The sequence below is a fragment of the Gracilibacillus saliphilus genome, from assembly GCF_010994085.1.
GTDB lineage: Bacteria > Bacillota > Bacilli > Bacillales > Amphibacillaceae > Gracilibacillus > Gracilibacillus lacisalsi.
Genome location: NZ_WJEB01000044.1, coordinates 1 through 42613 on the forward strand (window position 1 = coordinate 1; position 42613 = coordinate 42613).

Here is a 42613-nt window from a genome sequence, read left to right on the forward strand (position 1 = left end):
ATCTGTCTACTTAGAAGGGAGCATATCAAGCTTTCCCTGGGCTTTGTTGTGATATTACCAGTTTTTCATCACTGTTTCAGCATCATTCACTAGTCTTTCTTTAACATCATCTCTTAGGGCACTTCGACTTAAATGTTTCAAGAAATCATTTAGCTGTTTTTTGGCTTGTTTGGCTCGACCTTTTTCCAGATGATGTTCGACCTGTTGTATTTTATTGTTCAATACTTGATCACTTTCGTCTATTGCTTCCAAGTTCACTTGATGTTTCAAGCTTGCTATGGATGGTGTGTAGTCTACAGTAGGGAACTCTAGTTCACCTGCCAACACTTGATCGCGAACATCTTCACCTAAATAATAACTAATATGTGGTGGTTGATTATAGGTTGTGTTTTGCCAAGCGATCCCCATTCGATACACAGAATCATGCATAAGAGTTGGCAAGCGATATTCAGTTGGTATCGTAGTACTAAAAATTCTTAATTCAGAGCTATCTTCCGTTGGAAAAATCACTTCTTCTCGCCAATCTCCCAGAATATCAGCTTGCAAACTTGGATTTGCTTTCGTTCCATTATTACTTACTACATCTTCAAATGCTTCGATAACATTTGCTTCACTTGTGGATTCATCATATTTGGTGATCGAAGTGTGATCCAGTAATTCATGTAATAGATCACCATCCCAATAGGTGACAAAATTGACTGGAAGGCCGATATCTCGGAAACTATCCTCGATTACATCACCTTGGACATTATACACACCACCACCTGTTTCTACAGTTGCTCCACCAGTACCCCAAAATTCATATCCAGGTTTGGATGTGATATTTGCCGCTACTCCTCGACCTGCATCTTTATAGGCATAGAACGCTTCTAATGTTTCACCTGTTGCGCCATCATGATACTCTAATGAAGCAACTTCTGAATCTTCTCGCACACCAAAAACATGTAGTCCCTCGCGATCAGGATCAAAAGCTCCGACATGCAGGGCATCACCATGGGATCCTTTCACCCGTCCCATTTCTCCATCCATTGCGTATAAAATCGAACCATCATGATCCAAAGTTAAGGAACCAGCAATGATTTCATCAAAGCCATCATTGTCTACATCGCCTGTAGATAGGTTATGGTTACCTAAACCTTCACCGCGTCCTGCTTCATCTGTGTCAAATGTCCAATCTTCTACGAGCGTGCCATCTTGGAGACTGTAGGATACAAAGGTCGTTCTTTCATAATAACCACGACCATAAATCGCACTTGGTGTTTTTCCATTCACATAAGCTAATCCAGATAAGAAGCGGTCAGAACGATTATAGAAAGTATCACCCCATGAAGCCCCTTGATCTCCTTCTTCTTTTTCAACCGGAAACGCAAAATCAATCGTATCAATAGCTTCACCTGTTTCACCGTTAAAAACCGATACATACTCAGGACCTGTTACAACATGTCCTCCTTCGTTAATCCATCTACCATCATCCTCTGGATTTCCGATTACACTTATCACTTTATCTTCATCAAACACACCGTCTGTTACACCATAAACTGTTGTAGCATCCGCAGTTTTGATCAAAAATTCTGACTTGCCGTTGCCATTCATGTCTCCCACAACAAATTGATGGTATTGTGGTCCCGATGTTAAGTTCATTCCCATATTCATTCTCCATAATGGGGTACCATCCAGTTTGTAAGCATCAAATATAGTAGGACCAGTAATTACATCTTCAAGTGCTGTCATGGCATTGGATGGACGCCATTTTAATATAATTTCATATTCTCCATCACCATCAAGATCACCAACACTAGCATCATTGGCAGAGTAAGTGTAATCTCCTGTTGCTGTCGTTCCACCTTCAGGCTTTTGAAGTGGGATTGATAAATAGTTTTGATCTAAGCTGTCAACTTCATTTGTTTCCGTTAGATTACCATGTACAATCGTTTCAACCTGATACGTATCTCCTTTTTCTCCATCTTCATCTGTATAGTTCGTTACTTCCAGTGGTTCTTCATTTAATTTTTCACCATTACGTAAAATATTAAAGGTAACATCTCGATCGTATTCATCAGCCAATAGTCGCCATGATACAAAAATGCCATCCTCTGACGGTAATGCAATAACACCTCTATCCAACCATTCCGTATCACGGTTTGTGTCGGGTGGGGCTAATCGATTATAAACATAAACAGTTGCTGTCCGTTCAAAGGGATTCTCTACTGCTTCCGATTCAGCCAATATCCCTTCAAACGTATAAACAGCAGATTCATCCGGGTCCCAAGCTTGTCCCACCTCTTGCCAGCTTTCCACAGGAACTTCAACAGTAGAATTATCTGCTAATGTTACTGGTACTGTTTCCGGCAGACCAATAGAATCAATATTGGATGTAGTCTCTCCCACATACACTCTTTCATATGGAAGCCTTTCAACTGTAGTAATTACATTATCTTCAATCGGAATGTGACTTAATTCTATATTATCTACGTAAGTTGTCCAAGTATGGTTATTTCCTGATGTTCGTACTCCAACTAATTTCAACTTGTCAATTGAACCATCAAATGGAACATCATTCAGAGACACCGTATGACTTTCATCTCCTATGGAAAATAGAATTTCATTGTCAATAATGTTAAAGATGATTTCTACCTGATACCAAGCGTCAGGATCTGTAATATCAGTTTCAAGTGGCTCCTGGTCACCAGCAAAAAAAGTTAAAGGAGCATTATTAGTATTATTAACGGTAAATACTATATTCCCTGCTGCATCTTCAATGCGAAGCTCTCCACCATTTTCGTGAGGATGAACACCTTTATCGTTATTTTTACCAGGATACCAATCTAATTTAACTTTCATTTCAGCACCCTTAACTGCATTGTCAAATTCCTTTGTTGCGACACGTCCACCAGACTGATCGACTATGCTAAAATCTAGCTTTTTGGTATCGTTGCCTGCAATATCTTCTTCATTAATGGATAATGTTGCAGCAAAGGTAGAGAAGCCCCAATTTTCTATTTCTAACGGATCAGCATCACCAAAATCCGTCGCATATACGGTTTGATAATCTTCGTTTGCAAAGGCTGTAGGTACAATAGAAAAAGAGGATAAAATCAAGATTCCAATTGTCAGCAATATCAATTGTTTTTTCAGACGACTTTTAGCGTGCACTATTCACTTCAGCTCCTTTTAAAAGTAATCGCAATAGGAGATTACTTGCACACCTCCTGCTCTCCTCCTTCCTGCTCACAAAAGTAAGCGCATACATTATTATGGTGTGAATTATAATCTCTACATCTAGCCTAGCAACCTTTGATATTCCAGGCTATATCATATTTTTGCAATTTACTGTAGCCATTGATTTTACTTACATTTCAAACAAACTTAATACTTTTTTGTCGTAACTAATAATAAAAAGGCAAAAAAATTCTAGTACTTCTTTTCTACTCTATTAATAGAGTGTACGATCAGAAAGTACTAGACTTAACTCCATCATATGGACAAGATCCTTATATTCCACTGATTTGCTTTAATGCTTTGTTTTGTATATCACATAGGCTATACCGTTAGAAAAAAAAGGATTACCTTGAGCATTGACATGTAGAACCTGTTCAGAAGCTCCCTTACTTTCCTAAAAGGCTGATTGATTTTGTTCATTTTTCTTCTGTTCTTCCTCTAATCCAGTTTAATAGCGATACTGAAAGGGAACAAGAACTATGGAAACTAATATGTAAACACCTAACATTATTAAAATAACTTTTACCATTTTAACGAACAACAACCTGAATACAAAAATCTTTTAAGTACATATACGAATTAGCATTGGATGGTTTCATTTTCCAATAATTTTCATATACATGTATAGAAACAAGTTCCTGTTACATATATTTTACAGATTCAAAAATGTGGTTTTCAACCAGAAGGAAGGTTAGAGAGCTTGAGTAAAGGAACAATGAAAAGATCCACCCGAAGAAAAAAAAGAAGATTCATCAAATTTATCATCGCAACCTTTCTCATTTTCTTATCTTTGTTCATTATCGGAGGTCTCTCGCTTTTCGCCCTTGTTCAAGATACTCCGGAATTATCGGAAGATCAATTACAAAATCCAATTACTTCCGTTATTTATGATAAAGATGGGAAAAAGGTTGCTAATATTGCAGGGGTTGAACATCGCTTACCCGTAAGTATTGACGATGTTCCGATAGAGGTACAGAATGCATTTATTGCAATAGAAGATGCTCGCTTCCAAAAACACTCCGGAGTTGATTTAAAACGCATCGGCGGAGCATTGTTGGCCAATTTGGAAGAAGGCTGGGGAGCTGAAGGTGGTAGTACAATCACCCAACAAGTTGTAAAAAATACGCACCTTTCCCCGGAAAAAACATTTAAAAGAAAAGTACAGGAAGCATACCTTGCCATACAAATGGAGCGGAAATATTCAAAGGAGCAAATTTTAGAAATGTATCTTAATACCATCTATTTTGGTCATGGTGCATATGGACTTGGGGCAGCGGCAGAAGTGTACTTTAACAAAGATGTCAGTGATCTGACCGTTTCAGAAGCTGCATTACTTGCCGGACTTCCACAACGACCAAGTGGATATGATCCTTTTAAATATCCAGAAGAAGCAGCAGATAGAAGAGAACTTGTATTATCAGCGATGGAAAGACATAATTTTATCTCCTCAGATAGGGCAGAAGAAGCAAAGACTACAGAAGTTGAGAGTTTGCTCTCACCAAAACAAAAAAATAATTCTTATCAAGTGTTTATTGATTATGTCATAGAAGAATTGATTGCAAAAGGTTTTGAGGAAAATCAACTTTATAATGGCGGATTAGAGATTTATACGACACTTGATACAGAAACACAGTCCTATACTAACGAAGTAATGACAGGGACGGATACGGTCCCTTTTCCTGATGAAGCCTTTAAAGCGGGCGTTGTATTAATGGATACTAAAACGGGTGCCATTCGAGCAATCGGCGGAAATCGTGACCCTGAAAGTCACGAGGTACAACGCGGATTCAATTTTGCCACAGATATAAAACGTCAACCCGGTTCAACGATAAAGCCGATTTTAGACTATGGGCCGGCGATTGAATACAACAATTGGTCTACGTATCAACAGATCAAAGATGAAAAACTTGATATAGATGGTAAAGAATTCAAAAATTATGATGGCAGATTCCATGGCATGGTATCGATGAGAGAGGCATTGGTAAAATCCTATAATATTCCGGCAATCAAAACATTTTTAGAATTAGAAGATGAGCAAGCAAAACAGTTTGCTGCCAATCTTGGTATCAACTTGGAACATGCTTACCCTTCTTATGCTATTGGAGGATTCGGTGATGAAGATGGTGTTTCCCCATTAGATATGGCTGGTGCCTATGCTGCCTTTGGAAATAATGGACAATATCACGAGCCTTATGCGGTTACGAAAGTAGAATATCCAACAGGTGAAGTACAACAACTACAATCAGAAGGAATAAAGGCAATGAATGACTACACTGCCTATATGATTACAGATATGTTAAAAGATGTGGTCGAAGAAGGTACCGGTACACTTGCCAAAATTGATGGTTTGCCAATGGCTGGTAAAACAGGAACGACAAACCCTCCAGAAGGTATTACCAATGGTTCTACCGATTCGTGGTTTGTAGGCTATACAACTGAATATACTGCAGCTGTTTGGACCGGCTATGAGACCACTTCTACCGAACAATTCGTCAACCAAGAAGATGCACGGATTTCCAGGTTATTATTTAAGGAAATTATGTCCTATGCTTCTCAAAGTATTGAAACAGCAGACTTCACAAAACCAGCAAGCGTCGAAGAAGTAAAGATTGATATGCGCAATGGCAAAGTTGCCTCTCATCACACACCTTCCAGCAATATCGTAACAGAGTTATTTGTGAAGGGTACGACAATACCAACGGAATATATACCAGTACAAAAGCAGACAACAAACGAGAATGCGAAACAGCAGGAAGAAAAGGAAAAGGAGAAGGAACAGGCAGAAAAGAAGAAAGAGCAAGAGAAAAAGGAGAAAGAGAAGGAAGAAGAGAAAAAAGAAAAGACTGAAAATGAAGCCAATCATAAAAAAGAAAAACAGGAATCTAATGACAAGAATACTTCCGATCGTGATAAAAAAGAAGAAAAACCAGATGAGGATAGCAACAGCAAATCAGAGCAAAAAGATAAGAAGGAAGAAAATAAGAAAGATCCTAAAGATGAACATTCTAATCAAACAGAGCAACCCGATTCTGATGAAGAGCCGAATAACAAAGATGAAAGTAAGGAATCGGAAGAAAATGATAATGAAGAAGAGGATTAAACAAGGGACTTCAGATGGTCATGAACTAGCAATTAGTTCATGACCATCTACTATTATTTGATCGACTTGTACATTTCATTATAAAAAACCACTGTAGATAAGTCAGTTATTATGTGTTATTTTACTACTATACTGTTAAATAGTGGAGTTGATATTATCTACAGCAATATAATCTATCGATTTTTAACGGTTTTGGTAGTGTTATTATTTTTTAGTTTAGTAATCGTTAAATATACTATAGAAGATGATACTTTACCAATATCCATCATTTCTTCTATCATTTTTATCCTAGCTATATGGTTGATCATCTCGAAAAGGAAAATCCAAAGAATAGACAAATAAATGGACTATAGAGCGTTAGTGTCGAAACCCCGTTGCTAATAAGCTTGTTCTTGAATGGTATTCATAAATTATCTATCTTATTTACTCCGATTCAAAAACATATATCCGATCATCGCCAGCAACAATATCTTTTGTTCACGAGAAATTCGATTTGAAAATTCCACCATATCGTTATCTATTTCTTTAAAAACCTCTGTGTACTCATGCGGAAATCTGCCATTATAGAAATAAGACCAGCGTAGACCGTCCTGATCACGAATATCAAAATCACCATTTCCGCCACTCGCTTTTACTGGAAGGATCATTTGACCATCCCGATCCAATATTCTCCCTTTAATCTGCAATATACTTTTAAACTCTTCTTGTTCATATTGACCAATAAAGCAATTCTTTTCGTCATACACGTCTAAAATTGTCTTTTTAAATCCTTTTCTTTTAAAGGTAAACAATTTTTCATCTTGATTGGAAAAATAACTTACGCTATAAGGTAGAAAAGAAAAAAGGGAACTCATCAATATAGCAATCGGGTATTGCCACCATGCCAAGGATGTGAATTTGTATGTACCTAAAAAACTACCTGTTTGCTCAAATACAAGTAGTTGCGTAATAAACGTTGCATCTTTTTTTAACACTACATGATCAATATCTTCTATCGTTCGTGCAGATAAAGGAATATCTACATCTTTAACATTTTGATATTTATATCTACTCATGGAAGCAATAATAATTAAGAAGATAAAAGGTACAAGCATTGACCCTGCTTCCAACCACTCATCAGTATTTGATGGTGTTTCAACAATCAAGAAGCCAGCAAAAATTAACGTTATGACACCTAAAAAAATTAGCGCTAATCTTTCTCTCCGTTTATACATGTTAGCAATCACTTCTAAATCCCCCTCAAAAGAAACCAGTTGATCAATTACCATTTTATACTAATTTATCCTTTGCCCTCAAGGCAATTTTTCTTCCATGGAAGAGACATCTCTCCTCCCGGGATAATGTCTTCTCTTCCCTGGATAACGGACTATTTCCACGGAAGCCGTGCACTTTTCCACGGAAGGAACATCCTTCCTCCCGGGATAATGTCTTCCCTTCCGGGGATAATCGACTATATCCTCGGAAGCGGTGCACTTTTCCACGGAAGAGATGAACTTTTCCAGGGAAGAGACACTACTCCTCCCGGGATAAATGGGTAATTCTCACGAGGGGAGATGGTCGCTTCTCTCTTTATTAATTCAAGTTCTCAAGTGGAACTTTATATAATATATCATCCGCTTCTTCCGGGTTACCACGTCCATCAGTATTATTTGTAATTACATATACGTTTTCCTCATCAATTAGTACGTCACGCACTCTACCAAGATCAGAAATTACTTTACTATATTCTTCTGTATCAAGATTAAATTCAAGTAATGCTGTTCCGCGCAATGCAGCTACATATAATCTCTCATCGTAATAATCAATACCAGACGGAGCCCATGTTGTATCTGCACCTGAAGTAAATAATGGCGTGATCATCCCTTCTTGCTCTTGTTCACCTTCAATAATCGGCCAACCATAGTTCTCGCCAGCCTCAATTTGATTGACTTCGTCATTTGCGCTGTTGCCATGTTCACTTGCATATAAGGTGCCATCTTTCGCCCATGTTAAGCCTTGAGGATTACGATGTCCGTAGCTATATACATAAGAATCTTCAAATGGGTTATCTTCAGGTATCGAACCATCTAAGTTCAATCTTAGAATTTTTCCACCTAACGATTCCAGTTCCTGTGCGATTTCAGGGTCAGATGCATCTCCAGCTGTGGCATAAAGTTTATCATCAGGACACATTTTTAACCTTCCGCCATGATGGTAGGCACCACTTGGAATTTGATCTAGTAATACCTCTTCCTCCTTCCAAGTTTCACCGTTAAATTGGAGAGTCACAATCCTATTAAATTGCCCATGTTCATCCTCATACGTGTAGTAAGCATAAGCCAAATGAGATTCAGAGAAATCCTGATCTAGTACAAATCCTAACAGTCCTGCTTCTGCAGCAGTTGCAAGCTCTTTTTCAAGCTCTACATTTTGTCTTTCTACATGTTCATTTTCTATCTTCACAATATTTCCTGGTCTTTCTGTCAGATAAAAAGTATCATCTACTTTTTCAATGGCCCACGGAACATGAAGGTTTTCTGCAATGATTTCCTGTTCATCTGAAATGTCTGATTCATTTTTGTTCTCTAATTCAGCGGAGCTTCCTGGCTGCTCTTCCATTGAATTTGGTTGTTCATCACCATTACAAGCCGTAACAAAAAAAATAATAAGCAACGAAAAACGGAGCACTTTTACTAGCATCATTTCACTCCTCCAAAAATAATAGAGTTCTTATCCATTATGATAACGATTTTAGTCTTTTGATGCTAAAATTTTGAATCACCTTAAAAAAGTCTAGCTTTTCTCAAAAACCATGCTAATATTATATTGAAAAACTAAATATGGAGAAATGAAAAATGAAACTAATTACCTTTAACGCTTTCCGAACGATTGGTATACCGGGAGTTCGCTATATCAAGCCGGAGCATATGTTTAATGAGATCGATATTATTAAAGAAGCAGATCTGATTCTGTTTCCTCAAAATTGGCAAGTACCTACTCTCGTTTATGGGTTAAAAAAGCAAATTTTCCCTAGTATTGAAACGGTACAGATTGGTGCAAATAAAATTGAAATGACGCGTGCCTTATGGGCAGTTGCAAAGGAACATGTTCCTTACACCGAAATTTTGGCAAGTACAGATGGTAACATCGCAAATGTATTAGAGACTTTTCCCTTCCCTTTTGTTGTCAAAGAACCCAAAAACTCAATGGGGAAAGGTGTTTTCCTAATTGAAAATGATAGACAATTTATCGATTATGCCCGTAACAATGACGTACTCTACGTTCAAGAATATTTACCAAATTCCGGGAAAGATTTGCGTGTTTGTATCGTCGGTGATCAAATTTATGACGCTTATTGGCGGATTGGACAAGATGGAGAATTTCTCCATAATGTCGCAAAAGGTGGAGAAGTTAGTCATCAATTGATACCTGGGGATGCACTGGACTTAGTTTTAAAGATTGCCAATCTATTAAATATAAATCACGCAGGGTTTGATATACTAGTAAGTGAAGGCAAATATTACATTTTGGAGTTTAATGTGTTATTTGGTAATCAAGGGCTCAAGACGCAAAATAAGACGATTGCCCAAACCATTCATCATTATATATCCCAAAATTTTGTGCCACCACATCCCACTTCCCCTTCACCTGGGAAAGTCATTTCTTAGTAATGATTAGAGTGGGAAACTTACAGACGAATAGCACAGTGATAAATGTATCAAAAGCCAGCATACCATTTCTTGTATGCTGGCTTTTCATTATGCTGCTTTTTCTGATTCTGTCATGTTCGATTGATCTTTCTTTCTAAAATTAAAAATAACATTTAAACAAATTGCGGTTAAGCTTCCGATTACAATACCACTTTCTGTTAGGATTTTAAGACTTTCAGGTAATCCCGCAAAAATCTCTGGAACAACCGTTACTCCAAGTCCCATTCCTACTGAGCATGCAACAATCAATAAATTTTCTTGTGATGAGAAATCAACATTACTCAACATCTTAATTCCGTAAGCAATGACCATACCAAACATTGCCACCATTGCTCCACCTAATACCGCACTTGGAATAACCAACGTTAAAGCTCCAATTTTCGGTACAAGACCAAGTAAAATTAACATCACTCCGGCTGTATAAATCACATTATTAGTTCGGACCCCAGATAATTGAATCAAACCAACATTTTGCGAGAAAGTTGTATACGGAAAAGAATTGAATATACCACCGAAGATAATCGCTACACCTTCTGCTCGATAACCTTTCTCCAGATCTTTATCTTCTAGCTTTTTGTCACAAATATCTCCTAGTGCAAAATATACTCCTGTTGATTCAACAAGACTGACAATTGCCACGAGTGTCATCGTCAAAATAGGTGTTAAATGAAATTCAGGTGCTCCAAAATGAAATGGTGTCGGCAAATGCACCCATGTACTCTCAGCTACCGGACTTAAATCAACCATCCCCATAAAAAATGCTGTTACAGTTCCTAATAAAATACCAAGTAAAATTGCAATTGCTTGAACAAAACCTTTACCAAAACGGAAAATTAATAAAATAACGATTAGTGTTCCAAAACCTAATGCCAGATTGGTGAAGCTACCATAATCAGCACTTCCTTCCCCTCCTGCTAAATCATTCATGGCTACCGGAATTAACGTAATCCCAATAATCGTTACAACTGATCCGGTAACAACTGGTGGGAAGAACTTAATCAGTTTACTAAAGAATTTCGCAATTAATACGACGATCAGACCGGATACGAGAATGGATCCGTAAACGGAAGTAATACCATAATTATTCCCAATCGCAATGATCGGACCAACTGCTGTGAAGGTACAGCCTAACACAACAGGTAATCCAATCCCAGTGAATCTATTCTTCCAAACCTGCAAGATACTTGCTACCCCACACATTAATATATCAATCGAAATCAAGTAAGTGAGCTGTTCATTTGTAAGACCAATACTTGCTCCGACAATCAATGGAACAATCACTGCTCCCGCATACATCGCTAACACATGCTGTAAACCTAAAGATGCCATTTTTCCTTTTGTTAAGTTCATTGTGCATACTCCTTCTCGCTGATGAATTCAATCGTTTCGTTTTCTAAAGATTTAATCCGAGCTAACGACTCGATCTGATAACCTTTGCTGCGTAAAATATCGCCGCCATCTTGAAATGCCTTTTCAATAACTATGCCAATACCTGTTACATGTGCATTCGTTTTTTCTACAATGTCGATCAGAGCTAATGCTGCTTGTCCATTGGCAAGAAAATCATCAATGATTAATACATGATCTTCCTCGCTAAGGAATTTTTCTGCAATTGAAATCTCATTTGTTTCTTGTTTGGTATAGGAATACACCGTAGAAGTGAGTAATCCATCCTTTAAAGTTAGAGATTTTTTCTTACGAGCAAAAACAACAGGAACGTCTAAGATTAAACCCGCCATCACAGCAGGGGCAATACCAGATGATTCTAGTGTAACGATTTTGGTAATCTTTTTATTTTCAAATCGTTTCACAAATTCTTTGCCAATCTCATGCATTAATTGCGGATCTATTTGATGATTAAGAAATTTATCCACTTTTAACACGGTATCTGAAAGTGCTATTCCTTCTTCGATTATTTTCTGTTGTAGTTTTTCCATGATCGCCACCCCTTTTTTAAAAATAAACCAATAAAAAACCCAAAGATCGATACTCACCATATGAGATGAGCAATGATCTTTGGGTATTGTTCGTTATTGGTAAAAATATGAATTGCCATAACGTCCATTGCTCACTCATAGTCAGATCATTTACGGTAATCTGGTAGAAACTTGTAGGCCGTATCCCTACGATTATATGAGTGAATATTATGAAATTATTGTTTCTACATTGTAACATGTTATCATTTGTTTTCAAGATCTTTTTCAATATTTATTCTACAAACCACGAATTATTTTCAATCAATATACAAAAACATTCGTTATTTCACTTGCGATAGCGTAACAACACATTACCTGACTGGAAAACTTTACTATCTAGGAACTGTAATGTTATGGTATGGTTTAATCCGCTCCATAACCGCTTACCATCTGCTAATGCAACAGGGTTAACGATCAAATGGTACTCATCAACAAGTCCATACTCGCGTAAAGCTGACACCAAATCTGAGCTACCCAACACTAACATATTCTTTCCATTTTGCTGCTTTAGATGCCTGAGCTGTTTTTCTAATTCACCACCATTGATCAAGGTAGTATTTTGCCAAGTAACCTGATCTAATGTATTAGAAAAAACGATTTTATCATACTGATTCATCCGTTCAGCTGTCTCTGGAACTTTCTCATAAGCAATAGGGGTTTTCCAAAAATCCTCCATATGCTGATAGGTTACTCTGCCAAATAATAATGTATCCACTGTGCTGAAGAGCTCATCATTATATTGATCATACTCATCATCCACTACATGCCAATCTAACGCATGATCAGGTCCTTCGACCAAGCCATTCACTGTTACCATCATCTGACTTATAACGTTCCTCAATCTATTCTCCCCCTTTTTGGTATTGTAGTAACACGATTCCAGATGCAAAGGATTTAGCTTCTGCTAATTGTAATGTTAATTGCTTGTGAAACATCTGCTTACCGCCTCCAAGGGTGACAGGATGGACATATAGCCAATATTCATCGATTACATTTAATTCCATCAAAGTCTGTGCTATTGTTGCCCCTCCGAGCGACAAGTTTTTTCCAGGTAATGCTTTTTCTTTCTCGATTTCCTCTCGAAGGTTATCTTTTACTATTCTACCGTTCCATTTCACTTCAGCTAATGTTCTGGAGAAAACGATCTTTTTCCTATCCACCCACATATGCGCCCATTCTTTATCTTGGGAACTGCTTTCAGGATCATTCAAAACATCTGGCCAATGACTAGCCATATTTTCATATGTTTTTCTGCCATATAGGTGTGTATCAATCATTTTCTCCTGGTCGATAATATGTTGAAACACTTCCTCGTCTGGCTTGCTCCAATCAATACTTCCGTTCTGGTCTTCGATATAACCGTCAACTGACACCATTTGGGAATAAATAACTTGTCTCATTAAAAGTCTCCTTCTCCTTTTTTCTTCTATTTTAGCAATCTACAAAATCAATATTTCTTAAGAATTGCTGGATTATGTTATAGAAACTTTGGCACACAAAAACACCAAAGATTACTGCTAACCTTTGGTGTTTTGTTTATTCCACTCTATCTCTGATATTTCTTTCCAAATAACAGCCATTGAAGAACAATAAGTTTCGTAGATTTTATACGTATAGACTAGCCTCGGTTCTTCCTTGATTTCTTTCTTTATAAGCTCCATTCCACACAATTCATTCAATCTTGTAGAAAGTATTCTTGGTGATGGCTTTCCTAGCAGTTCTGATATAGATTGAAAGCGATCATATTGATGAAATAAAGCTAGCAGAATTGGCCAATTCCAGTTCTTTCGATGTAATGGTCCGTGGTTAATAGTCTCTTCAGCCGATTGGATGACCATTGCGATTTCTAATAAGCTGTTCCCGTACGGAGTCAATTTGTATTCTGGCAATAATGGATGTCGTCGTTCATAAGGTGTTAAACGCTGCAATACTTCCGCAGAAACTAGCTTTGTCATATTATCACTTAATCTTGATGGTGATATTCCCAGCTTTTTTTGCAGTGGTGTAAAGCGCCCACCCGAAGACTGTAAATGAATAAGTATAGGCATTACCCAGCGTCCGGATAATTGATGTGTATATTGAATTGCTTCTTTTACATGCATTTAGTCAGCTATGGTTTGGGATAATTCAAAACTGTTGCCATCCAGATCCTGGAATGTTGCCAATTTTACAAGATTAGGGATTGTTTCAATCTCGCCTGTAAAGTGAATGCCTCTTTTCTTCAATTCTACATAAGCCATTTCAATATCTTCTACTTCAAATACAGCTGATGAAGTGACTGGCGCGACCGTCTTTGCTTCAGCAAAACCTATACAACAATCCTTTGTGTTCGTTGTTACGATCGCAATACGCTGCTTTTTATCCTTATAATCCAATGAAAATCCCAATCCCTCTGTAAAATACTTAACCGACTCATCCATGTTCTTCACATTGTACCAAATGGTTAAACCAGATTTGTACATGTCATTGACTCCCTCCATATAATTGATACCGTAATTATACTCACTATAAAAACGGTAGTCAATAGATAAAGGTGATTTTTTCCAAGTTTTTACCCGTAAATCATTTACTAATAAATTTATTTTAATATAATGAACGATATAAGAGTGAGATCATGATCAGTGAGAAGTCGAAATACAACATACTCGACATATCAGTCCTATAAGAGCACAAAATGACAGGTTTTTCTCAGTAGAAACCTTTAATATCATAACCAAGGAGTTGAGCGATATGGCAATGGTCGAATCATTACAAAAGGCAATAGACTATATGGAGGAACATTTACTAGATAACATTACGATTCAGGATATTGCAAACCAAGCACACCTTTCTCCCTATCATTTTCAAAGAATATTTCTTATTCTTACCGAGGTTACCGTTGGAGAATATCTGCGCAGACGGCGGTTAACTTTGGCGGCACAGGAATTAATGAGTACAGATTTCAAAATAATCGACCTTGCCCTTAAATATGGCTACGACACTCCTGAAGCTTTCTCAAAAGCCTTTCGCAAGCAGCATGGTATCTCACCAAGAGAAGCACGAAAGGGACTGACGGGGCTTCAATCCTATAATCGCCTGCAAATTCAGGTACAATTGAAAGGAGTAGAATCGATGAAGTATCGCATTGTGGAAAGAGAAAAATTTAAAGTTGTTGGTGTAAAAAAAGAGGTTCCTTGTTCTAAAGAGGGGTTACCTCAAGCGAATATCATCCCTCAGTTTTGGGCTGAGTCTTCGCAAAATGGTACTATCCAAAAGCTGGCTTCGTTGATAAATGGAGAAATAAAAGGATTATTAGGGGTCACTACTGATTATGACAACACTAATCAACAAATAGAATATTGGATTGGTGTAGAGACAAGCAGTCAAACATCTTCTCCTTATTCCGAAACATTACTTCCTACAGCAAAATGGGTGGTATTTGAAGTAAATGGACCGGTACAAACTGAGATGCCAAAAGCGTGGAAACAAATTTATGGAGAATGGTTCCCATCAAACGGCTATGAGCCACAAGACATCCCACCCTTAGAAGTTTATTTAGATGATGACCCTAGCCAACCAGACTCCACGAATGAAATATGGGTGGCAATTAAATAATATAAGAAAAGCGCAGAGCGCCCGTTTAGAAACGTAGCGACTGGAGCGCATCAACTGAGATGAAGGAATCACGGTGAGTTTACGAACCGATGATGACTTATTGTAGCGCGATTCGTGAAGTTGCCTAGTTTCTGGGCGCTTGCGTAGACAGGCACCCAATATTTATACTTTCTTTCCTTAGTACAATAACAAGGCTGAGTTTTACTTTAAGGTAAAAAGTCAGCCTTGTTTCTTTTGGTAGTTTTTTAATGTAGTGATTAAAAACTGTCGGTCATAACCGGAAACTTCATGAATTCTAGTTGCCCAATCTTCTATACTTTTATAGGATGATTCTTTAAATAACCCTTCACTTGTACTTAAAAAAGCCGCCCAGTCATTAAATTCCCAATGCACTATCTCCCTCTTATAGGGAATTCTACATTCGAATAATGGCTGAGGATCAATGGTATGTTGTGAGAATTCGGCCGCATTCAAAAAATCTTCCATATTAACCGGTTGTAGATCATAGGATTGATGGGATGCTTTCCCATTCGGTCTATGATAAGTTATTTCGATTTGTTTATCTGTAGAAGACACTTGAACATTTACAGCAGGAAAAAAGCCGCTTAACACTTCATCTGTAAAGTCTTCATGCTCTGTTTCAATTAAAATTGGCTGAATCCATTGATCACCTAAGTCACACAAATACCTATTTCCTTGTCCATCTAATGCAATAACTGCTACATGTGCCTCTTCACTATGTAAATGATGACCAACTGGATAGGCGTGAATTCCATCTTTTTGAAATGCATCTATTAACCATATCGCTAGGTCGAAACAATTTCCTGTAATACCGTATTGTTGATAGTGCGCTTTCATCAAGGCGACATCACGTTGCTTCGTTTTGGTATTTTGTTGAAAATACCACATTTTCGTGAAGGTTTCCATGGGGAAATGATCAAATTGGTGCCATATATGAAGGATATTATCAGGTGCCTGCATGCTTCGATTCACCTACTATCTATTTACTTCTAATTGTCTATTATTATATCACAAGTAGAAAAAACGCCTACCATTAATAAAGGCTATAATGGTAGGCTTTAGATTTTTTTGAACTAACAGCAGTTTTGATTTTCTGACTTTGCTTCGTCATTATTCTGTTCTTCATCCTGCTTAGGTTGAACTTCTTCAAACTCTACGCTACAGCAAGAACCTTCTTTAGATGAAGAAAAAATATTTTTTAGTCCTTTTTTTATAGCCATGTTATCACCCCCTTCAAAGAATGAATTGAATCATAAATCCAGTTAATATAGCGACAAACAGGATAGAAAGCATAAATGCTATTACGAGCTTCCGTTTGAATAATTTACTCAGTAAAACGACCTCGGGCAAGCTTGCACCTGCACCACCGATAAGTAGTGCAATAACAGCCCCTACCCCCATTCCTTTCGTAATTAATGCATCACCTATCGGCAACATAACTTCAGCGCGAATATACATAGGAATACCAATAACAGAGGCAATTGGTATTGTCCATGGTTTATCACTGCCAGCTATCTGGATAATCAACGATTCTGGAACAAAATTATAAATAAATGCACCAATAAATACCCCTAACACAAGAAAAGGTAGTACAGGAACAAAAAAGGACCAAGCATCCTGTAGTGCCAGCTTCCACTTAGGAATAGCTGGTTGATTCTCTATCGATTTTTTTCCCCTAACTCGAACATCTTTAACATAACTATGAAACCCTGATTTCTCCCAGACAAAACCAATGATCATCGCAAAAATCCAAACAGTCACGAAATAAAAGATGGTTATTTTCCATCCTAAAAAGGTAACTAATAAAATAATCATGACTGGGTTTAATAAGGGAGATGCTACCAAAAACGACATCGATGGTCCAAATGGCGCCTTAGAAGATAACAATCCCGCTAGTATCGGAATCGTCGAACAAGAACAAAAGGGTGTTAAAGCACCTAAACCCGTACCATACAGGTAGCCACTCCACTTATTTGGCCGATGAAGAATTTGCTTAATTTGTTCTTCTGTTACTTTTTGTTGAATCAAGCTAACAATAAAACTGATAACGATAAACAGTAATGTCAATTCAATAAATAAAATGGCGAATTGTTGAAGAAATGAAACTACATTAGACATCTGCTTCCCTCCTATTATTAGGCAAACACAACTATTGTATTTTGCAACTATTATCTATTTTATATCCTCCATCCTTTAAAATGGAGGATAACAACATATATCACTCTTTCGCATAATCTCCGTTAAGTCTTTTATTTCTGTTCTCATGTTGGTCATCTTGTCTTCCGGTAAATCTTTAAACATATCCATAATGCTTGTTGTCATCATTTCCGTAATCTCTTCTTCCAGCTTCTTCCCTTTTTCCGATAATTCCAATGTAACATAACGTCTGTCTTCAGGGTGTGGCAATCGAACTACATATTCCTTTTCCACCAATCCATGAACATGACGGCTTGTTGTGCTATTGTCCAAACAAAGCCTTTGAGCTAGTTGATTTAGTGTCATATGATGCCCTTGCTTTATTTCGTAGAGAATATGACTTTGAATGGTTGTCACTCCACAACATTGGGAGCTTTCTTTTTGTAATAATCCAAACTGTCGTGAAAGAACCACAAACAAATGACGCATTTCCTGCATATTTTGTGTTTTGTTACTATTTTTATCCATTTTCATCACCTAATTGTAGTATATGATAATTAATTGTATTTTGCAACTATTAAATTTACCTTATTAATTTTTCTTAAAATTTGAAATATTTTCCGTAAATTCTATTGACGTTATAATTTTTTGAATATATAATAATTGAGCATTGAAAAAATTTACAGTAAAAAGGAGGTCCGGCAAAATGAATCGCACACATCATCATATGAACGTTGTTATCTTACATCAATTAAATATCGATATTGCCGTGACTTCCTCTAACCGAAATACAACTAGCATGTAACCGTTTATTATCATAATTCCATAATAGCGGGATCACGGATTCGTTCGTGATCTTTTTTGTTGCCATTATTGTAAGATGGCCTCATTACTTGCTATAAGTGTAACTTTTTAGCGTATACGTCATGAACGTATACGCTTTTTTTATTCAATGCAAATAGAAAAAAGGAGGAAAAAAGATGATACAAACGTTGGCCCACCTATTTACAAGCGAAAGAAAAAGGAAAGACGGCGGATAGCAACACCAGATAAATGAGATGTTTCTGCTGAAAGGAGATAGATAAATGTTTTCTGTGTTTAACAAATTATCATGGTTCTTTAAAGAACATTGGATACGGTATTCAGTTGCGATTACTGCACTGATCATCGTCAGTTTTATTGATTTAATCCCTCCCAAACTAGTAGGGATGACAATTGATGCGATTCAATATAATGAACTAACCGCTGCAAGATTAACTGAAATAATCATGATTTTTACCGGTTTGGTTATTATTAGTTATGCAATTATGTTTCTTTGGGATTACAACCTATTTGGTGGATCTTTATTGTTAGAAAGAAAAATGCGCTCCAATTTAATGAGCCATTTTCTTAAGATGAGCCCCAGATTTTATAGTAAGAATCGAACGGGCGACTTAATGGCTCGCTCTACTAATGATTTAAAAGCGATTATGATGACAGCAGGTTTCGGTATTCTTACGTTGGTCGACTCTACTGTATTCATGTTATTCATTATTCTCATGATGGGGTTTACCATCAGTTGGCCATTAACCCTTGCAGCCTTGATTCCTATGCCGATTATGGCTTTTATTGTGCATAAGTATGGAAAGGTTATTCATACTCGTTTTACGGAAGCACAAACTGCTTTTAGTGAACTGAACAACTATACGCTAGAATCTGCCAGAGGTGTTCGAGTCATTCGTGCTTTTGTTCAAGAAAAACAAGATTTCGACCGATTTTCCAATATGACAGAAAAAGTGTTTCAAAAAAATAAAGCAGTTGCCAAAATGGAAGCATTTTTTGAACCTAGTATCAATATATTAGTCGGAATTTCTTATACGATTGGATTAGGTTATGGAGCATTAATGGTTTTTGAAAATCGAATTTCACTAGGAGATCTAGTTTCTTTTAACGTATATTTAGGGATGCTGATTTGGCCAATGTTCGCGATTGGAGAATTAATTAATGTCATGCAACGTGGTAATGCATCAATTGACCGAGTTGATAAAGTACTCAGCCAACATCCAGATGTGCAGAACCCAGCAAAACCTGCGTATGTTGCTGTGCCTGAGGTGATTGATTTTAACCATGTATCCTTCTCTTATCCTGAAGCGGTCGGGAAACAATTAGATAGTATCGATCTCACCATTCACCGCGGAGAAACTATCGGTATTGTCGGTAAAACTGGTTCAGGGAAGACGACGCTTTTTAAACAATTGTTAAGAGAATACGTACCGCCAAATGGAAAGCTTACCATTAACGATGTTTCCATCGATCGTTTTACACTCGATACTACCCGAAGCTGGATTGGATATGTACCACAGGAGCACGTCCTTTTCTCGAAAACAGTAAAAGAAAATCTCTTATTCGGTTGTGGGGAAAAATCAGTCGAAGATATTCATCACATTTTAGAATCGGCTTCTTTAAAAGAGGATATTGAAGCTCTTCCTATGGGGTTAGAAACACTTGTTGGTGAAAGTGGCGTAACCTTATCAGGTGGTCAAAAGCAACGCGTTTCCTTAGCCAGAGCATTGCTTATGGACCCTGAAATTTTAATTTTAGATGATTCACTATCTGCTGTAGATGGCAAAACTGAAGCAAATATCATCAGCCATCTCAGAAAAGAACGCCAAGGGAAAACAACCTTAATTGCTGCCCACCGACTTTCTGCTGTTAAACATGCAGACCACATTATCGTCCTTGAGGATGGAAAGATCACTGAGCGTGGTACACATGAACAGTTAATGAAGCAAAATGGCTGGTATAAAGAACAATTTAACATTCAGCAAATGGAAAGAGAGGTGTAGACATGAAACCTTCAACCGAAAAAAGGCTATTTCAATATGCACTGACTAGTAAGAAATACATTCTAATTGGTTTAGTTTGTTTGATTATTGCAGTTGGATTAGAGCTTACTGGTCCTTTTATCGCCAAAAGAGTCATAGATAATCATATTGTCGGCATTCAGACTAATTGGACACAAGTAGAAGAACAACATGATTCAGACACAATCCGCTTCAATGGTATGTTCCTGAAACGGGCCGATCGCCTAACAGATCAAGATCAAATGCGCGGTCAGCACACCCTTTTACAATCAGGAAAAAATTTTTATTTAGTTGATCAAGAAGTTCCATCGAACAGTTCGATTCAAACTGCCAATGATGATAGGGTCACGATTAGTTATAACAATACGACAGAACAAGTAAATGGTATGCAGCTCAATGTGAGTGACCTGTATACATTTTTTCAGCCTGAAATCCGCCCAATCGCTCTGTTACTTGGATTATATTTAGGACTAATTCTAATTGCTTCTGTCTTTCAATATTTTAAAACATATTTATTGCAAGTATCAGCCAACAAGATTATTCAACGAATGCGCAATGATGTCTTTCAACGAGTCGAAGAACTGCCAATGAATTATTTTGTCAAAAGACCAGCAGGAAAGATTGTAGCAAGAGTCACCAATGATACAGAAGCAATCAAAGAGTTATATGTCAAGGTGCTTGAAACCTTTGTAAATGGATTTGTATATATGACAGGGATATTCGTTGCCCTCTTCTTATTAAATGCGTCGTTAGCAACTATTTGTTTAATTGTGATACCGATTTTGTTTGTTTGGATGAAATTATTTAAGAAATACGCCGGCAAATATAATCGCGTTATCCGCTCTACCAATAGTGAGATTAATGCCTCCATCAACGAATCAATTCAAGGAATGCCGATTATTCAAGCATTTCGAAGAACAAACGAAACACAAGGTGAATTTGAACAATTAAATACGCGTCACTATATTTATCAAAAGAAAATGATTGTTCTCTCCGCCTTAACTTCTTTCAATCTCGTTAATGCATTACGTGGAGTTGCTTTTGTTGCTTTTATTTGGTTCTTCGGTTCTAATGCTTTATCTGGGGAGAGTTTAATAACAGCTGGGGTATTATATGCATTCGTCGATTATCTTACCCGCTTGTTTGAACCAATGACACAAATCGTCAACCAACTCCCACAGTTAGAACAAGCGAGAGTGGCTGGTGCGAGAGTATTTGAATTGTTAGATGAAAAAGGTGAGAAGATCGAACAGGTGGAGATGAATAGAATTAAAGGTGACGTCCTTTTTGACAATGTAAGCTTTGCTTATGAAAAAGACAACTATATTTTAAAAAATGTCAACTTTCATGTGAAACCTGGAGAAACGGTAGCATTTGTCGGGCATACCGGTTCAGGTAAAAGTTCGATTATGAATTTATTGTTTCGCTTCTATGACCCACAAAAAGGTTCAATCAAAATCGATGGCATGGAGACATCAACCTTGACTCGCCAACAGGTTCGCCATCATATCGGAATTGTCCTGCAGGACCCATTTATTTTCACGGGAACGGTATTGTCGAACATCACATTAAATGATCCAGCGATAACTAGAGAGAAAGCTATTGCTGCCCTAAAAGCAGTAGGTGCTGATCGATTTATTGAAAGGTTACCAAACCAGTATGATGAACCTGTCGGGGAAAACGGAAGTGAGTTCTCTACCGGACAGCGCCAATTGCTATCATTTGCAAGAGCACTAGCATTCGACCCTGCTATTCTAATTCTAGATGAAGCTACTGCCAATATCGATACCGAAACTGAAGGATTGATTCAAGAAGCAATGAAAGTCCTTGCCAAAGGTCGAACAATGCTCGTCATTGCACACCGTTTATCAACGATTCAACATGCTGATGAGATCATCGTCCTAGAACGAGGTCAAATAATTGAAAGAGGGACACACCAAGAATTATTGCAACAACGAGGGAACTATCATCAGATGTATAAGATGCAACAAGGAACAAGTAACAAAGTTCAAGTCGTTTAATAAGAAAAACTGAGCAAAATCCGCTCAGTCCCTATCACTAAATGTTAAGTGGATCTGCGATTGTTTTAGTAACCATTTTGAAATATATCAATCGCAGATCCATCGCTTCGGCTGCCCACTTCCCTTTCCGTGGGGTTTGTCCTTCAGCTAACTTTTTCGAGCAAAATCCGCTCGAAAAAGTGGATCTTCAGGTCAAACAATTTCCACAGGAGTGAAAGTGGGCGGCCTTCGCTATTATCAGGCCCTACAACGCTAGCATGGAGTAACACAGCAGCTGTTATTCTCATAGGATAGCGATTTTCACTTTGTCCATTGTCAAAAGTCAAGCTATTACTTATGGCAATAATTGGTGCACCTCTTCATAGCGAAAACTAATTACGGAGACTCCTGCGGGAATAGCGCGAGCCGAAAATCCACTTTACAAAGTTAGTTTAGCCCATGTCCGCGGAAAGCGAAGTAATTAGTCGGAGCGTTGCAAATATACATCAAACATTTCAAAATATCTACTTCGCTTAACACGGTCATTTCATTGATTTCTTATCTTATAAAAAAATACAGCGGTGGCTAGATATGTCAACCCTTTAGAAAGCCCCGCTATTAGCGGGGCGCTTGTTTTATTGATGTAATAACACTTTCTTCTTATTAATATCAAAAGGTTTTGGTTCAACCGGCTTAATATTTGTTCGGTTCGCAATAAACTCTGGTCTTGGTGAGATATTTGCGAATGGTTCTACTAATTTGTTTTCGATACTGTTAAAAACAAAGAACACATTACTACGTGGCATTGGCGAAATATTACTATTAGAACCGTGCATGGTATTAGATTCAAAGAACAATACAGATCCAGCAGGCCCTGTAGCACTATCGATTCTTCCGCCTGTTTCTAATAACCAGTTAATACTATCATGATCTGGCACACCAATATTTTGCATTTTTAAAGATTGTTCGAAATGATTTTCAGGTGTTTCGCCTACACATTGTACAAAGTAACGATGTGAACCTGGAATCAATAATAGTGGACCATTGTAAGAATAATTATCCGTCAAAATAATACTACAACTAACCGCACGCATGTTAGGCATTCCATCTTCCATATGCCAAGTTTCGAAATCAGAATGCCAATAAAAGTCTTTCCCCTTAAAACCAGGCTTAAAATTAATTCGAGATTGGTTTATGTAAACCTGGCTTCCTAATAATTGCTGTGCAATTTCAACAATACGTTGATGTGACGATAAATTGTGGAAAAATTCATCATTGTTATGCACATCAAATACGGAGCGGATTTCATCGCCACCAGTTTCTCTCACTACGTAAGGTTGGTCAGAAGACTTATTGCCATTCATGTTTCGCTTTAATTCTTGTTGTAATACTTTTACCTCTTCAAAAGAGAAAAAGTTTTCCATAAATAGATAACCATTCTCTTCGTAAAAATCTAATTCTTTTCGTTGTAAAGGACCATCCTCTTTTGTGGAGTTGTGAATTATCGGGTCTTTTCTTTCCAAAATGGAAGGCATGCCTTTGATTCTAGAAGGATATAAATCTTTCATAATTCGATCACTCCTTGTCAGATATTAGATTTTACGGTTACAGTATAATCTTTTAGCACTCACTAAACAACTCTGATAACAATCTCTGTATAATTATGTGCGACACTGAAATCCAATCCATCTCAAATACATCTTTCTTACGATATCTTGCCATTTTTTACGGCTTTTATCGTAGTTAGATCTCATTTTGTGAAACGAATACCATGAGTTTTACGTAATATTAATAAGGAGGGAGATTTATGTTCTTTCATTTTCTTTTAGTTATCATTATGTTTACAGGAGCTTTCTGCTTATTTAATTGGTTAATGGGATACAAAAAAGGAAACATTATTATTGATTTAGATGATCGTTACATCCAATACAGTGAATATGTCACAGCTATTCAAAAAAAGCTGGAAAGTGAAGGTAGAGATGTGACATACCTAGGTGATAGAAGATTCTCCATCGACGGAAAAAACTATATGTTCATTGAAAGAAACGTTAGTATGGGCGGGGTACCAATGCAAAGGACCATTCTTAAACTAGAAAAATAATTTCTTATAAGTGTACAACTGAATGTTTTTTCGTATATAACTGGAATATATAAATAACATAAGCGCATAAGAAAGGAGCGAAAATTTGAAAACTTTACTAATCATATCCCACCCAGATATTATCGACTCTGGCAGTCAACAATACTTCTTAAACTCAATCAAAAATCAAGAAGACATAACCATCCACCATTTAGAAAACTTATACCCAGATGGCAGGATAGATGTAATGAAGGAGCAGGATTTGTTAGAAAGCCATGATCGGATAATTTTTCAGTTTCCTTTTTATTGGTATAGTGGAACACCTCTTTTAAAGAAATGGCAAGATGAAGTTTTAGGAGAAGGTTTTGGTTATGGTACTAGAAAAAAGCCGCTTGCCGGAAAGGAATTCGGATTAGTTATGATGATCGGTGTGGCTGAGAAAGAATACCAGGCAGGTGGTGAAGAACTGTTTACGATAAGTGAACTTACGAAACCATTTCAAGCGATGGCTAATAAATTAGGGATGATTTATCTTAGACCATTGTCCATATTTCAGTTTTTTTATATGGAAGAAGAAGAGAAAATGAATACTTTAATCAAATATTGGCAGATGCTCACAATGGAGAAAGATATTAGTTTAGCTACTCGAGAAAAATGGCTAATCCACAAGTTGCAGAAAATGACCGAGTCAACAAACGAAATGAATACAATAACATTTGCAATAGAACGAATTCAAGAGAACCGAGACAAAATAGACGAGCTAAAAATGGTACTTGATGATATGTTCCTTGAATAGGAGGCAAAAGAATGACGGAAGAAAATGAATGGATGATTCAACAATTACAACAAATATTTGACCAAACAGATGATTACTACCAGCGCACATTGATAAAGGCAGCTCAGGATATTATTGAAGAACAAGAAAAACGAATGGACCAAATGGAAGGCGAAATGGAAGGCACGATTTGGAGTCCCAGAAAATGGAGTGAATAAAGACTTAAACGCTAGGCAAGTTACACTGCCAGCGTTTAAGTCTTTGTTACATCGATAGTGCTTTTTTGGCAAGCGTCATGTCATGTTGTAACAATGCTGCTAAATCATAAGAAGGATAGTGACCATTTTGATACATATAGGAAAAGATTCGTTCATGACTAGTTACAGCCAGATTCATTTGTTTCTTTAACACGTTGCGCAAGGCTGGTGTAGCTACTTCAGTAATGGCAATTCCGTAATTTCTTACCGCTGTTTTAGCAAAAGCTAATAAATCCCCTGCATAGAAACTGTCTGAAATACGATATTCACTAGACGGACCAGGGTGTGGTGCATAAGGATAAAATTGAAGTAGTTCATTTAAGTTCATTTCCAGTTCTTTTATTGTTTGCAGGTAAATATTCTTCAATGCAGGATCCTGAATATGTTGTAACCCCATTTTTAATTTCATTAAACCAATCGACTGAAATGCAACTAGCTCATGGATTTCCAATGTTTCGTGCCATGCAAGTGTTTGTTGGTAAGTGTGATCCACTTTGTATCGCTCCTTTTTTATTATTACCATACAGTGTATGTAAAAGGAACTGATTTAGGTACATATCCAATCATTTCTTCGCCTAGTGAAAAAATAAAAGCTCTCCATCCTAGTGAATGAGGAGCTCTTAATCCTGATATATGTGAAAAAGCTTTCCACATTAAATACTAAACTGGAAAATCTTCATTCTGAAAATAGCGTTCTGTTAGTATTTTCATATGATGAAGCTCATGACCTGCAACAATAAATGCCAATGCTCGAACGGTTACCGGAAAGCCATTTGCATTGCCCCAATTGGTCCAGACATCATCTCGTAAGTTTTTGAGCAGTTGTAAAGTAGCATTTCGAACTGATGTATAATCTTCTAGTAATGTACGGAAAGAATACGTGTCAAACATTGCTTCTTTAACAAAGTCCTCTTCATTGTGACCAGGTAAGTTAGCCTTTTCCCCACGTGCTATACAAAAAAGACGATAAGCCATATAACGTTCTGTATCCGCTAAGTGTCCTATTACCTCTTTTATACTCCATTTTTCAGGTCCGTAACGATAATTTGCTTGTTCTTCTGATAAATTGTTCAGTCGCTTCAGCAAATCCTCTCTCTGCATTTCTAAAATATCCATCATATTACCTTCTGGAACCATGGATACATATGTTGCATAGTAATCAGCATATTCATTAGATTCTGGTCTATTCACTTCGTCTCCCCACTTTCTCGACTAGATTTAATCATCTTTATTATAATCGTTTTATGATAACAAAAAAAGTAAATGCAAAGTGTTATTTCATGCATTTACTTTTTATAATGAAATGGACATTTCGATGAAGTTTGGTTGTTATCTCGTAAAAAATACTGTTTCCATTCAAAATTATCTTCTGCTCCATATGGTTTTAACTCTGGGTGAATCGGGATCGAATCATAGTTTTTTAGTCTATTTCTCACTTGGTTGATTATCTTCTCAGCGTGTTTCGATTCGTTAAATTGCTGAAACACCCACCTTGGGGTAATAGCTAACATCAATGTAGGAAACGCTCTACTACTTCTTTTTTGATGTGCTGGGGTTGCACAATACATGAAATATCTTTCACCATGAAAACTAAATTCCCACATATTGTGATTTGGATCTATCGGGATTTCCCTTGGCCATGCTTTTTTATCATAAACCACGAGTTTACTCAGCTGCTCCCAAAATATATGTTCATATTGCTCGACTGAATAGCTTTCGATAATCTCTTTGGATATTTCATAAAATACGATCAAGGAAGTGTATTTGCCAAGTTCTCTCGAATGTTTCGAATAATTTCGTAATAACTCCCCTAGCTCATGGGTCGTTCGCTCCTCTGTCGGTGACCCAATAAACCCAAATCGAAGTTGATCTAATGTGAACCCAATGGTTGCCGGAATGCAAGGAAAAGGCTGTTCTTTATTGGACATTTTATCGGTGAATCGGGCAACCATTCTTTTTTTCCATGGATCAAGGAAGTCATCTCTTTTTATATCACCTTTTTTGTACCATTTGCTCAAAATAATCACCTCACGCCCTATTACATCTTATTCAACCAAACTACATTTGGGTAAATGTCTATGTAAAATAGGCACTAGCGGAGGTGATTACTACTCTGTTACGTTAAAGAGGTGGATTTTCCACACCTAATTGAACCCAATCTTCTTTTGGTGGTCCATAAACACCAAAAGGTTTTATTCCTGCTTGTCGCATAAGAACTGTAACTTGTCCACGATGATGAATAATGTGTTTGATGAGCCCCATCAGAATTTGAGCATTTGTTTCTTCTCTACCAAATGCATTTTGTATCTTTTCCAATGTTTTATTTGTCCATTGTTGTTCAATCGCTTCAGCTGCACTAGAACTGACGCTTTTAAACGTTTCCACTATTTCTTTTGCTGAATTGGGAACACTTTCTGCTTTTTTTACTTGATTTATTTCTAACCCAAAATCAGCTAAATAGTCTGGGATACTTGTTGTTAAGTGCCATGCAATTCTACCTAAAGTGCGACCTTCTGGATAAACTTGTTGTTTTAACGAATCATCGGTCAAACCCTCCAGCACTTTTTGAGTCAGCATTACTTCTCGTTTCCATTCGTAAATAAAGTCTGCAATCGTTACATACATGTCTATTAGCTCCCTTCCTTCATAATGGAATAGAGGATATCTATCCTAAACACATTATAGAACATATGTTCCTTTTATTCAAGCTTTGACCTTCCTATTGCTGGAAATACAACTTCAGATTTAAGAAATATTTAAGGATTACCTAATAGGACATTTAGATTCCCCGTATAAAATTGATTTCGGAAACAAGATAGTTGATTAAAAAATAAATTAGAAGGAGTTTTACTTATGCAAAAATATTGCATTTACTGCTATACTTGCACACCTATGGATTCAATGGATTATGCTTGGAAGCATTTTACTAGATACTTTCATGGTCTATCCGAATATCTTTCATAACATTCCAGAATCATTTGCTATTACCATGGAGTTCATGGCAGTGGTAAGTCCGCACACTTATTTTCTACCATTAGGGATGGCCAGTATTTCAACTGGAATAATAGCTGTCATCTTATCATGGAAAGTGAAACGCACGTTATTGGGTATTATTCAGTATGCTAATGATAGTGCTGGAAGGCGCCACGTCCCTGATTTTTGAATGGCCTCGTAACGAAATCATGTTTATACAAGGAGAAGCGGTTCATTCTGTTGACTTCCTTGTTCAAACTGCCCGAGAATTCTTAATCGTTCACGGATTCCGTGTAGTCTATAATATAATTGGATCTATTTTGATGTTTGTCGTTTTTATGAAGTACTATAAGCAACAGCTTTTTTATAAGTGAGTCTTGCTCAGTTGGATATAAGCGACGATTTGAACCGTGTAAAATTAAAATCAATAAAAAACACATTAGTCAAGTATTAATAAATACACTAATGTGTTTTTTCCCTTTAAACTATAACCCTCGTTTAAATGAAATAGCTTGGTACATAAGAGCTGCATCTCTACCAATTTTATCTCTGCGTTGGATATATGGCTGTAGCCTCTTCAAGAATATCTCATCACAATATTGATGAGAACGGTGTTTACGGTAACAATCATCATGTTGCATGCAAAAAACATCTAATCGATTTAATGGCACACCTGGTCCACTGCAGCCTGGACCACAATATCGGTAACCGGGTAAACATGGCATTGGAGACCTTCCCCCTTTATTTCTTGGACCTTGTCATATTATATGTTCCGTTTTCAAGTCACGAAAAGGATAGTTATCATAGGGAAAAAGTGGATTTTGTCATCGTGTGAGGACTGAAAGTTAGAAGGAAGGAGAGGATTCCTTCCTTCTCCCGTACTAATAAGTGATTCATTCTACAATGGATTACCTCGTGAAGGTGATTTACCTCTTCCTCTTTTTTGCTTATCAGGCATTTTTTCATCCGGATTTGTAGGAGCATAATTAGGTTTTTCTTTTTTGCGTTGTTTGGACATTTCTTTCCCTCCATGATGATAATTGGCTACTCTTATAGTAACCGGTACTAGCCTATTTATACTGATACATCCATTAATAGTAGGCCTTTATTTTCACTGATATTAATTATTGGAATATAAATAAGAATAAATATTATGCCAGCAGTGTGAACACTAAGGACCATGCTTAACTTTTCGTTTACTAGATTCTTAATTGTTAAGCAAACCTGCTATAGAAAAGGGGATTAGGAATGAATACTTATGAAAAGAATTATTGGACGGTTTACCTCGACTTTCTGGATGACTTTTCTGAATTAGAATACAAAGGCTACTCACTAGCTTATCTTTTCCACTATGGCAGCTTAATCAGAAACAACAAGGAATTGATCAAGTCTTTACATGATCCTGTATACACTAACTCTCTTAAAAATACAGTAAATGACATATCTGATATTCAGCAAACATTCAGTAAGAAGAAAGACTCCATACAAATACCTTTTCAAAAAAAGGAGGATGGAATAATTCTCCTGCACGATGTATATGACCTTTTACGATTTCCAAATGAAACCTTCTATCATTATTTCGACAAAAGAAAGACCTTGATCGTACAGGATACTATTCCACAAAGGAAAGAGAAAACATACCTTGTCGGGTTGCAAGGTTATTCTATCCAAAACTTTGATAATTACAAAATTGATATGAAAGCTCCAATCAACAAACTAAAAAAGGAAGCTCAAGTCATCTTGTCAAAACATCCTAATCATTTGGTCTATGATGATCCAACCTTTAGAAGTAGATTTTTTATGCAAATAGCTAAAATAGTTAACCGTGTGGAAGAAGCAGCAAATTTATTTAGAAAAGTTCCAATATCTACTGTCATTGTCCCTTCCACACATTACCCCGAAAGTCGGACATTAGTTTTTGTTGCAGCTAGACACGGGATTCCAACAATTTGTATGCAGCACGGCATTATCGGGAAAGAATTTGGTTATATACCAAAAATTGCAGATGTTGATGCTGTTTATGGACCGCAAGATATGAATTGGTACCTTAACAATGGAGTAGACAAAGAAGGTTTAGAAATCATCGGCCATCCTAGATTCGATTTAATAAAACAAGTACCAAAATTAAAACAGGAAGAAATAAAACAAAATCTTGCAATCGATCCAACAAAGAAAACTATTCTGCTGATTATTCGTGGGCAACTACTCTTAAAAGAATGGACTGCTTTCCTTGATCAAATAAGTACTAATGATAACGTAAATGTAATCATCAAAGATTTTAGGTATAAAAAAAACCACCCTCTTCAGGATACCCACTCATTTGTCTATTCTTCCAAAGGGTACCATCACTATGACCTTTTCAGCATAGCGGATGTGGTAGTTTCTTATCCTTCCACAGTAGCTTTGGAAGCTATGTTGGCAAAAAAACCTGTATTTATATTAGGTGAACCCTCTCCTGGTTACACCGGTTATTATGATGATATGAAAAAACTTATCCAGGATGATCCCAAGCAACTATCCACATTAGTCTCAGATTTTTTTACCAATAAAGAATTACAGTCTTATATGAACAAAACAATTAGTACATTTTTGTCAAAAAGCTATATCAATAACATTCCGTCTGGTCAGCGGTTAATGCGTTTAATTGATAGTCTTTCTAACAAATCATTTTAATAGAAGATACTGTAAATAATTCATTATTATTTGACTAAATTAATAAATACCTGTAACTTTTTAGATGGTGACTCGTCAAATTAGTGTAATAGTTAACAACATATCACTAATTTTTTTAGTAGAATAATAGACAATAAAGGTGAGGTATTTATTTTGAGTGAACGAAGAACAGACAGAAAAAATAGAAAAAAATCAAGCAAGTGGAAAAAACGAATATTAAGGATTATTTTATTAATCATCATCGCCGTTATTGGCTACGGTATTTATTTATTTGTGAACGTTTATGATGCAACTAAAGATGCTCATGAAGAAATCGATCGACCGGATGGAAAATCAGAAAAAAGAGAAACAGATGTTACAATTGGAGACGACCCTTTTTCGATATTATTAATTGGTGTAGAAGATTACGAAACAGATGGTGAGAATGGTCGTGCAGATACACAAATTGTTGTGACCATTAATCCAAATACAGATCAAATGACAATGACAACCGTCCCACGTGATACAAGAATGGAATTTACAGCAGAAGAAGCCGGACAATATGCTGGCTATCATAAAATAAATGCGGCCTATACGTATGGCTCTATTTTTGACTATGGTGCCAATAAGCTGACGGTGGAAAAGGTAGAACAGTTGCTTGATATTCCCATTGATGAATATGTCACAGTAAATTTTGATGGATTTAGAGATATTGTGGACGCACTTGGCGGCGTTACAATTGATATAAAAGAGCCGTTCTGGGAAAAGAACTTCTATGTAGGTGGAGAGAAAATCTACTTTGAAGAAGGAATAAGTAAATTAAATGGTGAAGAAGCATTAGCATTTGTCCGAATGAGAAAGCGAGATGTAAATAACATCTACTCTCGTGATGAGAGACAGCGTCAATTTATCCAGGCTGCTATTGATGAAGCTATTTCAGCAGATTCATTGTTTAAAGTAGGAGAAATCACGGATATTTTAGGAGAAAATGTAACTACTAGCTTGAGTGCAAGCGAAATTTTCAATTTGCAGAAAGCCTATTCTTCGATCAATACTTCGAATATTAAAACGTATGAAATAGAAGGTGGAGATCAACGAATTGATGGTACTTACTATTTCCTACCGACAGAAGAAGGATTGCTTAAAGCATCACAACAGTTGAAACAGGAATTAGAATTGGAAGAAGAGAATACAAGCGATTATTCTGTGGAGAATAATCAGGATATGGAATTGGAATAAGTAAAACGATTCTGAGCATACCAAAAAGCCTTGTTGTTGATTTATCTAACAACAAGGCTTTTTATTTAGTGATTCCGATTGGGCTCGAACCAACGACCTCCACCCTGTCAAGGTGGCGCTCTCCCAGCTGAGCTACGGAATCGTTCTTATATTTTTAAATATAGATGAACTCTGGCTCATTGTCAATTGAAATTTAAAACGTAATATATCCTAACCCAAATGATGTGGATCATATTAATAAACATCATTATTTCAATACCTTTACAATTGTCATACGTAAGCTTCATTGCCACTACCTCCTTTTTTTACCAGACCTTTAGACGTTGGTAAACTTTTCTGCCAGCTAATATATTAAACTTTCTATCGATTGGTTCAATTATCTTAGCGATTCTTTATGTTACATTTGCTAGTCTAGTTAATAGATTAGTCACAGGAGGTAATGTATTTGAAAATAAAAGCTTTGTTAACTAATTTCATGGTTCTTACAGGCCTTACGGTTATGCCAGGTTTCGTTGAAGCATATACAGTCAAACAAGGGGATACATTTTGGAAAATAGCACAAAAACACGGTGTATCTACGAATGAACTCATGAATATTAATAATTACTCTTCTTCCCTTTTATACCCTAGAGCTAAACTCACAATACCAGAGTCCATTTCAGAAGCTGATAAAGAATTAATAGCAAGATTAGTACATGCTGAAGCAAAAGGAGAACCATACGCTGGAAATGTAGCAGTGGCTACTGTTACGTGTCAATCACTCAAACTTTCCAACCACTGTAAAAGGTGTTGTGTATGAAACTTATGAGAATGGAGCAATTCATGCATTTAGTCCTGTTAAAAATGGAAAAATCAATAAACCAGCGAATAGTGAAGCAAAACGTGCAGTAGAAGAGGCAATCACTTTTCGTGGACAAGGGAAAGGATCCATTTATTTCTACAACCCAGAAACAGCTGCAAGCGCATGGATTTTTGACCAACAAACTACAGTTGAAATTTGGAATCATGTATTTGCAAAATAAAATTATAATAAAACTTATTTCATTCAAATACGCATGAAACCGGACCTTAAAGTCGTGTTTCATGCGTTATTTAAAATCAATTATATTTCTTTATGTCCATCATTTTTTATCATTTTTCTCATATACCTCTGTCGGCACATGGATTTCCTGATTTCCTGCAACATACGGCGCAATCTCATATTGTTGGAATACAAGAGTAATTCCGTCATCTGTAAAATAAAAAGCCGTATCCTTCGTTAATTTAATGTCTTCCTTTTTTAAGTCTGGATAAAATATGTCTGGTCGTTCTGTGGCATACTCCCACACATAATCTCTAACAGCTTCAATCTGTTCTTTTTCCGTAAGAATATTGGTTAAATAAACACGTTTTCCTTTATCGATATCAAAATTAAACGATTCAACAGTAGTGTTACCATGTGCTCCTCCACTATATATATAGTTACTTGTCAGAATGCTCAATTTCGGCGATTGGTTATACTTTACTTCATAATCTGTTTGATATTCTGCATGAAAATCGTATTTCTCAGCTTGCTCTTCATTTTCTTTTAATTCTATATAAGACTCTTTTATATACTTTTGGAACGCCTTATTGATTTTATCTTCCATCCCGGGCTTTTCAGTTTCAGACACTTGCGGATATTTTAATGACTCGATATCCTTATATATCTCATCTGTTACCAGAGCTGTTTGACCATTCGCAAATACTGTTGGAGTTATTATCGCGAATAATATGAAGCATAAACAGAGCTTTTTCATCTCGAAAACACACATCCTTTTTTTGCTTAGCTTACCTAGAATAAGCCTAAACATACATATGTTTTTGATGAGAAAATATGGGAATACTAAACAAAAGGTGGTGAAAAAAATGTCGATTGAGCAAATCGTAATTTTACTTTTTATTGGCTATCTTATTTTTACAATTGATACAAAGAAAGAAGACTTTCCTGTTCCAACGGTACTCATACTACTTGGCATCGGGATTTCTTTCATTCCTTTTTTTGAGTCGATAGAACTGACGGAGAATACTATTTATCAAATTTTTTTACCTGCCTTGTTATTTGTCTCTGCTTATCAATTTCCAATAAACGATTTTCGGCAGAATGCAAATGTAATTATTTCACTTGCAACAATTGGAATCATTTTGAATGTACTAATATTAGGTTATATAATTTCGGTTATCTCTCCTATTAGTTTGGAAGCTGCTTTTGTTATGGCTGCTATCCTAACACCTACAGATCCTGTATCAGTTGTTTCTATTATTAAGAAAGCAACCGGAAATGAACAAATTGCCAGTATGGTCGAAGGAGAATCGATGCTAAACGATGGGACTAGTATTGTGCTTTTTACCACTTTATTTGCGATTGCAACAAGAGAAAAAGGCTATTCGTTTTCTGCTTTTTTTGGCGATTTTCTGCTCGTTTCCTTAGGTGGCATTGCAATCGGGCTTACCTGTGGCTATTTAGTAAGTAAAATGGTCCACTATTCTCATTATCGTAATTATCAAATTATGCTCAGTATTATTTTGGCTTATGGTTCATTTTTAATTGCTGAAACAGTAAATGTGTCTGGTGTTTTAGCAACGGTTGCGAGTGGAATGATGATTTCATTTGAATATGGAAGAGCAATAAAAGAAGCTCATTTTCGTGAATCATTAGATGGATTTTGGGAGATTGTGGAGAACAGTTTACTTGCGATATTATTTTTAGTCATTGGTATTGAAATTACCGAATATTTAGCGATAGGTTATTGGTTATATGCTGTCGTCATTTTTGTGTTTATGATTTTCGCACGATACATCATTAGTTATGCTGTAACAAAGATAATCCACCCGCTTTCCTGGCGTTACAATTTATTAATATCGTGGGCTGGCTTAAAAGGATCGATGTCTGTCTTTCTAATTCTGACTTTATACGCCAAAAGCACTAGCAGCATGAACAGTGATTGGATCGTTGGTGTCAGCTTCACCATTGTACTATTATCTTTAACCATTCAAAGTCTCAGCATGGCGCCGATTTCAAGGCGGTTGCTAAAATAATGCATCGAAAATGAAATCCTGTTAAAATACATTATGACAAGGGGGAGTTTATGTGGGACGCAATGGAACGATGGAAGATGCGACCATTCATAGTGAACATCTGAATGAAGGAATCCAGATAAAGTGGTACCTTCCAGAAGGATTTACAGCTTTTAAAGATTATCAATTATGCATCATGAATGATGGTGATGATTATTTCAGAATGGGGCGTGTTGCTACATTAAGCGATCAATTACATGAAGATATAGAGATTGAAGCCACTATTTTTGTTGGTATTCATTATCAAGATAAAAATGATCGATGGGAAAAATATCATCCGAGTGGTCCACAGCAGGATGCTTATATTGCTTTTCTCGTAACAGAAGCAATTCCTTATGTCGAGAATCATTTACATATTACACCGGTAAAGCGAATTTTAATCGGAGATTCTCTAGCCGGAACATTAGCATTTATGATCGCCACCCAATTTCCACATACATTTGATACGGTTATTATGCAATCACCTTATGTCGATCAAGATGTGTTGAAAAGAGCGAGCAAGGCCTCGGAATTTGCACATATTGAGGTATTTCACTCGATTGGAAAAGAAGAAACTGAGGTACACATGACAAATGGAGAAACTGCGGATTTCTTAACGCCTAATCGCACTTTAAATCAGACCTTAACTGGAAAGCTGCATGTCTATCATTATGATGAATTTAACGGTAATCATACATGGAAATATTGGCAACAAGATTTAAAAGAAATATTAATCAAGATGTTAGGATAAGGGGAGAAACAATGGAATTGCAAATGGTCAAAACAGAAAAAGAATTACAGGATGCCTATAAAGTTCGATTCACTGTGTTTGTAGAAGAACAAGGCGTACCGGAAGATTTAGAAATTGATGACTTAGAACAAGAAGCGCTTCATTTTATCGGATATGAGGAAGAAGAGCCGGTAGCAGCAAGCAGAATGCGCTTTGTTGATGGTAACGCCAAGATGGAGCGTATTTGTGTATTGCAATCACAACGTGGCAAAGGCTTTGGGCGAGATATCCTGTTATTTATGGAAGGAATTGCAAAAGAAAAAGACATTGACACATCCAAACTAAATGCCCAAACGAGAGCAGAAGCATTTTACCAATCACTGGGTTATGAAACCATTTCCGGTGAATTCATGGATGCTGGTATCCCACATGTCACCATGACAAAATCATTATGAGACTTTCATCACGAGCTAAAATGTAAATACATTTTAGCTTTTTAATTTGGAATCGTTTCAGCATGTATGCACATGATTGTTTTGGTATATCCTAATAAAAAATCTGATAAAGATAGGAGAAACAACTATGCATTACGGTTCCATTTTTGTAGAGACATTGTTTGGTTTTGTTATGTTGTTTATTCTAACTAAATTACTGGGAAAAACACAGATCAGACAACTTACAGCATTTGATTTTATCTCTGCACTCATTCTTGGGGAATTAGTTGGGAATGCCCTCTATGATAACGAAGTTGGCATTAGGGATATTGCTTTTGCAATTCTGTTATGGGGGGCTTTATTATATTTGACAGAAATTATTACCCAACGTTTTAAGAAAACAAGGTCGATGCTAGAGGGCCGGCCGTCAATTGTTATCCATAAAGGGAAATTACAGCGCGAAGAAATGAAAAAAAGCAAGCTAGATATGAATCAGTTGTTACATTTATTGCGTTCCAAAGATGTATTTTCCATTCGAGAAGTAGATTATGCTATCCTCGAAACGGATGGTACAGTTTCTGTTCTAAAGAAAACCGGCTATCAAACCCCCACACGTAATGACTTTAACCATCCCCCTGAACAAGTCGTCTTATCCTTTATGCTCATCAATGATGGTGAAATAATAACGGATAGTCTTCGTGAAATTGGAAAAGATGAAAACTGGCTAAAAGAAGAATTAAAAAAACAAGAAATCACTTCTGTACAGGAAGTATTTTATGCTGAATATGAAATAGGCAAAAATTTATATGTTCAAGGATATTAGCAGTTAATAGAAGTAGTTCAGTTTGGGTATATCTTAATGAAAAAGTACTTCAAACTGAACTACTTTTTACATTATTTTATACAGTTGCCTCAAACTTCCCACCTTTTCCAGTGACTTCTGCATATACGGTATGTTTAATCTGACTTTTTTGTTCCGTTACTTGATGACGCTTTCTTTTCTTTTGCTGAGAAATCATTATTTTTTTAGGCTCTTCTTTCGTTCGTTCCTCTTTATAACGCATGCCAAATTGGATCGGGTATAGCCTTTCAATTGGAAATGGGTCTCGCTCTTCATGTGTGACACGATTATGATACTGTTGATACTGATAATTCTCAACTGGCATAATATATCCCATTAACGTCCATCTCCTTTCAAGGTTCTATATTATTCTATACCCATATTTTCGGAAAATGAATCATACTTTTGTCCGTCGAAAGAAAATTTTGCGATGGTAAAGCATTGATTGAAGAGTTACCATAGAGATCTGTTACGAGCTACAACACTACACCAAAAATAAAACAGATAGCTTCTCACGAAAAAGCTATCTGTTTTATTATTAGAGCCATGAAAATGGAGGACGTACGTCTTTATCTTTGTCATCATCATCGTCTTGTTCGTCTTCAACATCCTCGACAGTTTCTTTTTCAAGCAGTTCCTCATCTTCGGATTCCACTGCACGTGGACCAAAGAAAGGATCATGACGTCGAGTTGGTTCAATGCGAACATTGTCTGCTTTGATAACTAAGTCTTTCACATAAATCACTTTCTTCTTCTCTGACACGTTCTTCACTCCTTCTTTCTTTTATATCAAAATGTACTAGGTTTCAAATGGTCATTACATCTTATGCAACAGGCAAAGAATAGTGTCATTTATCACGATATTAAAGACCGAACATGTTAATTTCTTTAATTTGCTGCAGCGGAACAGATACCGGTCTCTGTTTACTTGCTACTTTTATAATCACCATTTCGTTTTGATAGTCTTCAATTTTTCCTATATACTTTTTCCGTTCCGTTATTAATTCACATTTTACTTTCGGAAGATGAAAAGGCATAGAAGCAAAATAAATCACTTTTTCCAATATAGTCATCTCATCAAAATTTTTTTTCTTTAGTTCTTTCTCAGGCAAATAACGACTAGAATAATCTGCTGCATGTGGTTGTTTATCATTAGCACTAACAGCATGATAATGTGACTGCATGGTACGTTTCGGCTCTGTCAAGTTAGGCTGCGAAATATATAACTTTGGCAATTCTTTCTTTTCACTGATGGAGTCCATCTTCATTACCTCCTTAAGACACTTCATGCTTATATATATGACAAACGTCTACAGCTCGTGAAAAAAAATAAGCAATAATCATGAAAAACAAGGCAACTGTCTATACAGATAGACATTTTCTACATAGAGTATTATTGTTAACGAAAACTTTTATTCGAAGAGGAGTGTACTATAATGGGTAAAAATGTAGGATGTCATGATGATATTTCGCCTGTAGGTGGAAGTGATTGTGTTTGTGATGTTGTTCGTGCAATTAATGATGCTCAAGATAATGTAGTAGAAATGGAATGTGATGTAAGTTGTGCGCGTTCGATTCAAGATCTAGTATCACCAGTGCGAGGTAATGGCTTAGACACTGTACCTTTTATTCTATATGATAAAAAAGGCAAACCTTTTAAAGGATTCGGTGCTGAAGTTCGTGGAGGTCGATTCGAATGCTTTAGCAGCTTTATTTTCCGTGTAAATGAAATTGACGATAAAGACTGCTGTGCAATTTTAGAACTACTAGTATTTGACGACGATGACAAGGCTTGTGGGGACCCATGTGAACAACTTGATCACGAACAAGTTGAAGATTTAGAACGTACTGGTATCTGTATTACTGTAGACTTGAATTGCTTCTGTGCAATTACTTGTTTACCTGCAGTTTCTTTGTTTAACTAAAGTTAGTGCTCTTCCAGTGAAAAGCTGGAAGAGTTTTTTTGTTTATTTAACCATATTACTTGAATTAGTATAGCAATTTCTGATAAAATCCGACACGTTGTACAAAAAAGGGTGAATAGTTAGAAACAGAAAAGGGTAAATTAAATTGTGCACTCATACACAAAACAGTTTTTGGAAAGGATGTTAGAATGAAAAAGGTTACAAATGTCTTTTATATTTCTCTGGCAATTTCACTGCTATTTATTATATGGGGGATCATTCCTAAAGACGTATTACCGGAATGGAACCTTGACCATGTCACTTCTCTTATTCAAGGTTTTCTGGTAACTCGGTTCGGTTGGTTCTACTTGTTAGTAACTACAGCCTTTGTCATTTTTGCGATATTCTTAATTGTCTCTAAATATGGAAACATTGTGCTTGGCAAAGATGGAGACAAGCCCGAATACAATTACTTAACATGGTTCGGTATGCTATTTAGTGCTGGTATGGGAATTGGTCTTGTCTTCTGGGGGGCAGCAGAACCAGTTTGGCACTTACACTTGCCTCCATTTCCGACCGAAACAGAAGCAGCAGCAGCACGTGTAGCTATGCAACACAGTTTCTTTCACTGGGGCTTTCATCCATGGGCAGTATATGCCACATTAGCACTTGCATTAGCTTATTTTCAATTCAGAAAGGACGAGCCCGGTTTAATCAGCAGTACTCTAAAGCCTCTTTACGGTGACAGAATGAACGGTGGCTATGGTACATTAATTAATGTAATTGCTGTATTTGCAACGATATTTGGTGTTGCGACCTCATTAGGTCTTGGTGCACAACAAATTGCTAGTGGTTTAGAATTTGTTTCTAATAATATTTCGAATACTATCTATACGCAACTTATTATTATTGCAGCCGTTACAGTACTTTTCATGCTTTCGGCATTAACCGGTTTAGACAAAGGAATTAAAATTCTAAGTACCACCAACATTGTCGTAGCTATTCTATTAATGCTCTTCTTATTATTTACTGGCCCAACAAACTTCATTATGAATTTCTTTACAACGACATTAGGTTCCTATATTTCGAACTTACCCGAGATGAGTTTCCGTATGGCACCTTTTAATGAAGAAAATGCGCACTGGTTAGAAGATTGGACGATTTTCTACTGGGCTTGGTGGATCGCATGGGCTCCATTTGTTGGTATGTTTATTGCCCGTGTATCCCGTGGTCGTACGGTTAGAGAGTTCGTTGTTGGAGTCTTGCTAGTACCAACCATTTTTGGTGCACTATGGTTTAGTGTATTCGGCGGATCAGCTATTCACCTAGAAATGAACGAAAATATCGATATATTTAACATCATCAATGAATCCGGCTCAGAAGCGGCACTATTTACCGTTTTGGAAAACTTTCCATTAAGCTTAATAATGTCAGTACTAGCCGTATTACTGATCAGTACATTCTTTATTACATCAGCTGACTCGGCAACTTTCGTCCTTGGGATGCAAACAACAAATGGCGAATTGAATCCAGATATTAAGGTGAAAGTTGCATGGGGGATTGTTCAATCAGGAACTGCAGCTGTATTATTGTGGCAAGGTGGTTTAGGAGCGTTACAAACCGCATCGATCATTGCGGCTTTCCCATTTGCCATTATTATGATTATGGTGATCTTCTCGATATTTAAAGCATTCAGAGAAGAAGCACGTCTATATACATTAAAACGGAAAAAAAGAGAGCAGAATTAAAAGAGAAGGGTTTAACCTTCTCTTTCCTCTCTCTCGATTTTTTTAATCCTCTTGACTGGTTTATCTGTCCGAACTAAATCAGCCTTCCCAACCAATGAATATATAAACTATTACATTCCCATCTTTCGCAGATCATTTTACATCCTTTGCTAATACAAGCAAAAAAATAAAGCCCATAATCATGAGCTTTATTCATATTTCGCCAATCTATTTTGTTCTTCTTCCTCTGTTAGTAATCGAGTTGCTTTACCTACATCACCATTTTGTAATGTCCATACTCTATTATGGTCTTCCACAGCTTGGAAGAAGTCTCCTTCTTCCCATCTTGTTAAAATATCTCGGTAAACCTCTTCATGTTGGTAGCCTAACTTGGAATTATTATACTTTCAAGTCTTTAAGTACATTCTTTCAAAGTGGAAAACAGCCTCATTTTAGCTAGAAAGTCTTTTAAGTGTCTAAAAAACGTTGTTTATCTTCTGGCTTTGGAATCATACATTGGTCTTTTTTACCAAACCAACGGTAGCGATTTTTAGCTAGAATGCTATAGAAAATATCACGAACTGGTTTTGGTATAACAAGAAATATGACAAAAAATTGATAAAATCCTTTCAGCTCTTTAGCTATACGTAAAGCTGCCGTAGACTTTGTATAAACACGATCTTTTTCAATCAAAACCATACTATCCATATCTTGTGAGGCACGGTGTTTTGTTAATAATTGTTGGCCCTTTTCACTTTGTAACGATGCGAATTGGAACTTGAGAGTGGGATCTCTCTTGATTATAAACTGCACACTGCTACTGCAGAAATTACAAACACCATCAAATAAAATGATTCGTTTCATACATAGCACCTCTTTTAATCAGTGTATCAAATGTTGGTATAGTAATACAAAAGCAAATGCTTAAGTTAACAACGACTTCCGCATCCTCTGCCATGCATACGTCTTGAGATATACTTGATTATAGTAATCAAGTTCACATGAACCTCTCATCACTAAAGTGACGAGTTTCTAATGTATCAATTTCAACCGATGCTTAACATTAGTGGGCGGGACACGACGCCCTCTATCCCCTCGGCAAAAGCGTTAGGGACTACTTTTCTTATGATATTTCCCGCTGCATTCACATCAGCGTGGATGCAAGTGTTCTCTTGGGTCCGATATAACCCTCGGTTTACTCTGCGGCCACTAAATCTAACCTTCGCTGGAACACCTTTTTCATAGGTGGGCAATTCATCCATGTCTACCAAACTTGCTTTGGATGTGTAACTTTCTTCTTGGCGGTGCACGTGGATGCCATACGCTTCCGCTTTGTATGCAATCATAC

General features: G+C 36.7%; 42 protein-coding genes, 1 tRNA gene, 2 pseudogenes and 1 riboswitch. Of the genes and pseudogenes, 18 read left to right on the plus strand and 27 right to left on the minus strand.

The window, feature by feature from the left end; all coding sequences use genetic code 11:
• Positions 1-54: 54 nt before the first annotated feature.
• Entirely contained in the window at positions 55-3153 is a 3099-nt protein-coding gene (locus GHT08_RS19800) for a rhamnogalacturonan lyase family protein (RefSeq protein ID WP_163583120.1), read from the minus strand.
• A gap of 766 nt (positions 3154-3919) precedes the next feature.
• Here GHT08_RS19800 and GHT08_RS19805 point away from each other — a divergent pair.
• Positions 3920-6319 carry a transglycosylase domain-containing protein gene (locus tag GHT08_RS19805; RefSeq protein WP_163583121.1) on the plus strand — a complete coding sequence of 800 codons (2400 nt, stop codon included), beginning with the start codon at positions 3920-3922 and terminating at the stop codon, positions 6317-6319.
• 419 nt (positions 6320-6738) lie between these two features.
• Here the strand turns inward: GHT08_RS19805 and GHT08_RS19810 are convergent, their stop codons facing one another.
• Complete coding sequence (locus GHT08_RS19810) at positions 6739-7545, minus strand: hypothetical protein (protein WP_163583122.1); 807 nt, start codon at positions 7543-7545, stop codon at positions 6739-6741.
• A gap of 346 nt (positions 7546-7891) precedes the next feature.
• Complete coding sequence (locus GHT08_RS19815; RefSeq protein ID WP_163583123.1) at positions 7892-8998, minus strand: PQQ-dependent sugar dehydrogenase; 1107 nt, start codon at positions 8996-8998, stop codon at positions 7892-7894.
• 155 nt (positions 8999-9153) lie between these two features.
• Here GHT08_RS19815 and GHT08_RS19820 point away from each other — a divergent pair, with 155 nt between their 5' ends.
• Positions 9154-9966: an ATP-grasp domain-containing protein gene (locus GHT08_RS19820; RefSeq protein ID WP_163583124.1), complete on the plus strand. Its 813-nt coding sequence runs from the start codon at positions 9154-9156 to the stop codon at positions 9964-9966.
• A 90-nt stretch (positions 9967-10056) separates the two neighbouring features.
• Here GHT08_RS19820 and GHT08_RS19825 read toward each other — a convergent pair whose 3' ends face one another.
• The 6 genes from GHT08_RS19825 to GHT08_RS19850 form a co-directional block, all read right to left on the minus strand.
• Entirely contained in the window at positions 10057-11358 is a 1302-nt protein-coding gene (locus tag GHT08_RS19825; RefSeq protein ID WP_163583125.1) for a nucleobase:cation symporter-2 family protein, read from the minus strand.
• Positions 11355-11945, minus strand: a complete 591-nt coding sequence (locus GHT08_RS19830; protein ID WP_163583126.1) for a xanthine phosphoribosyltransferase — start codon at positions 11943-11945, stop codon at positions 11355-11357. The genes GHT08_RS19825 and GHT08_RS19830 overlap by 4 nt, the downstream gene beginning before the upstream one ends.
• 118 nt (positions 11946-12063) lie before the next feature.
• A riboswitch (purine riboswitch) is annotated at positions 12064-12165 on the minus strand.
• 105 nt (positions 12166-12270) lie between these two features.
• Positions 12271-12825, minus strand: a complete 555-nt coding sequence (locus GHT08_RS19835) for a dihydrofolate reductase family protein (RefSeq protein WP_163583127.1) — start codon at positions 12823-12825, stop codon at positions 12271-12273.
• A 1-nt stretch (position 12826) separates the two neighbouring features.
• Positions 12827-13384: a dihydrofolate reductase family protein gene (locus GHT08_RS19840; RefSeq protein ID WP_163583128.1), complete on the minus strand. Its 558-nt coding sequence runs from the start codon at positions 13382-13384 to the stop codon at positions 12827-12829.
• Between the two features lie 117 nt (positions 13385-13501).
• A complete protein-coding gene (locus tag GHT08_RS19845) occupies positions 13502-14086 on the minus strand; it encodes a winged helix-turn-helix transcriptional regulator (protein ID WP_163583129.1) in 585 nt (194 codons plus the stop codon).
• The gene (locus tag GHT08_RS19850; RefSeq protein WP_163583130.1) at positions 14087-14446 is read right to left on the minus strand and encodes a VOC family protein; all 360 of its coding nucleotides are present in this window, start codon (positions 14444-14446) and stop codon (positions 14087-14089) included. It lies immediately after the preceding gene.
• A gap of 268 nt (positions 14447-14714) precedes the next feature.
• Between GHT08_RS19850 and GHT08_RS19855 the strand changes: the two genes are divergently transcribed.
• A complete protein-coding gene (locus tag GHT08_RS19855; protein WP_163583131.1) occupies positions 14715-15578 on the plus strand; it encodes an AraC family transcriptional regulator in 864 nt (287 codons plus the stop codon).
• A 219-nt stretch (positions 15579-15797) separates the two neighbouring features.
• Here the strand turns inward: GHT08_RS19855 and GHT08_RS19860 are convergent, their stop codons facing one another.
• The 4 genes from GHT08_RS19860 to GHT08_RS19875 all read right to left on the minus strand — a co-directional run bounded on the left by GHT08_RS19860 (position 15798) and on the right by GHT08_RS19875 (position 18263).
• A complete protein-coding gene (locus GHT08_RS19860; protein ID WP_163583132.1) occupies positions 15798-16559 on the minus strand; it encodes a hypothetical protein in 762 nt (253 codons plus the stop codon).
• 113 nt (positions 16560-16672) lie between these two features.
• Positions 16673-16819: an alcohol dehydrogenase gene (locus tag GHT08_RS19865; RefSeq protein ID WP_163583133.1), complete on the minus strand. Its 147-nt coding sequence runs from the start codon at positions 16817-16819 to the stop codon at positions 16673-16675.
• A 13-nt stretch (positions 16820-16832) separates the two neighbouring features.
• The gene (locus GHT08_RS19870; protein WP_163583134.1) at positions 16833-17717 is read right to left on the minus strand and encodes a permease; all 885 of its coding nucleotides are present in this window, start codon (positions 17715-17717) and stop codon (positions 16833-16835) included.
• 75 nt (positions 17718-17792) lie between these two features.
• The gene (locus GHT08_RS19875) at positions 17793-18263 is read right to left on the minus strand and encodes a MarR family winged helix-turn-helix transcriptional regulator (RefSeq protein ID WP_163583135.1); all 471 of its coding nucleotides are present in this window, start codon (positions 18261-18263) and stop codon (positions 17793-17795) included.
• Between the two features lie 557 nt (positions 18264-18820).
• On the opposite strand from GHT08_RS19875, the gene GHT08_RS19880 reads away from it, so the two are divergent.
• Complete coding sequence (locus GHT08_RS19880; protein WP_163583136.1) at positions 18821-20560, plus strand: ABC transporter ATP-binding protein; 1740 nt, start codon at positions 18821-18823, stop codon at positions 20558-20560.
• Between the two features lie 2 nt (positions 20561-20562).
• Complete coding sequence (locus tag GHT08_RS19885; RefSeq protein ID WP_163583137.1) at positions 20563-22599, plus strand: ABC transporter ATP-binding protein; 2037 nt, start codon at positions 20563-20565, stop codon at positions 22597-22599.
• Between the two features lie 614 nt (positions 22600-23213).
• Here GHT08_RS19885 and thpD read toward each other — a convergent pair.
• The gene (thpD, locus tag GHT08_RS19890; RefSeq protein ID WP_163583138.1) at positions 23214-24146 is read right to left on the minus strand and encodes an ectoine hydroxylase; all 933 of its coding nucleotides are present in this window, start codon (positions 24144-24146) and stop codon (positions 23214-23216) included.
• A 239-nt stretch (positions 24147-24385) separates the two neighbouring features.
• On the opposite strand from thpD, the gene GHT08_RS19895 reads away from it, so the two are divergent.
• The 3 genes from GHT08_RS19895 to GHT08_RS19905 all read left to right on the plus strand — a co-directional run bounded on the left by GHT08_RS19895 (position 24386) and on the right by GHT08_RS19905 (position 25651).
• Positions 24386-24679 carry a hypothetical protein gene (locus GHT08_RS19895; protein WP_193568330.1) on the plus strand — a complete coding sequence of 98 codons (294 nt, stop codon included), beginning with the start codon at positions 24386-24388 and terminating at the stop codon, positions 24677-24679.
• Between the two features lie 85 nt (positions 24680-24764).
• Entirely contained in the window at positions 24765-25454 is a 690-nt protein-coding gene (locus GHT08_RS19900) for an NAD(P)H-dependent oxidoreductase (protein ID WP_163583139.1), read from the plus strand.
• A gap of 11 nt (positions 25455-25465) precedes the next feature.
• The gene (locus tag GHT08_RS19905) at positions 25466-25651 is read left to right on the plus strand and encodes a hypothetical protein (protein ID WP_163583140.1); all 186 of its coding nucleotides are present in this window, start codon (positions 25466-25468) and stop codon (positions 25649-25651) included.
• Between the two features lie 46 nt (positions 25652-25697).
• Here the strand turns inward: GHT08_RS19905 and GHT08_RS19910 are convergent, their stop codons facing one another.
• From GHT08_RS19910 to GHT08_RS19925, 4 genes are all read right to left on the minus strand, one after another.
• Complete coding sequence (locus GHT08_RS19910; protein WP_420370986.1) at positions 25698-26183, minus strand: spore coat protein; 486 nt, start codon at positions 26181-26183, stop codon at positions 25698-25700.
• Between the two features lie 167 nt (positions 26184-26350).
• A complete protein-coding gene (locus GHT08_RS19915) occupies positions 26351-26827 on the minus strand; it encodes a DinB family protein (RefSeq protein ID WP_163583159.1) in 477 nt (158 codons plus the stop codon).
• Positions 26828-26976: 149 nt separating this feature from the next.
• Positions 26977-27717, minus strand: coding sequence for a YqcI/YcgG family protein (locus GHT08_RS19920; protein WP_420370987.1), 741 nt, complete (start codon positions 27715-27717; stop codon positions 26977-26979).
• 94 nt (positions 27718-27811) lie between these two features.
• A complete protein-coding gene (locus GHT08_RS19925; RefSeq protein WP_163583143.1) occupies positions 27812-28315 on the minus strand; it encodes a DinB family protein in 504 nt (167 codons plus the stop codon).
• A 283-nt stretch (positions 28316-28598) separates the two neighbouring features.
• Between GHT08_RS19925 and GHT08_RS22290 the strand changes: the two genes are divergently transcribed.
• On the plus strand, positions 28599-28853 hold the full coding sequence (locus GHT08_RS22290) for a hypothetical protein (protein WP_238343621.1): 255 nt from the start codon (positions 28599-28601) through the stop codon (positions 28851-28853).
• A 295-nt stretch (positions 28854-29148) separates the two neighbouring features.
• Here GHT08_RS22290 and GHT08_RS19935 read toward each other — a convergent pair whose 3' ends face one another.
• Positions 29149-29388 (minus strand): Parvovirus coat protein VP1-like protein, encoded by a 240-nt coding sequence (locus GHT08_RS19935; RefSeq protein ID WP_163583144.1) that lies wholly within the window; start codon positions 29386-29388, stop codon positions 29149-29151.
• A gap of 523 nt (positions 29389-29911) precedes the next feature.
• Between GHT08_RS19935 and GHT08_RS19940 the strand changes: the two genes are divergently transcribed.
• Positions 29912-31336, plus strand: coding sequence for a glycosyltransferase family protein (locus GHT08_RS19940; RefSeq protein WP_163583145.1), 1425 nt, complete (start codon positions 29912-29914; stop codon positions 31334-31336).
• Between the two features lie 153 nt (positions 31337-31489).
• Positions 31490-32554: an LCP family protein gene (locus tag GHT08_RS19945; RefSeq protein ID WP_163583146.1), complete on the plus strand. Its 1065-nt coding sequence runs from the start codon at positions 31490-31492 to the stop codon at positions 32552-32554.
• 69 nt (positions 32555-32623) lie between these two features.
• Here GHT08_RS19945 and GHT08_RS19950 read toward each other — a convergent pair.
• Positions 32624-32696: transfer RNA gene (locus tag GHT08_RS19950), tRNA-Val, on the minus strand.
• A gap of 333 nt (positions 32697-33029) precedes the next feature.
• Between GHT08_RS19950 and GHT08_RS19955 the strand changes: the two are divergent.
• A pseudogene (locus GHT08_RS19955) lies at positions 33030-33576 on the plus strand (cell wall hydrolase).
• Positions 33577-33675: 99 nt separating this feature from the next.
• Here GHT08_RS19955 and GHT08_RS19960 read toward each other — a convergent pair.
• Positions 33676-34332 (minus strand): DUF3298 and DUF4163 domain-containing protein, encoded by a 657-nt coding sequence (locus GHT08_RS19960; protein ID WP_163583147.1) that lies wholly within the window; start codon positions 34330-34332, stop codon positions 33676-33678.
• Positions 34333-34441: 109 nt separating this feature from the next.
• On the opposite strand from GHT08_RS19960, the gene GHT08_RS19965 reads away from it, so the two are divergent.
• The 4 genes from GHT08_RS19965 to GHT08_RS19980 all read left to right on the plus strand — a co-directional run bounded on the left by GHT08_RS19965 (position 34442) and on the right by GHT08_RS19980 (position 37616).
• A complete protein-coding gene (locus GHT08_RS19965) occupies positions 34442-35611 on the plus strand; it encodes a cation:proton antiporter (RefSeq protein ID WP_163583148.1) in 1170 nt (389 codons plus the stop codon).
• 52 nt (positions 35612-35663) lie between these two features.
• Complete coding sequence (locus tag GHT08_RS19970; RefSeq protein ID WP_163583149.1) at positions 35664-36380, plus strand: alpha/beta hydrolase; 717 nt, start codon at positions 35664-35666, stop codon at positions 36378-36380.
• An 11-nt stretch (positions 36381-36391) separates the two neighbouring features.
• On the plus strand, positions 36392-36814 hold the full coding sequence (locus GHT08_RS19975; RefSeq protein ID WP_163583150.1) for a GNAT family N-acetyltransferase: 423 nt from the start codon (positions 36392-36394) through the stop codon (positions 36812-36814).
• 127 nt (positions 36815-36941) lie between these two features.
• Positions 36942-37616 carry a DUF421 domain-containing protein gene (locus tag GHT08_RS19980; protein WP_163583151.1) on the plus strand — a complete coding sequence of 225 codons (675 nt, stop codon included), beginning with the start codon at positions 36942-36944 and terminating at the stop codon, positions 37614-37616.
• Between the two features lie 76 nt (positions 37617-37692).
• On the opposite strand, the gene GHT08_RS19985 is transcribed toward GHT08_RS19980, so the two are convergent.
• The 3 genes from GHT08_RS19985 to GHT08_RS19995 form a co-directional block, all read right to left on the minus strand.
• Positions 37693-37971, minus strand: a complete 279-nt coding sequence (locus GHT08_RS19985; RefSeq protein WP_163583152.1) for a hypothetical protein — start codon at positions 37969-37971, stop codon at positions 37693-37695.
• A 201-nt stretch (positions 37972-38172) separates the two neighbouring features.
• Positions 38173-38397 (minus strand): hypothetical protein, encoded by a 225-nt coding sequence (locus GHT08_RS19990; protein WP_163583119.1) that lies wholly within the window; start codon positions 38395-38397, stop codon positions 38173-38175.
• Positions 38398-38497: 100 nt separating this feature from the next.
• Positions 38498-38896, minus strand: coding sequence for a CotO family spore coat protein (locus GHT08_RS19995; RefSeq protein ID WP_163583153.1), 399 nt, complete (start codon positions 38894-38896; stop codon positions 38498-38500).
• Between the two features lie 174 nt (positions 38897-39070).
• On the opposite strand from GHT08_RS19995, the gene GHT08_RS20000 reads away from it, so the two are divergent.
• Together GHT08_RS20000 and GHT08_RS20005 are read left to right on the plus strand one after the other, a co-directional pair.
• Positions 39071-39559, plus strand: coding sequence for a CotY/CotZ family spore coat protein (locus tag GHT08_RS20000; protein WP_163583154.1), 489 nt, complete (start codon positions 39071-39073; stop codon positions 39557-39559).
• A gap of 188 nt (positions 39560-39747) precedes the next feature.
• Entirely contained in the window at positions 39748-41286 is a 1539-nt protein-coding gene (locus GHT08_RS20005; RefSeq protein WP_163583155.1) for a glycine betaine uptake BCCT transporter, read from the plus strand.
• 188 nt (positions 41287-41474) lie between these two features.
• On the opposite strand, the pseudogene GHT08_RS22295 reads toward GHT08_RS20005, so the two are convergent.
• From GHT08_RS22295 to GHT08_RS20015, 3 genes and pseudogenes are all read right to left on the minus strand, one after another.
• A pseudogene (locus GHT08_RS22295) lies at positions 41475-41639 on the minus strand (DUF6241 domain-containing protein); the annotation flags it as partial.
• A gap of 94 nt (positions 41640-41733) precedes the next feature.
• A complete protein-coding gene (locus GHT08_RS20010) occupies positions 41734-42129 on the minus strand; it encodes a thiol-disulfide oxidoreductase DCC family protein (protein WP_163583156.1) in 396 nt (131 codons plus the stop codon).
• A gap of 182 nt (positions 42130-42311) precedes the next feature.
• The coding region (locus GHT08_RS20015) for a zinc ribbon domain-containing protein (protein ID WP_163583157.1) at positions 42312-42613 on the minus strand (302 nt) is incomplete at its 5' end.

Coding starts and splice junctions, on each gene's coding strand:
- GHT08_RS19825 (WP_163583125.1), bottom strand. CDS start 11,358: ATGAACTTAACAAAAGGAAAAATGGCATCTTTAGGTTTACAGCATGTG.
- GHT08_RS20010 (WP_163583156.1), bottom strand. CDS start 42,129: ATGAAACGAATCATTTTATTTGATGGTGTTTGTAATTTCTGCAGTAGC.
- GHT08_RS19865 (WP_163583133.1), bottom strand. CDS start 16,819: ATGGCTATAAAAAAAGGACTAAAAAATATTTTTTCTTCATCTAAAGAA.
- GHT08_RS19980 (WP_163583151.1), top strand. CDS start 36,942: ATGCATTACGGTTCCATTTTTGTAGAGACATTGTTTGGTTTTGTTATG.
- GHT08_RS19965 (WP_163583148.1), top strand. CDS start 34,442: ATGTCGATTGAGCAAATCGTAATTTTACTTTTTATTGGCTATCTTATT.
- GHT08_RS19860 (WP_163583132.1), bottom strand. CDS start 16,559: ATGCAGGCACCTGATAATATCCTTCATATATGGCACCAATTTGATCAT.
- GHT08_RS19855 (WP_163583131.1), top strand. CDS start 14,715: ATGGCAATGGTCGAATCATTACAAAAGGCAATAGACTATATGGAGGAA.
- GHT08_RS19940 (WP_163583145.1), top strand. CDS start 29,912: ATGAATACTTATGAAAAGAATTATTGGACGGTTTACCTCGACTTTCTG.
- GHT08_RS19925 (WP_163583143.1), bottom strand. CDS start 28,315: ATGTATGTAACGATTGCAGACTTTATTTACGAATGGAAACGAGAAGTA.
- GHT08_RS22290 (WP_238343621.1), top strand. CDS start 28,599: ATGCTTGGAAGCATTTTACTAGATACTTTCATGGTCTATCCGAATATC.
- GHT08_RS19820 (WP_163583124.1), top strand. CDS start 9,154: ATGAAACTAATTACCTTTAACGCTTTCCGAACGATTGGTATACCGGGA.
- GHT08_RS19885 (WP_163583137.1), top strand. CDS start 20,563: ATGAAACCTTCAACCGAAAAAAGGCTATTTCAATATGCACTGACTAGT.
- GHT08_RS19815 (WP_163583123.1), bottom strand. CDS start 8,998: ATGCTAGTAAAAGTGCTCCGTTTTTCGTTGCTTATTATTTTTTTTGTT.
- GHT08_RS19875 (WP_163583135.1), bottom strand. CDS start 18,263: ATGGATAAAAATAGTAACAAAACACAAAATATGCAGGAAATGCGTCAT.
- GHT08_RS19960 (WP_163583147.1), bottom strand. CDS start 34,332: ATGAAAAAGCTCTGTTTATGCTTCATATTATTCGCGATAATAACTCCA.
- GHT08_RS20000 (WP_163583154.1), top strand. CDS start 39,071: ATGGGTAAAAATGTAGGATGTCATGATGATATTTCGCCTGTAGGTGGA.
- GHT08_RS19905 (WP_163583140.1), top strand. CDS start 25,466: ATGACGGAAGAAAATGAATGGATGATTCAACAATTACAACAAATATTT.
- GHT08_RS19840 (WP_163583128.1), bottom strand. CDS start 13,384: ATGAGACAAGTTATTTATTCCCAAATGGTGTCAGTTGACGGTTATATC.
- GHT08_RS19870 (WP_163583134.1), bottom strand. CDS start 17,717: ATGTCTAATGTAGTTTCATTTCTTCAACAATTCGCCATTTTATTTATT.
- GHT08_RS19830 (WP_163583126.1), bottom strand. CDS start 11,945: ATGGAAAAACTACAACAGAAAATAATCGAAGAAGGAATAGCACTTTCA.
- GHT08_RS19895 (WP_193568330.1), top strand. CDS start 24,386: ATGTTCTTTCATTTTCTTTTAGTTATCATTATGTTTACAGGAGCTTTC.
- GHT08_RS19935 (WP_163583144.1), bottom strand. CDS start 29,388: ATGCCATGTTTACCCGGTTACCGATATTGTGGTCCAGGCTGCAGTGGA.
- GHT08_RS19985 (WP_163583152.1), bottom strand. CDS start 37,971: ATGGGATATATTATGCCAGTTGAGAATTATCAGTATCAACAGTATCAT.
- thpD (WP_163583138.1), bottom strand. CDS start 24,146: ATGAAAGATTTATATCCTTCTAGAATCAAAGGCATGCCTTCCATTTTG.
- GHT08_RS19850 (WP_163583130.1), bottom strand. CDS start 14,446: ATGTACAAATCTGGTTTAACCATTTGGTACAATGTGAAGAACATGGAT.
- GHT08_RS19915 (WP_163583159.1), bottom strand. CDS start 26,827: ATGGTTCCAGAAGGTAATATGATGGATATTTTAGAAATGCAGAGAGAG.
- GHT08_RS19995 (WP_163583153.1), bottom strand. CDS start 38,896: ATGGACTCCATCAGTGAAAAGAAAGAATTGCCAAAGTTATATATTTCG.
- GHT08_RS20005 (WP_163583155.1), top strand. CDS start 39,748: ATGAAAAAGGTTACAAATGTCTTTTATATTTCTCTGGCAATTTCACTG.
- GHT08_RS19975 (WP_163583150.1), top strand. CDS start 36,392: ATGGAATTGCAAATGGTCAAAACAGAAAAAGAATTACAGGATGCCTAT.
- GHT08_RS19880 (WP_163583136.1), top strand. CDS start 18,821: ATGTTTTCTGTGTTTAACAAATTATCATGGTTCTTTAAAGAACATTGG.
- GHT08_RS19845 (WP_163583129.1), bottom strand. CDS start 14,086: ATGCATGTAAAAGAAGCAATTCAATATACACATCAATTATCCGGACGC.